Origin of the sequence: Prevotella sp. CAG:592 (assembly GCF_000436015.1) — a bacterium.
Classification (GTDB): domain Bacteria; phylum Bacteroidota; class Bacteroidia; order Bacteroidales; family Bacteroidaceae; genus Prevotella; species Prevotella pectinovora.
In genome coordinates this window covers 1-49,974 of the sequence record NZ_FR892594.1, presented here as the reverse complement: position 1 = coordinate 49,974, position 49,974 = coordinate 1, and the positions used below count along the sequence as shown (strand labels likewise).

Sequence of the window (49,974 nt, the reverse complement as noted above, 5' to 3'; positions counted from 1 at the left end):
GTCAAAGAGCCTCCACCTTTCACATGTCCCTTCATACACTCTGGAAGATCATTCATCTGTTCTGCAACTTCCTGTTGGTCATTAATTCGTGCTGCACGCTCAAGAAGACGGCTGTGCAGATAGAATACGTCTCCAGGATATGCCTCACGTCCTGAAGGACGTCGAAGAATCAGAGATACCTCACGGTATGCTACGGCCTGCTTTGAAAGGTCGTCGTATACGACGAGTGCAGAATAGCCACGGTCGCGGAAATACTCGCCGATGGCTGCACCCGCAAATGGTGCATAATACTGCATGGCGGCAGGGTCTGCTGCCGTTGCCGATACGATAATAGTATAAGGCAAAGCACCATGCTCCTTCAGATTAGATACGAGGGCAGCCACAGTAGACGCCTTCTGTCCTATGGCAACATAAATACAGTATACAGGTTTGCCTGCATCATAGAAACTCTTCTGATTAATGATAGTATCAATTGCAATGGCGGTCTTTCCGGTCTGACGGTCACCGATGATAAGCTCACGCTGACCACGACCAATAGGAATCATGGAGTCTACAGCCTTCAAACCTGTCTGGAGAGGCTCCTTTACAGGCTGACGGTAGATAACTCCGGGGGCTTTACGGTCGAGCGGCATCTCAAACGACTCAGTAAGATCAAGATCTCCCTTGCCGTCGATGGCTTGTCCCAATGGGTTGATGACGCGACCAAGCATATTGTCGTTCACTCGGATAGACGCGATACGCTTAGTACGTTTCACAACCATGCCTTCTTTGATACCATCAGTAGAACCGAGAAGCACACAACCTACGTTGTCCTCCTCAAGGTTCATGACGATAGCCATAGTACCATTCTCAAACTCCAGGAGCTCGTTGGCTTCGGCATTACGCAATCCGTAGATGCGCGCTACACCATCGCTGACCTGAAGCACAGTGCCCACCTCGTCGAACTGCTCGCCATTACTGATTCCTTTCAGTTGTTCGAGAAGCACCTGGGATACTTCGCTTGGTTTAATTTTATCTGACATATTAATCCTTTTAATTATTTAAGATTCGACAAAATGGTGCTGAGCTGGCGCTTTACGCTGGCGTCGAGTCGATAGGTGTCGTACTCGAGCACGAAACCTCCGATGAGTTCATCATCGACAGAAGTCTTGAACTCAACATTACCATTTGTCTTACTCTCCACTAACTTCCGCAGCTTCGACTCCGTTTCTGGAGTCAGAGCAACGGCAGTTGACAGTTTTGCATGAATCAAGTTATTCTGCTCTCTATAAAGAGAGACAAACGAGTTTGCAATGAATTGCATGATGTTCGCCCTTCCCTCTTTCAATACAAGCCTGATAAAACGGCAGGTCAATTCACACTTTGTACTTCCTGTGGCAGTAATCAGCAATGCTTCTTTCTGCTCCCTTGAAAGCATAGGATTAGCTATGGTGACACTCAGTTCTGGCACATTAACATATTCTGCGGCGAGAGTCTGCATGTCAGCATAGACCTGCTCAGACTGCTTCTCCTGGTTGCTTGCCTTGAGCAATGCTCGAGCGTATCTTACCGATATTAATCCTAAATCCATCCTGCTTATTTATTTAAGTTCACTTCATTCAGCATAAGATCTATGTAGTCCATCTGTGCCTTGTCGGTGTCGAGATTCTTTCTCAAGATCTTCTCTGACACCTCAACACTCAATATGGCTACTTGCTTGCGGATATCGCTGATGGCGGCCTGCTTATGCGCTTCAATCTCGGCTTTGGCCTCGCTGATGATGCGCGCACTCTCCTCACGTGCTTTATCCTGAGCTTTCTCCACAATAGCGTCACGTGTGGATGCGGCCTCCTTGAGTATGGTGGCCTGCTTCTCACGTGCTTCCTGCAGGATCGCTTCACTTTCTTGCTTGATGTTTTCAAGCTTCAGAGAAGCCTCATGGGCTTTCTTCAGGCTCTCGTCGATATAGTTCTTCCTTTTCTCCACCATGACCGTTATTGCCGGGAAACCGAATTTGGCGAGAACAAAGAATACTACAAGGAACGCAAGAAGCATCCAGAAGAGCAATCCTAAGTCAGGAGTTAATATTGATGGCAAACTTGATAAATCCATTTGCGTTAATTTACAAACACCTATTAGTTAAAAACTTCTCCCAAGAAAAGTTCATTAGATAAGGAAGGCACAAACCACGATTGCGAACAATGCACAACCCTCTACGAATGCAGATGTAAGAATCATGTTTGTCTGGATTTTACCTGATGCCTCAGGCTGACGAGCGATAGCATCCATAGCGCTGCTACCGATCTTACCAATACCCAAACCTGCGCCAATTACTGCGATACCTGCGCCTAAGCTGCAGCCCAGCTGTGCCAGACCTTCAGCAGCCAAAAGTGATGAAATAATCATAATTCCTTAAATTTTAATTGTTATTAATTTTTTGTTTATTCTCTTGTTTAACTCTAATTTTTATTTGTCACACCTCATAAAAGAGGCTTTTACTCCTCCTCCTTGTGGGCAAGTCCGATAAAGACAGCACTCAAGAGGGTGAAGACGTATGCCTGGACGAATGCCACGAGCAATTCCAGAGCATTCATGAAAAGCATCATTATTCCGCTCACGAAGTTGAGTCCTATGCCATAGCCTACTCCCATCGACCATCCGAGGAATATCACACAAGTGAAGCTCAGAATGATTGCGTGGCCTGCCATCATATTGGCGAAGAGACGGACCATCAAAGCGAATGGCTTAGTAAAGACGCCAAAGAACTCTATTACTGGCATAAGCGGTACTGGATATGCTTTCAGGAACACTGGCACTTCTGGCCAGAAAATGTCCTTCCAGTACTCCTTGTTTCCAAAGAGGTTGATTACCACCATTGAACAAAAAGCGAGGAAGAACGTGATGTTTATATTTCCTGTTACATTGGCACCACCAGGGAAGACCGGTAGCAAGCCAAGAAGGTTGGTGGTCAGGATGAAGAAGAACACGGTGAGCAGATATGGTGCGTAAGGACGGAAATGTTTCTCTCCGATGGACGCCTTTGCCACATCTTCGTAAATCATCATCACGAACATCTCCATCATGCCTACGAATCCACCCGGCGCCTCGCTCTTTTCGTCACGATTCTTGTACCAGCGGGCACAGGACAGGAATACGGCTAACATTACGAAGACCACAATCCATATCTGAGCTACAGTCTTGGTGATACTCAGATCGAGCGGACGTTCCGTTGTGCCGTCAGGCATCTTCTCGTAAATCTTGCCATGGTGGGCTTCGTCAAAGAAGAAAGGTTCAGGCAGACTTTCCGCCGTACCTACGAACCAGTCTCCCGTAGCGGAATTCCGCACGATAATCGGCAACGGAATGCTCAAGTGCTTTCCCTCGTAAGTGGCGATATGCCATTCGTAAGAGTCGGAAAGGTGCTCAAGCACGACTTTCGGTATGTCGAGTCCTTCACTTTTCTCTCCACCTTCGTTTGTAGCAAAAGCCAACAAAGGCATCAAGGCAAAAGCAACGAGGATTAATAATGACCTTAATCGTTTCATATAAAAATGTTTATTTTTCTTTGTCACACTTGGCGTGAGAATTCAATACACGAGTGAAGAACACTGAATGGTGAATAAGAAATACAAAATAGAACGACATGAATACAACGCAGTAAGGCAGCATGGCATCACGCCCCTCAACGAGGTAGCACCCTGTCAGGGTGAACAATGCGAGAAACATGCGTAAGCCCGTAGCTGCGGTGAAGAAATTGTGCAGATTCTCCGTGCCGTGTTTTGCTACAATGCGCAACACCAAAGCTTCTGCAATGCAGACTGTCAGAGAGAATATGTCGGTCATTATCATCGGCGCAATCAAGTTCCACTCTGGAAACTGTATGTATAATGCCACGACTATCAATGAAAGGAACGCTGTAATAAGAATTCCCTGCACGAAATAACGCCGACAAGCCTTTTCCACATCTCTTGTATTCAACATATATTATGCTAGCTTGTTAAAGTTCAACACAAATATTGACGATATTTTTCTGTACTTCCACAAATCCCATTGAGACATTGAGTTCGTGTTCCCCTTCTGAATCGTGATATATCACCCGTCCTTTCTCAAGTGTGGAAATGATGGGAGCGTGGTTTTCAAGAATCTCAAACAGTCCGACGGTGCCGGGCACTATGACTCTATCCACTTTTCCCTCATACTCCACTTTCTCGGGAGAGACGATTTTTAATTCTAAACCCATATTGCAACATTTTAGCCTTTAGCCTTTAGCAGCCTCAAGCAGTTTCTTACCCTTCTCTATTGCATCTTCTATGGTTCCGACATTGAGGAATGCCTGCTCTGGCAGGTCATCAACCTTTCCGTCGAGAATCATATTGAAGCCCTTTATGGTTTCCTCTATAGGAACCATCACTCCAGGAATACCCGTAAACTGCTCGGCTACGGTAAATGGTTGTGAGAGGAAACGCTGAACGCGGCGTGCCCTGTTTACGGTGAGCTTGTCGTCATCCGACAACTCGTCCATACCAAGAATAGCGATGATATCCTGAAGTTCCTTATATTTCTGGAGAATTTGCTTTACTCTTTGGGCACACTCATAATGTTCCTTGCCGACAATCAGCGGATCAAGTATTCTGGAAGTAGATCCCAACGGATCAACAGCCGGGTAAATTCCCAACTCCGTAATTTTACGGTTCAACTCAGTCGTTGCATCAAGGTGAGTAAATGTTGTAGCCGGCGCCGGGTCGGTCAAGTCGTCTGCAGGCACATAAACAGCCTGGACAGAAGTAATGGAACCTTTCTTTGTAGAGGTAATGCGTTCCTGCATCGCTCCCATCTCACTGGCAAGAGTTGGCTGATAACCTACAGCCGAAGGCATACGTCCCAGCAATGCCGATACCTCTGAACCTGCCTGTGTAAAGCGGAAGATGTTGTCGATGAAGAACATAATATCGGCAGCTTCTCCGTCCTTACCTCCATGGTCACGGAATTCCTCAGCTACTGTCAGTCCGGAAAGAGCAACGGAAGCACGTGCGCCAGGTGGCTCATTCATCTGACCGTAGACAAGGGTTGCCTGGCTTTTCTTGAGTTCCTCCTTGTCTACGAGACTCAGATCCCATTTGCCTTCTTCCATGGCTTTCTTGAATTTTTCGCCATAACGGATAACTCCTGATTCAAGCATGTCTCGGATAAGGTCATTACCCTCACGGGTGCGCTCTCCTACTCCAGCGAACACAGAATATCCATTGTGTCCCTTGGCGATATTATTGATCAGCTCCATGATAAGTACGGTCTTTCCAACTCCTGCTCCACCGAAGAGTCCGATTTTACCGCCTTTCATATATGGTTCAAGAAGGTCGATCACTTTGATTCCCGTAGCGAGCATCTCTTTGTGGGTGGACAAGTTTTCGAACTTAGGAGGTTCGCGATGAATAGGATAGGCTCCGTCCATGTCAAGTGTCTTCATACCATCAATAGGCTGACCTATTACATTCATCATTCTTCCTTTAATCTGCTCACCTGCCGGCATAAGGATAGGTGATCCTGTCGGTATCGCTTCCAATCCTCTCTGCAAGCCATCTGTATTGTCCATAGCCACGGTGCGTACAGTATCTTCGCCGATATGCTGTTGAACTTCGATAACAAGTTCTCTGCCATCCGGACGCTTTACTTTCAATGCATCGTGAATCTTTGGCAACACCTTCTCCGGATCTTCTCCCTTGGTATCGAAATATACATCGATAACAGGTCCGACAATCTGAGAAATTCGACCAATTACTTGTGACATATCTTTATATTTTTAAATATTAGTTTTTCGTTTCCAGAAAGTGCACATAAAGAGAAGCTTAACATCAGAATATGTGTACCTAATTTGTTTTCAAAAAAGTCCTTTCCTTTTTCCCGTCTGCAAAAATAACAAATATTTTTAATCTCACAATATTTTTGGCATTAAATATCGTTTTCTTATTACGTTTAAGGCATTTTCTTTCCTAAACGAATCACGCTATCAAATTAGCGTTTTCGATATAATGCATTTAAAACTAAGATTTTAAAGAATATTCGTTATAGCATACCTCAAGAATTGAATCTTGGGGTATGCCGAATTCATGCCAATAACAAATCTGCAAGTTTATATACTCAACTCATCTAATACTGTTATGAGTTTCTTGTCGAATGGTTTGTCTGAACGGATAGCGTCAAGGAAGGGGACATATACAATCTCGTTGTTTCTGACTCCAACCATAAGATTCCTCTGTCCCTGCATGATAGCTTCTATAGCACCAACACCTGTGCGGCTGGCAAGGATGCGGTCGTGTGCAGAAGGGCTTCCTCCTCGCTGCAAATGGCCGAGTATTGACACTCGCACATTGTAGTCAGGAAATTCCTTATGCACGCGGTCTGCATAATACAAAGCTCCGCATTTGGGGCTTTCGCTTACGATTACTATGCAGCTACGCTTGCTCTTTCTGATTCCACGCTCCATGAAACGTGCCAGCTGGTCGACATCCGTTGAGTCTTCAGGAATGATGGCTGCCTCTGCCCCACTTGCGATTGCGCTGTTCTGAGCCAGGAAGCCAGCATCGCGCCCCATGACTTCAACAAAGAAGATACGCTCATGGCTAACGGCGGTATCTCGGATTCTATCCACACATTCCACAATTGTGTTGAGTGTCGTGTCGTAGCCGATTGTGGAATCGGTTCCATACAGGTCATTGTCGATTGTTCCAGGCAGTCCTATGCAACAGACATCATATTCTTCAGCAAATATTTTGGCACCTGTCAGAGAACCGTTACCTCCGATTACGACCAATGCGTCTATGTTATTGCTGCGCATATTCTCGTATGCTTTCTTCCTGCCTTCCGGGGTCTCAAACTCGCTGCTTCTTGCAGTACGGAGGATTGTACCGCCACGATTGATTATGCCACTTACGTTTTCAGTCGTGAAATCTTTAATCTCGTTGTTAATCAAGCCATCATAACCACGGAAGATTCCTTTGATCTTAAAACCATTGCTGATACCGGCACGTGTCACGGCACGTATAGCAGCATTCATACCCGGAGCGTCACCTCCTGAGGTAAGTACACCAATTGTCTTAATCTTCATAACTCAAATATATATACCTATTAAATTTCAAAAGTTTATCTCAATACAAGGAATGTGCAGAACGGTTCTTTAGTATATGAATGTCGTACCCCACATTATTGCCAATCCTATCAGCCATGCAACAAAGCATATCCAGCCTACGTTTCGCAGATACCAGCCAAGCCGTATCCGTTCCATCTTCATGAGGGCCAGTCCGCTGACAGATCCTATCAGCAGCATATTACCTCCCATAGCACTGCAATATGCTATTATTTTCCAATAGACACCATTTCTGACAAAGTCTCCCACATAATCAGAATCTGCCCACAAGCCAAGGTTTGCCACATCCACTACCGGATGCAATGAAACAAATGACATGGACGTGGCAAAAGTGTCTAACACTGAGCCGAAGAATCCTGAAACGATTCCCAGAATCCAGACGTTATGCACATTGTCGTCTATCCATTGGGCCAATGTTGAAACGGCACCTGTTTCCACTACGACACCGACGGCAAACATGATGCCGAGTACAAAGAGCACCATCTGGATGACGCCATACTGCAACACGCGAGGAATCCTTCTTTGAATCATCTTGTCAACATCCATGAGTCTGCGGTTGAATATTTCGTTCACCACCCACAACAGCGAAAGAACACACAATGCCCCGAGGAACGGACTCAGTTTTGTGATATTATGGAATGTCGGAATAAACCATAATCCCCCTATACCGAGAAACAGCATGAGCATTCGTTGCCATCTGTTCAGATTGGTGTCGTCCCCGCGATAAGGAATGGCAAAGCCTTGTGTTTCGACACGCTCCGGCAACTGTCTTCCCAACCACCATACCGGCAAAGCCATTGACACTAGACACGGCAAGGCGAGATACATAGAAAAATCAGATGCGTCCACAGCTCCTATATTCCATAACACAAGACCTGTCGGATCACCAATCACCGTCAGGGCGCCGCCACAGTTGGCAGCTATTATCACCGCGCTGCCATAAAGCATTCTCTGCCTTCTGTTTGCCAATATCTTGTGAATGATGACCAGCATCATCGTCGTTGTCGTCAAGTTGTCGAGATTTGCCGAAATGACAAAGGTCACGATAGAGATAAGCCACAACATCTTCTTGCTGCTTCTCGTATAAAGCAATTCCGTCAGGAAGTCAAAGCATCCGTTGTTGTTCAGAATCTCCACTATCGACATCGTGGCCAACAGGAACAAGGCTATCTCCGCTCCCCTGCCAACATAGTCAAGAAAAATGTTCTGCGAAATGAAATGCTTAACGTTTTCAGGGTTTGGCGCTACCCCCATAAGGAAATCGGAATATTCACGAGGATGTTGTGCCAACACGAAATCTGTTCCATAACAGATATACAAGACCCACCCGACAGTTCCCATGAACACGGCCACTGCGGCCCTGTTGACATTGGTCATCCATCCTGTGGAAATCAGCACATAACCTATTATAAGAATTGATACTATTACAAGTGTCATATATAATACATTGTTTATTTTGCAAAAATACTAAATATTATTTGTAATTGGAAAAATATATTCCCATTTTAGTCAGGTTTAACCTGTTTTTCACAGTATTGATACCATTTTGCCTGGTCTTGATAAGTTCCTGGCAACAGGTTAATTTTTCAGTCTGATGATTCTGATGCCTGGCATCGTCTTTCGCTTTGCCAGATATGCAGACAGGAGCATCGGCTCTTCTACCACCTTGTGGTGTATGCTGGAGGCATTGAGCAGATGCAGTCCGTCCTTATGCCATACAGCGAAGCCGATATGCTGAGTGTCAAGTCCGCTCTTGTTGGTGATTATCGCGATTATATCGCCATTTTTTATAGTTGAGCGCAGCAGTCTAGTGTTCTTCACCTGCGATTTGGGGATATACCTGTAACTCTTGCCGCTTATGGCTTTCTCCATCTTAGATATTCCTGCGCGATTGAAGCTGTTGTTGAACAACATCGGATATTTATCAGAATGCCTTGACATGTAATCAACTCTGACATGCTGTATCATTGTGAACGGAGGATTAGGCGACTGTATTTCCTTGCAGATTCCGAGCCTTGTGTTGTCTTCTATCCATTCTGTAAAATAATGCAGCCTTCCGATATAGCTTATGTCCTTGCCTCCTCTGTATCTCAGCGTCTGAAGTTTTTTGCAGAATTCCCTGAATGTCTTTTTCCCCGACTGGTGGGTCAGCGCCAAAGCAAGCGAATTCTCAACAAATGTAGTGCAGTCGAGTTGTCTGAGATTTACTACAAGCTGCTCCTTCCGGTTCACCTCCAGGGTGCTTGCCACGTATGGTATTCCTATCAGCTTTCTTGCAAAAAACAGTGTGCGCTCTTGGATGTTGTTGAACTTCTGACTATCAGCTTGAAGGAATAGTCTGACTACTTTCAGACTGTCGGCTTTGCTGTATTGCAGTGACAATGCCGATTGGCTGAAGGAGAGAGCCAGCATCAACAGTAGTGTTAGTTTTTTCATAATATCAATTGTGTTTTATTTATACTCTCTTTTCTTTCCGAAGTTAACTCCGGCATATATGTTGAACGAACCGAAGTAGCCGTTTGAAGAGAAACGGCTTTTTTTGTAATTGTATGTATGCAACACCGAACTTGCCCCGACATACCATTTCTTGTTGTTCCACACCACTCCGAAGCGACCGATTCCGTCGAGATTGAAGTTGTTGAAATTAAACGCCTTAAGCTTCCTGTCGTCAGCCGAAGACTGGTCGGCCTCTGACTCTTTATATGCTATTGCAAGCGACAGAGACGCCGAGAAGAGACAATTCTTCATAAACACCCAGTTGTAGGCATATCCTCCGGAAACGGAAATAGAACTGTATTTCACATTACGGAACATCAATCCGCTGTCGAGTGCCACTTCATCCTCCGACATGCCGAAATGGGTCTTGCCGTAAGTCTGCAGCGCCTTCTCAAGCTCTTCATAATCAAGTGATATGGAATGAGATGTGTATCCTACGCCCACAAGTGGTGAGCCGCAGCTCCTTTTCTGACATGTACTCTGGCTGAATGCTGCCGGATATGAGAATTTCTTATGGTTGAAGATATAATACACGTCGAAGCCTTTGATGCTTGAGTTTATTCCGCTGAATGCCACTTTCCTGAACGATTCGCGTCCCTTGTCACCAAACACGTTGGTTGAGATTATCCTGTAATTGTCACCAGACTTGCGATAGTAAAGGTCTAGCCCGAGCAGGGAACTGTACAGACTTAAATCAAACTCCTTCTTGTTGCCGCCTCCGGCAAAGTTGTCCACGTCAAAAGTATAACCGATGAAGAACCACCTCCAGCCAATATACGGACCGACCTTTATCGTCGGTTTAGGAGCGAACGTCACGCTTTGCCCGGATTTGCTCTTCAGTGTGTATTCCTCATAGGTATTCGTGTTCTGCATCATGAAAGTGTAATTGTAATGCTGCGGTTCGATATAAGCCGTATCTATATCATTGAACCCACGGAAGATACGCGTAAAGAAATTGCCTACAGAATGGAGAAAGTCGGTTTTCCTGGCGCTACGCACCGTGTCGCAGGTCCGGCTCAACGAGTCTTGATGCAATGGCACGCCACACTCCGAAGAAGCTTTCATCTTCGAAATGGAAATTGACATAAGTATCATCAGGAACAGTAATCTCATAAGCGCAAGAATCCGTTAGCGTTCAGAATTTACCCAGAATCCTGTCCATCACCCAATTGACGGGCGTTGCTGAAACACTGGTACAAGAACAGACGCCCTTTCCCTGAAGGCTTTCGACTACACATTTCACAAGTGGCTCCTGCACATAAGCAGGATTGACGACGGAAATCGTAGACTCTCCCATTCTGGAGATGAGCGAAATGGGCTTGTAGTCGAAGACCGAAAAGCTCAACGTGCCGTTTTCTCCCACTATCTCAATTCTGTCTTCTTTTGCAGATTCATGACCGACAAAGCACCACGAGCCGCTTCCCGGCAGTCCGTTTTCAAATCTGAAGCATGCGCTTACGCTGTCCTCCGCCTCATACAGGCCGCCCATGTTCGAGCATATGCCATCAGCATCCACTATCACTCCGAATAACTCCTGCAGAAGATCAAGCTGATGAGGGGCCATGTCATAGAAATAGCCACCTCCTGAAATCTTCGGCTGTATACGCCAGGGCTGTTCTGTGCCCTTTTCCGCATCGAATTTGCGTGGAGGGTTCGACAGTCTTACTTGAACATTGACGATCTTGCCTAATTCACCACTGTTCACTAGTTCTTTCACCTTCTGGAAATATGGAAGATACCTGCGATAATATGCCACATAGCAAGGCACACCAGTCTGCTCGCTCACTCTATTGATGCGGGCGCAGTCGTCGTAGCTTGCGGCAAGCGGCTTTTCCACGTATACTGGCTTGCCTGCATGCATGGCCATGATCGCATATGTGGCGTGGCTCGAAGGAGGAGTGGCAACATAGATGGCATTCACCTCCGGATCGTCGATCAATTCCTGGGCATCAGTATAAAACCTCTTTATATTATGGGCTGATGCGAAAGCCCTCGCCCTTGATGCTGTCCTGCACATTACGGCAACCACTTCCGATCCTTCTATATTACTGAATGCCGGCCCGGATTTCTTCTCGACCACCTCGCCACATCCGATAAAGCCCCATTTTATATGCTTCATAAGAACTAATTTCTGAACTATACTTAATAGTGCAAAGCCAAATACTATATTCAGCCAACAAATCCAAAATTTGATTTTATAATGCAAAGATAATGAATTTTGTCGACAACAAAGAAGCAAATTCTTTGTTATTATTATTACCTTTGCAATAATTAAACATTAAGAAACGATATGAACAACGACAAAGAGTTATACAACGATTTCAAAAGAAGAAGTTACCGTTCTTGTGTATCCGACGCCTTCAGAACCACACGAAAGACCATTTGGCCTCTGACGAAAGCCAACTGGAAACTGTTCTTGTTCCTTGCGTTAATGCAGGGTGCGATTGGAGTATGGACTGAGTATCTGACGCCCGGTGTAATGTATGTCGGCTTTGATTTCCACCCGCTTTCGTTGTTCATGCTGGCTATAATGGTATTGGCCACCTACCTGACAATCAGCAGCAAGATGTTTGCAACCATAAACGGCAGAGGACTAAAATGGAACTTCACCAGGCAATTGAAGACACTGCCGGTAAGCGCAGGTTTCCTCATCGTCTTTTTGTTGCTGAGCATCCTATGCATATACTTCTGCATTGTGAAGGGCAAAAACCCCGACAGCATTCCGCTTCTAAACGCATTGTCGGTCCCTGTCGCCTTGTCACCGATACTTTTGATATTCTCCCTACCATTGGCATTTGCGTTTACGCAATATATCATGGAACCGGAAAGGAAACTATACAGGTCATTATGGAAATCCTATTCCACGGGATTCCGACGCTGGGGATTCATCTTCACCACCATTGCCCTTGGGGAATTGTGCGTCATAATATTCCAGACTTTCGTATGTCTGCCAAACTATATTCTCACAACAGCTCACAACTACTCCGCAATCGGAGTTTCATCATACAATGACGCACCTGATTTGCCTGCATATTTCTATCCGCTGCTTTTCGGGGTATCCACTTTCAGCGGTATGGTGAAAATATGCGTTACACTCTTTGAGGTATACACATTATATTATATGTATCAGACCATCTGCATAAGACAAAAGGAACGCAAGATGTAATCATTGCCAACACACGGCATCATTCTTCAATCCGGCAGACCATACACCGTCAACCGCATTGGCACAACTGTGGCGATATGTCAGACGAAGAATGCAACATAAGACGACACGAGAGAAATCTCTATAGGGACCAACAGGTTGCACAACTTGCCGTTTACGAAACGAAAGCAAGCCATTTACGTACAAGAAAAGGCTGGTTTACACAACATAAACAGCATATTTACGAACCTATAATCAAAAGAAAACGATTAAGCCGTTGACAGTCAACAATAAACGGCAACGTGTACAAACGGCCACATCAAATAAAACTCAAGAGCCCGTTTTTTTATATGAAAAGTCTTTGTCGCCTATACGATTTTTCATATCTTTGCACCACTGAATTCAAAACAAGTAACGGAAAACTTTCTACGTGAGCGATATCTAAAAGTTAACCAAAACGGAAAACTTTTACAGCAGGCAAAATAAAAAAGTTATCCAAAACGGAAAACTTCAGGTAAACGGAAGTTTAAAAGCTGAAACAAGAATTCATGGATAAACAGGAACAAGAACAACAATCATATAAAACAAAATTTACACATAACATCATGGAAATCAAGAACTTCACTATCACCAAACGAGACGGGTCCAAAGAAAGATTCAGTCTCGACAAGATAATGAGCGCGATAATCAAAGCGTTCAACTCAGTTAACGAACCAGCAGACCTCGGCTGCATTTCCAAAATAATTGCAAATCTTGATATTCATGAAGGAATCACAGTTGAAGACATCCAGAACCAGGTGGAAGAGTCTCTCATGAAGGAAGGTTATTACAAGGTGTCAAAGAGCTTCATGCTATACAGACAGAAACACACCGAAGACCGCGAGACAATGGACAAGCTGAAGTTCCTGTCGGAGTATTGCAAGGCCTCAAATGCCGCAACGGGATCGAAATATGACGCCAATGCCAACGTGGAGCACAAAAACATCGCGACACTCATCGGAGAGCTACCAAAATCAAGTTTCATACGACTGAACAGAAGACTCCTGACCGACAGGATAAAGAAGATGTACGGCAAAGAACTTTCAGACAAGTATATTGACCTGCTTACACACCACTTCATATACAAGAACGACGAAACGAGCCTGGCAAACTATTGTGCATCCATAACCATGTACCCATGGCTTATCGGAGGAACAACATCCATAGGCGGCAACTCCACAGCACCGACCAACCTGAAGTCATTCTGCGGCGGATTCGTAAACATGGTATTCATGGTGTCGAGCATGCTGAGCGGAGCCTGCGCAACACCGGAATTTCTGATGTACCTGAACTATTTCATAGGGCTGGAATACGGCAAAGACTACTGGAAGGAAGCGGACAAAGTGGTTGACCTCTCATTTAAAAAGCGCACCATCGACAAGATAATCACCGACTGTTTCGAACAGATTGTATACTCCATCAACCAGCCTACAGGCGCAAGAAACTATCAGGCTGTATTCTGGAACATAGCATATTATGACAAACCATACTTCGAGAGTCTCTTCGGAGAATTCTTCTTCCCAGACGGAAGCAGACCTGACTGGAACGGACTAAGCTGGCTGCAGAAACGATTCATGAAATGGTTCAACAAGGAAAGAACCAAAACCGTACTCACATTCCCTGTAGAGACAATGGCTCTTCTTTCCGACGGCAAGGACGTGCTCGACAAGGAATGGGGAGACATCACGGCAGAAATGTATTCTGAAGGCCACTCATTCTTCACATATATGAGCGACAATGCAGACTCGCTAAGCTCTTGCTGCCGACTGAGAAATGAGATCCAGGACAACGGTTTCAGCTACACGCTTGGAGCAGGAGGAGTGTCTACTGGTTCTAAAAGCGTACTGACGATAAACTTGAACAGATGTATCCAATACGCTGTGAACCACAAAATTGACTACAAGGAATATCTTGCCGAAATAGTTGACCTGACACATAAAGTGCAATTGGCATACAACGAGAATCTCAAAGAATTCCAAAAGCACGGAATGCTCCCACTCTTTGATGCCGGATACATAAATATGAGCAGACAGTATCTCACTATCGGAGTCAACGGACTCGTAGAAGCAGCTGAATTCCTCGGACTGCAGATCACAGACAATCCAGACTATCTGAGCTTTGTGCAGGGTGTGCTTGGAATCGTGGAAGAATACAACAAAAAGTATCGCACCAAGGATGTGCTCTTCAATTGCGAAATGATTCCAGCAGAAAACGTAGGAGTGAAACACGCCAAATGGGACCGCGAAGACGGATACTTCGTGCCACGCGACTGCTACAACAGCTATTTCTACATCGTGGAAGACGAATCGCTGAACATAATCGACAAGTTCAAGATGCATGGAGCCCCATATATAGAACACCTTACAGGCGGTTCTGCACTACACATGAACCTGGACGAGCATCTCTCAAAAGCCCAATACAGACAGCTACTGCGCGTTGCTGCCAAAGAAGGATGCAACTACTTCACGTTCAACATCCCGAACACCATCTGCAACGACTGCGGATACATAGACAAGCGCTATCTCAAGGAGTGCCCACATTGCCATAGCAAGAACGTGGACTACATGACAAGAATCATCGGCTACCTCAAGCGCGTCAGCAATTTCTCTGCCGCAAGACAGGAAGAGGCAGGCAGAAGATTCTATGCCGGCAAAAACGCTCTCAGCAAGGAGGACTAAAGGAAATAATCCACAAAACAGCCATAACGTCAGCATCAGTTCTGCAAGCAATATCAAAGATGCTTGCAGGATTGATGCGATATAATATGAAATCTTATCAAACAAAACAAGCAATGCTGAAATACGTCAACTGCGGAATTGTGTTCCAGGAAATCCCCGATGAAGTAACTCTCTCGATAAACATTTCCAACTGCCCCTGCCATTGCCCTGGCTGCCACAGCAACTATCTGTGGACAGACACAGGCACTCCACTCGACGAAAAAGCCATAGACGGTTTCGTGAAAGAATACGGAAGCGACATAACATGCATCTGCCTGATGGGTGGCGACTCCGAACCGTCACGCATCAACTCATTGGCAAGATATATCAAAAAGAACCACCACGACCTTCATGTAGGTTGGTATAGCGGAAGGACAAGAATCTCAAGCCAAATAGAAAACCGCCATTTCGACTATATCAAGATAGGTCCATACCTGAAGCATCTCGGCGGGCTGAAAGAGAAGACAACCAACCAGCGGCTTTACAAAATCGACAATGATTTTGAACTCAAAGACATTACAAATGCATTTTGGAAAAAACCGGTATGATATTCATGTCATCTGTTCCGAACACACGAATATGAAGCATTCAGAACAGATAATATGAATAAAGAATTATCACAAATCAATAAAGACACACAAATTACAAATTAGGAAACAATAAAAATTGTAGTTTTGGCACCTTCATGCTATCTTTGCAGAGAATACAATTGCAATTTGAGTATGAATACAAACCAAACAATCTATGAATACAAACCAAACAATCCCTGACTACATTTTTGAGTCAAGCTGGGAAGTATGCAACAAAGTTGGCGGTATCTATGCCGTATTATCGACAAGAGCCAATACTCTACAAAAGAAATTCAAGGACAGAATCATTTTCATCGGTCCTGATTGTTGGCAAGAAAAAACATGTCCTTATTTCAAAGAAGACCTTTCGCTGTTTCCAGATTGGAGAAATGAAGCAGAAAAAGACGGTCTCAGAATCAGAACGGGAAGATGGACAATCCCGGGAAATCCAATAGCCATTCTGGTGGATTTCAACATATACTACAAAGACAAGAACACCATTTATACACAACTTTGGGAAGATTTCAAAGTGGACAGCCTTCATGCATATGGCGACTATGATGAAGCTTCTATGTTCTCATATGCCGCTGCAAAGGTGGTGGAAAGCTTCTACAACAAATATCTCGGAAAGAAAGACAAGGTCATATACCACGGAAACGAGTGGATGACAGGATTGGGACTGCTATACATAAAGAAGCATCTGCCGCAGATAGCAACCATATTCACTACACATGCCACGAGCATCGGAAGAAGCATCGCAGGAAACAACAAACCACTTTACGATTATCTCTTTGCCTATAATGGAGACCAGATGGCAGAAGAACTGAACGTTCAGAGCAAGCATTCCATAGAGAAGCAGACGGCACACAACGTAGACTGCTTTACAACAGTAAGCGAGATAACCGGCAAGGAATGCGAAGAACTTCTCGACAAGCCCGCGGATGTCATACTGCCTAACGGCTTCGAAGACGACTTCATACCCAAAGGGGCATTTTTCACAAAGAAACGGGCTGCAGCACGCAAGAAAGCCCTACAGGTAGCAAACGCTCTACTCGGCACTCAACTTGACGACGATACGCTGATTGTATCGACAAGCGGAAGATATGAATTCAGGAACAAAGGCGTTGACGTTTACATAGAAGCATTGAACAGGCTTCTGAGAGACAACGGCATGAAGAAAACCGTTCTTGCCTTCATAGAAGTTCCGGGGTGGTGTGGAGAACCAAGACAAGACTTGATAGAACGGTTGGAATCGGGAAAGAAATATGACACACCGCTGGATGTGCCTATGATTACCCATTGGCTACACAACATGAGCCACGACAATGTGTTGGGAATGCTGAAATATCTCGATATGCAGAACAGAAATGAAGATAAAGTGAAGCTTATCTTCTTGCCATGCTATTTAGACGGCAATGACGGAATATTGAACATTCCATACTATGACATCATCCTCGGAAACGACTTGTGTATCTATCCATCCTACTATGAGCCATGGGGATATACCCCTCTTGAGGCCATAGCATTCAAAGTGCCATGCATAACAACAGATCTTGCAGGCTTCGGACTTTGGGCTAATGCAGAAAAAGGCAGATACTGCGAGATTGAAGATGGTGTGAAAGTAGTACACAGAACTGACTACAACTACTCTGAAGTAGCAGACCGCATAAAGGAAACTATAATCAAATTCTCTAATTTCACTCCGACAGAAGTGAAAAGAGCAAGGTCAAACGCATACAATCTTTCCAAAAAGGCTCTTTGGAAGGAATTCATAGAGAATTATTATATCGCGTATGACTTCGCACTCAATAAAGCAGAACAAAGGAAAAATAATTTGAATTAAATAAACAGATTAGAACCTAATATTAACTAAAATGAAAATTAAAGCAGATCATGTCAATGCTCCCCAGTGGAAAGAGGTGACAGTGAAATCAAAACTCCCTGAGCAACTGAAATGCCTGGACGAGTTGGCTCATAACATGTGGTGGGCATGGAACTACGAGGCACGCGACTTGTGGAGAAGCCTTGATGAAGAACTTTATGAAGAAGTTGGACACAATCCTGTATTGCTTCTCGAGCAGTTGAGCTACGAGAGGAAAGAAGAGATTGTGAAAGACAAGGCTCTGATGAAGCGTGTGAAGGACGTTTATGCGTTGTTCCACAAATATATGAACGTAAAACCAGACAGCAAACGTCCGTCAGTTGCATATTTCTGCATGGAATTCGGTATCAACCAGGTACTGAAAATCTACTCTGGCGGTTTGGGAATGCTTGCCGGTGACTATATGAAAGAGGCTTCCGACAGCAACGTCAACATGTGTGGTGTTGGCTTCCTCTACAGATACGGATACTTCAAGCAGTCGTTGAGCATGGACGGACAGCAGATTGCAAATTATGACGCACAGAACTTCAATTCTCTGCCTATCGTACGTCAGCTCGACGAAAACGGAGAACCGTTGGTAATTGATGTGCCTTATATGAATTACAACGTTCACGCCTATGTATGGAGAGTAAACGTAGGCCGCGTGCCTTTGTATCTCCTTGATACAGACAATGAGCTGAATTCTGAATTCGACCGCCCTATCACCCACTCACTCTATGGTGGCGATTGGGAGAACAGACTGAAGCAGGAGATTCTCCTGGGTATGGGTGGTATCCTTTTGCTGAAGAAACTTGGCATCAAGAAGGACATCTACCATTGCAATGAAGGCCACGCTGCCCTCTGTAACCTGCAGCGCCTTTGCGACTACGTGAAAGAAGGACTGACATTCAACCAGGCCATGGAACTCGTAAGAGCTTCTTCTCTTTATACTGTTCACACACCGGTACCGGCAGGTCACGACTATTTCGACGAGGCTCTCTTCGGAAAATATATGGGCGGCTATCCACAGCTGCTAGGCATAACATGGGATGAGTTCATCGGTATGGGACGCAACAACCCTGATGATCACAGCGAGAGATTCTGTATGTCTGTGTTTGCATGCAACACATGTCAGGAAGTGAACGGTGTGAGCAAACTGCACGGATGGGTAAGCCAGAAGATGTTCAACAACATCTGGAACGGATACTATCCGGAAGAGAATCATGTGGGATACGTTACAAATGGTGTACACTTCCCTACATGGGCAGCTACAGAATGGCGCAAGCTTTATGCCCAGTACTTCGACGAGACATTCATGAGCGACCAGAGCAACGAAAAAATCTGGCAAAATATCTACAACGTGCCGGATGATGTGATCTGGGATACCCGCATGGCTTTGAAGAAGAAGCTTACAGACTATATCCGTTCGAAGTTCCGTGAAACGTGGCTGAAGAACCAGGGTGACCCATCAAGAGTGGTATCACTTCTGGAGAAAATCAACCCTAATGCTCTGATGATAGGATTCTGCCGCCGTTTCGCCACTTATAAACGAGCACACTTGTTGTTCACAGATCTTGACCGCCTTTCAAAGATTGTCAACGACCCTGAGCACCCGGTACAATTCCTGTTCTCTGGTAAAGCTCATCCGGCAGATGGTGCAGGACAGGGACTTATCAAGAAAATCTACGAGATTTCGCAGCGCCCAGAGTTCTTGGGCAAAATCATTTTCCTCGAAGACTACGACATGCGTCTGGCTAGACGACTCGTATCCGGTGTTGACATCTGGATGAATACTCCAACCAGACCACTTGAGGCATCTGGCACCTCTGGAGAGAAAGCAGAGATGAACGGAGTCGTAAACCTTTCCGTCCTCGACGGCTGGTGGCTTGAAGGCTACAGAGAAGGTGCAGGATGGGCTCTCACAGAGAAGCGCACATACAAGAACCAAGGCTATCAGGATCAGCTCGATGCTGCCACTATATATGGTCTTCTTGAGAACGAAATCATTCCTCTGTACTACAACAAGGGAGAGAAGAACTACAGCGAAGGCTGGATAAAAGTAATCAAGAACTCTATCGCTCAGATTGCTCCTCATTACACAATGAAGAGACAGCTTGACGACTATTACGACAAGTTCTACTGCAAGGAGGCAAAGCGTTTCCACAAGCTTGAAAGCAACAACTACAGTCTCGCCAAAGAGATTGCCCAGTGGAAGGAAACCGTGGCCGAGCGTTGGGATTCTATCAATGTAGTTTCAAAAGAAACCGACATCCCATCAACAGGAATGGTTACCGGCGAGACATATAAAGTAAGATATGTCATTGATGAGCAGGGCCTTAATGACGCTGTCGGATTGGAGGTCGTTGTTGTAAAGACAAACAATAACGGAGAGGAATATGTTGTTAACAAGCATCCTTTCAACATAATTGGCAAGGACGGCAACAACTATATCTTCGAAGCAACGATAGAAGCTGACGAAGCCGGCTCTTTCAAGACCGGTGTCAGAATGTATCCAAAGAATGAAAACCTTCCACACAGACAGGATTTCTGCTATGTGAAATGGCTTGGATAATGAGCAAATGAAAACGATTAGGAGGTAAGCACAATTCATTGGTGTTTATCTCCTATTTTCGTTATGATCAGATAAGGGGATGCATCACATTTCTGATGCATCCCCTTAATAATAATGGTGTGTCTGAGATATCGTATCGCGACACACCATTATTGGTTTCATTGTAAAAACAGTATTGTATTTTTCGGATTATTATCCCTGATGCTGCTCACGCAACAGATCGTTTACCGTCTTCACAGGATTGAATGTTGACAGAGGTACTTCAACAAATACAGTATTCCAATCACTCATTGCACCATTCCACAATCCCGGTAGTTCCAATGCTTTAAGTTCCTTTCCGTTCTTGCTCTTGCTGCTGATAAAACCTGTGGAACGGTCAACGAAATCAGGCAAATTAAATTTATCCCCATTGTAATCCTTTGTCGCACAAACCAAATCAACAGGATTGAAATGCGTACCCTCTGTGAACATCTTCGTATAGTCAGAATTATCTTTGTCTATCTGGCTGCTCTCGAGTATCTGCAGGCTGACGGTACCATCACTATTATAAGCGAGGAAAGGTCCGCCACCTGGTTCGCCAACATTCTTCACTACTCCACATACACGCATCGGGCGATTAAGCTTCTTCTTAAGATATGCCACAAGTTCTGCGCCTTCCAAGTCGTTTATTCCTGGTTTATGGCAACATAGTTCTTGCTCGAGGAACCTTACAATTTCTTTCAACGTGTCATCATCAAATTGTCCGCTCTCAAGAAGTCTAAGATACTCAAACGCCTTTGTCTGAAGTGATACGAGCACTCCTGCAAGTAGCTGTTTGTATGTAACGGTATCTTCCTTGAACTTATCGAGGACTACATTGTCTATATTCTTGATGAAAACGATATCAGCATCAACATCATTAAGATTCTCTATCAATGCTCCGTGACCACCTGGACGAAAAAGAAGGCTTCCATCGGAATTACGGAATGGAGTGTTGTCCGGATTTACAGCAATAGTATCCGTAGATGGTTTCTGAACGGAGAAAGAAACGCAATATCTGACATTGAACTTAGATTCGTATTCACCTTTTACATGATTGACGCAGTCTTCAAACAAGTTCTTGTGTTCTGGACTTACCGTATAATGTAGATGTACCACACCATTACAGTTGGCGTAAAGTGCACCTTCAACGAGATGTTCTTCCAACGGAGTTCTCTGAGTGCCGCCATATTTGTGGAAGAGCAGCAATCCTTTCGGCAACAGACCGTAACCGAGCCCCTTGTCATTCAGCAGGTAATCAACCACAGTCTTGTAGCAGCCTTTCTCCATCAACTCATGAATACTGCAATTCTCTTTCTCTTTACAAACTTTATCTAAAACGTTATAGAAAGCGAATTTCTCAATATTGCTGAAGAAAGCTTTCTCGAAATCTGTTTCCGGAGCGTCATATTCGGCACTAAGAAAGGCGAAAAGATTCTTGAACATCCTGCTTGCAGCTCCACTTGCAGGTACGAACTTCAGTATCTTCTTGTCTCCCATCTTGTATTGATTCCACAAATCAATATATTTGGAGATGTCACCAGCAGCAATTGACTTTATTCCTTTGCCTACACTTGCTGCAGCTTCCAACTTAAGATATGGGAAACCTGTCTTAAACTCGTCCAATTGTCTTTCGATCTTGGACTGGGTAATTCCTTTTTCTGAGATTTGCTCTAAATCCTTAGGAGAAAATGTCACCATAAGTATTTGTTTTAAAGATTATATAATAGTTATCGATATTCTAAAGTAAGATTACCCTACAAAATTACAAAAAAACTTCATATGAAAAGACTTTAAACGAAAAAAAATGGCATACGAAACAATATCGTATGCCATTTTTATCGGATTTATATCTTTTATTTAGAAGAACAAGTATCTGTTGTCTACTACATTAGCCTTGAAATAAAGCTCCTGCATGAAATTGCCTGCATATTGCATTGCCTTCTGCTTGAGACGCTGCTCATACTCTTTCTCATTGAACTTGCCTGGGCGGTTGCTCTTGCTGATAACCTGGAAGAGATAAACACCAGCCTGTCCTTTTACTGCGTGGTTGACAAACTTACCCTTTGCTGTAGCTGCAACAGCTCCGCTCAATGCCGGTTCGCTCGAACCTGTAAGAGTTACGAATGCTGGAGAAGCAAATGTCACCTGATTGAGTTCTGCAATCTTGGCACCCTTTGCCTTTGCAGCAGCAATGCTGTTCACTCCTTTCACCTTGGCGATGATCTGCTCAGCCTTCTTGTCTCTGAGGACTTCCTGCTTCAGATATTCCTTCACCTTGCTGTCATCGAATGAACGATAACCCTTCTCGTGAGTCTTTGTCAGAGCCAATACCAACAGGTGGTCATTGTCTCCACACTCATATAATGGAGAAATCTTTCCGTCTTCTGAATCAAACAGCCATTTCATTGCATCACGGGTTCCATGGATGCCAGCGACGAAATGTTCCTGTGTAGAAACATCGTTGCGCTCCTGCAACTGGTATCCATACTTAGCGGCATTCTTCTCGAGAGCCTGAAGTGTCTGACTTTCGCTGACGAACTGGCTGAACTTGTTGAATGCTGTGCTGTATGTATTCTTAGAGAACTTGATCTCCTTCTTGATTACAGCGGCAACATACTTAGAAGTCATTGCCTTGCGGTCTGTAACCTGAACGATCAAACTGCCCTGCTGCAATGATATGTTCTTGATTGCATTCACTCCAAGAGTGTTGAGGGTGTTAATGTAGTTCTTTGTATCTGCATCCATAGAAGGCGCATTCTGATACTGTGCTGAAGTTATCCATTGCTTCTCACCAGTCTGGTTATATTTCTTGGCAATAGCCTCGAAATCACCTCCGTTCTCAAGTGCGGTGTAAATGCTGTCAGCACTCTTCTTTACGGCATCCGGAGTTGCTCCTACTACCTGAATTGCACGGAACTGAACAGAGTCTGGCAACTCAGACTTTGACAACAGTCGAATGATGTTGAGAGTGTTGTCCTGCTTGTTCTCCACTACTCCTGTGGTTGAACCGACTGCCATGGAATCAAGTCTTGCGGCAATGTCGGATGGGAAGGCTGCCTTTGTCTGAGGAATACCCAAATAGTTTACCAAAGAAGCGGTCTTGTGCATGAACTGTGTTGGGTCTTCCACGCCTCTGATTTCAGTTTCATAGGCTTTGAATTCCTTGTTCAGCTCTGCCTTGTCTGCATTTGAGGCAACTACCTTTACATCGACGTATTTGATGTCGCGTGTCTCAACGAACTGCTTGAATCTTGGCTTCAGTTCTTCATACTTAGCCTTGAGCTCTTCATCAGTAACCTTGATGGTGTTATCGTTGATGTCGGCGTATGGGAATGCAGCGAGCTGGATATTGCTCTCCTCTGTATCTTCCTTGAAAGCCATCTTTGCTGATACCGGATTTGACAAGAAGCAGTTGGCGAAAAGCGACTGGTACTTGCTTGCAAGAATCTGCTGTCTCAAGCTCTTCTCTACGAATGTCCAGAAATTATAGATGCTCTGATACTGCTCAGCCATCTGAGGATTTGTGGTCTTTGCCGACTTGTATTCTGTCAAGAACTTCTTCAGCATGTTGGCGTCGAAGCGTCCTGTCTGCTGGTTCACGAAAGGAGTCTGCAAAAGCATTGGGTTTGTACCTGCGGCGAGAACGTTCTGAAGTTCCTTGTCCGTTACGGTGAGCCCCAGCTTCTTGGCCTCTTCTTCGATGATACGGTTCTGCACGTATGTCTGCCAAACCTGATCCTTCACCTGATTCAACTCGTCGTCAGTAAGGTTGTCTCGACCCTGAGTAATCTTCAATACATTTGTAAACTCATCAACAAGCTTCTGATACTCCTGCATGCTGACTTTTTCGCCTAACACTTCGCCGATTTGCTGTCGGCTCTCATTCTTATGAGAGTCACACGAACGGAAAGCTTCTTCAGCGATAAACGCCAATAGCGCGGCACCGATAACTCCGACCAATATTGCGCCATGGCTTCTAATTTTTCCTAATGCTGCCATTAATTTGTTTTATTTAATTATTATTTTTATGTTCTGAAAATGTTATATTTCCACTTTAGCGCACAAAATTACAAAAAAGATAAGACAAAAATAAATTTTGCGCCAAAAATATTGACTAATCAATAACTTTTAGGCGTACCAGCTCTATTTTGGTCATGGTATTCTTTATAATCTTGAACTCAAAGCGTCCTATTCTGACTACTTCATTCAACTTAGGGAAGTTTTCATATTCGTGGAGTATGAAGCCGCCTATGGTCATGTAATCCTCACTTTCGGGAATATCGAGAGAAAACAAGTCGTTCACCTTGTCTATCTCCAGTCTCGCTGAGAGGAGGTATGTTCCATCAGAATTCTTCTGCGCTATATAATTTGAATTGTCGTGTTCGTCTTCAATGTCGCCGAAAATCTCTTCTACGATATCTTCGAGGGATATGATTCCGCTCGTTCCTCCGAACTCGTCGACGACTACGCCGAGGCTTTTCTTCTGCTGAAGGAAGGTCTGCATCATCTTTCTGGCAGACATGGTTTCAGGAACGAATGGCATTGTCCTGATATGATTGTGCCAGTCATTTGGATTCCGGAATAATTCCAATGAATGTATATAGCCTATGATATGGTCGATGTCGTTGTCGTATACCAGGATTTTGGATTTCCCGCTCTCTATGAATATGTTTTTCAAATCTGAAAGCGACGACGACTTTTCTACTGCACATATCTCGGTGCGAGGCACCATACAGTCCCTGACTTTGGTGTCGGAGAAATCCAATGCATTCTGGAATATCCTGACTTCATCATCAATCTGAGAGTTGTCGGAAGCGTTGTCAATGCTCGACTGCACGAGGTAATCCAGGTCTACTTTTGAGAACTCCCCGTCATCATTGTCCTTGTCTACCTTCACTCCGCTTATTTTAAGCAGGATTTTGGACAGTAAAGTGGAAAAACGTGAAACCGGCCATAGCAGCAGATAGAACAGGTATGCCGGGAAGACAAAGAATGAAAAGAACTTGTTGGGGTTGCTTTTGAACAATGTCTTTGGCAGGAACTCTCCTGTGAAGAGTACTACCAGTGTAGAGAGTATAGTGTCTGCCGTAACAGAAATTGCCGGGTCAAGTCCTTTGAAGATTGTGTTGTCAAGCAGTCTTGCCACAAAGATTCCATATACTACCAGCACGATATTGTTGCCCACAAGCATCGTACTCACAAAGTCATTGGGGTTCTTGTAAAAGAACGTCTGAAGTCTTCGGGTCAGTTTAGATGAGCCTTTGTCCATCTCGGCAAGCATCCTGTTGCTCGACACGAAGGCGATTTCCATACCGGAAAAGAACGCAGACAGAAGCAATGTTATAAAAATGCCAATCACCAAAGATATAGATACTTCTTCCATAGAGATAATTTAAATGTTTTTTCTTGCTGCAGGCGTAACTGGCAATCTCAGTTTTTGCTTTGTCGTATCAGGAGCGTTTACGATACTGTCGCTCTCACTATTGAACACGTTGCCTTTGAGGAACGAGCCCTTGGTGTTGCTGATGAAATAATGTGTCATCCTTTCGTCGCTTCTGAAATATGCGCCCTGCAGCTCTCTGTCCGGAGAGACCACGCGGGAGAACTTGTTGCTGTAGAGTTCATGGCGGTTCTGATCCCAGAACAGCTCCTCGCTTGAGAACCTCACGCCATCCAAAGTGCGGATACGGACCCGGCCTCTGAGCTCCCATACCTTGTTTTTGTCATAGTAATAGGCAGTATCACATTGTATATAGGCCTGGACGTGGAATCTCTCGTCAAACTGTTCCAGGAACAGCCCCCGTTCAAACATCCATCTTGACGGATTCCGCACTTCATTGACTTCCCATTTCTCTGTCACGATTCTATACTTCATGACCCCAGAATCGGATATGAGGGTATTGACTCCGAAGGATGTCATCAGCGAAACGGAATCCTTGGGATTTATTGCCGGTGCGGTATGTTCCTTCTCCTGAGAGCAGGAAACGGCCAAAAACAATGAAACTGCCAATAAGAAGAAAGGTGTCTTCATCATCAATCCACTTTCCACTTCATGAACCAACGCTCATTGAATGTCAGTCCAATGTTGATTCTGAATGTATTCTCTTTTATGAAATTCTTTGCAGAAGTGCGTACCCACTGTCCGGAAATGTTGAGCATGGAACGATTGTTATAGCTGTTCATGATAGGAATTCCCAAACCGGCGCTCACACTGATCTCGCTCGGGCCGTCTTGTCCGTTTACTTTATAATATGGTGTAGCGTATGAAGCGCCAGCACGGAAATGCAGACGTTTCAAGAAGCTGCGGTTGTTTTCATCACCGCAGAAATCGCCGCCCACATTGATTTTATGACGGTCGCTATAATAGTCGTTGTTCATCACATAAGCCGAAACCTGATTGTTCACGACATAAACAGGGAAACCTATTCCGCTCCATTTCTGGAAGCTGTAATCCACTCCCAACTTGATGCGGTTGGCATTGTTCCACGCCAAGCCTGCGCCAACTGTGGTAGGTATCTTGAGACCGTCTTTCAAGGAATACGGTGCCGTTTCCGGAGTTGACGTCGTTGGATTTGTCGAAGTAACCACGCATGAAGGGTTTCCTCCAATATCATGCCCGGGAGAGTATGTGGCTCCAAGGGTGAACTCGTTTTTCTTGTCCACGGCGAATGCGTATTGGACACCGAAATCCAGCTTGTAGTTTGTCACCGAAGCGGAATACACTTTCTGGATTGTCTTAGCATAGGAGTCGCTGTATGAATTCGTCACTGTCTTGTCGTAGCGGCCCCACAGATATGAGACATTGGCTCCCAGGGAGAATCCTTTGAACAACTGATAGCCTAAGCCCACATACACCTGATGCAAGCCTCCTTCTCCGTAATATGAATTTGAATATGTGGTCGAGAGGACATTGCTTCCTGGTGTTGAAGAGGTATAGTTATATCCCACGTTAGTATATGGCAGGATACCGAAACTCACGCCGAAACCTTTTGCAACTCTGAACGCCGCTACAGCATATTCGAAGTCTGCATTCTTGGCATTGATTTTCTTGCCGCTTTCATTGAAGTTGGTGATCTGGCCGGAGAATCCCACATCGAAGATAAAAGAAAGGGAGTCAACTGCAGAATAAGACGCCGGATTTATGAAGTTCACTTGGTTGTGCTCTCTGAAGCCAAGCCCCACCCCATTCATTCCTCGGTTGAAGCCACTTGTCTGGTCGCTCAACACTCCCAATCCATATTGGCTGTAAGGAGAGTTTGTGCCACTCTGAGCATATATACCTATAGAAAATGCAAGCGCTGCAAAAGCGCAAAATACCCTATTTGTTGATTTCATCATTATATTCTAATATTCGGTTAAGTCCTTTCGGGACTATGAATCTGTCTGCAAAGATGGTGATTTTTTCCGAGAAATGCAAATCTAATTGTACACCACCTGTTAAATATACAAAAAGGTGTGGATATTTAGTCAAAAACCTATGGATATAGCCATTTATCTCATACTCTATGCCATGCAAAACACCACTTCTTATCGCAGTTTCCGTAGAATAACCTACCAGAGGAGCCTCTCCCCTTCTTTCCACCAAAGGGAGTCGTGAGGTGTATTCGTGTAACGCCTTCAAGCGCATCGTAGGTCCTGGCGAGATGTTCCCGCCCAAATATTCTGCTGACGAGCTGATTAAGTCGTAAGTGACGCAGGTTCCGATATCAATGACGAGTATATCCTTACCTGGCGAACAATCATTCGCCCCTACGACGGCAGCGAGACGATCCGTCCCTAAAGTCAACGGAGTGTTGTATCCGATTGAAACCGGCACGGGCGTCACGCCACTTTCAAATTCCAAAACACGGAACGGAAGCCCTTTCAGTTTCTCCATAAATGAATCTGAAACAGACGAAACTGAAGACACTATACCTTTTGAAAACGGATACTTCGAACAAAACCGCGACAAGGCCTCGACGTCGTTGCCATCAACGCGTTTCTCTTCTATAACTTCACCATCATCAAAACACACCAGTTTGACGCATGTATTGCCAATATCAACGATTAAATTCACTCTATTCAAAATTTGTGAGCTGCAAAATTATTGAAAAAAATCGAAACTTCATAACTATAAGTGAAAAATATCGCTTATTTTTGCATCGTGAAAAAGCTGAATATTTTTTTATATAGGTTACTTTTAACGTTCATCTTGCTTGATATCAGCAAGATAGCAATAGGTAACACAACCAATTATGCCGAAACTCCAGCCGACTCGATCAGAGTCAGCCTGCTTACATGTTCGCCCCACGACGAGATTTACAGTCTCTACGGACACACGGCGATAAGATACGAGGACAAGGCATCGAAGACTGACATCGTGGTCAATTACGGTATGTTTTCCTTCAAGAAACCCTTTTTCGTCGCCAGGTTTGTCTTGGGACTGACAGACTATGAAATGGGGATACAGGACTTTAACGATTTCTGCTACGAATACCAGTATTTCGGATCACAGGTCACACAACAGGAAATAAATCTTACGCCAGAAGAAAAAGGACAGTTGCTCAAAGCCCTGCAGGACAATTACGCCAATGCCAGGGTATACAGATACAACTATTTCTACAACAACTGCACCACCAAAGCGAGAGACATCATCCTGAAGTCAATCAACGGCAAGATAGAATACAAAAACGCCATTGACAAGTCTGTATCATTCAGAGACCTGATACACGGCTGCAACGCCAATTATTCGTGGGCAAGCTTCGGCAACGACCTTCTGTTAGGATTCAAAGCCGACATGCAGACAACACGTGAGGAGCAGCAGTTCTTGCCAGACAATCTGATGAGGGATTTCGGACAGGCAAAGATAGTATCGGCAGACGGAAGCGCAAGGCCTTTGGTGAAAAACACCGAAATCATCGTAAAAGGAAACGATTACGCGATTGCGGGAAAGACAAAAGTGACGCCTCAATTCGTCTTTATTACATTATTATTATTAATCGCTGCGATAGTCGTTGCGGAATTCAAGACAAAAAAGAGGTTTCTCTGGGTAGACATCTCGTTGTTGCTCGCGAGCGGACTGGCAGGATTGATTCTGTTCGTCATGCTCTTCTCTGAGCACCCGACAACAAGTACCAATCTGCAAATATTCATATTATGCCCGCTGAATTTGTATTGGGCAATATACATCATCAAGAACAAACGAAACGAAAGGAAACTAAGAAAGGCCTGGACTTTCCTTTCCATAATGCTCTGCATAGGCCTGTCAGGACGATTAATACAAGTTTACGCTGAGGGGATGCCTCTTTTGGCATTATCTTTGCTATTGAAAAACTGCTGTAATCTATATGCAACGAGAAAGAATGATTAAAACAACGGCTACGAAATACAGTATAATAACGGCGACCACAATAGCCATTTTGGCTTGCGGCACTGCAAGAGCACAGATCCATACATCTGTGCCAAGGCTTGTTGTAAACATCACCATCGACCAGCTGCGTTCGGATCTGCTGTCTGACTACAAGCGATTCTACAAGGAAAACGGATTCAAGGAAATCCTACGCAACGGTATCGTGTTCACAGACGCAAGATTAAATTTCGCATCTGCAGACCTGGCATCTTCTATCTCCAGCATAAACACAGGAACCTCTCCGAGATACAACGGCATCATTGCTGAAAAATGGTTTGACCGGAACAACATGAAAATCGTTTCATGCGTTGAAGACAACAATTTCGAGGGTATCTCCACCTTGGAAAGGAATTCCGCGGAGAACGTACAGACGACTACCATCAGCGACGAACTGAAGATTGCCAACAAAAAATCTGTAGTCATCAGCATTGCCGAAGACCCGGTTTCCGCCATAATCCCCGCAGGACACAATGCCGACGGAGCTTACTGGATTGACACGAAAGAAAGAAAATGGTGCACTACATCATATTATCAGAAAGAAGACCGCAGACTGGAAACCTACAACTCCAGCAACCGGATTAAGACCGGAGATGTAAAGTCAAACACAAACGTGACAGACTTTGCCATCCACTGCCTCAATGAATATTCATTGGGAGCAGACAACACGCCGGACATGCTGTTCGTGACATACAAGGCAAACCGACCTGAATCCAAATCAACCGACAAGCAGTTCATATATACGGATCTGGACAACAACATCGGCAGATTGATAAATACAATCAGCTCAAAAGTGGGATTGTCAAACGTGCTTTTCGTCATAAACTCCACCGGATACTACAACGAAGCCAGAATCGCAGGAGAAAAGAAGTTAAGGATACCTGGCGGCACTTTCTATATCAACAGGGCATCAAACCTCCTGAACCTTTACCTCGGGGCTTTGTATGGAAATGACAAATACATAGAGGGTTACAGCCGCGACCAGATATACTTCAACAACAAACTGTTTGACAAGAAGCGACTTAACACAAACCAGATCTGCGAATTGTCGAAAATATTCATCAGGCAATGCCAGGGAGTGGGCAATTGCCTTTCGGCAAACGACATCCTGTCTTTCTATACATCTGAATCGGAAACGGTAAGGAACTCATACAATTTACGGAACAGCGGCGACCTTCTCGTTGAGGTGTTGCCAGGTTGGAACATAGCCAACGAAGACAATGGAGAAACATATATACAAGGGGCAAACTGTCAGAATTTCCCGATAATCTTTTACGGTATCGGACTGAAAGGCGAAGTGGTGACGACTCCTGTCTGCGCCGACAGAATAGCCCCGACAATATCAAAAACTATAAGAATCAGAGCCCCGAATGCAAGCAAAGGCGAACCTCTATTCTAAAAAAACAACGTGCAAAACAATAATAAATAGATGTTAATGCCCTTAAAAGGAATAAATTGTATAAATTTGCACACGAATATAATCAAGAAATAAAAAAAGCATAATATATAATGGGATTCAACAATTTACTGAAATCGCTTTTTGGCGACAAGTCAACACGCGATATGAAGCAGATTCAGCCTATCGTAGAGAAGGTAAAAGCTGCTTACCCCGAAATCAAAGCTCTCACAAACGACCAGCTGAGAGAACGCACAAAAGAACTGCAGAAACAATTGCAGGACGCAGTAGCCAATGAAAAGGAACAGATCAAGGGTCTGAAGTCTAAAATCGAAGACACGCCTATCGATGAGAGAGAGGAAATCTTCAATCAGATAGACAAGTTGGAAAAGGAAGTCCTGGACAAATATGAAGTAGTGCTCAACGAGATACTGCCTGTTGCCTTCAGCATCATGAAGGATACAGCCAGAAGATTTGCCGAGAACGACGAAGTGGTTGTTACTGCAAATGATTTCGACCGTGAACTTGCAGCTACAAAGGATTTCGTCAGAATCGAAGACGACAAGGCTATCTACAGCAACCACTGGATGGCGGGTGGAAACGACCTCAAATGGGACATGGTGCACTATGACGTACAGCTCTTCGGAGGTATCGTACTGCATCAGGGAAAGATTGCGGAGATGGCTACCGGTGAAGGAAAGACCCTCGTGGCAACACTCCCTGTATTCCTTAATGCCCTGACAGGAAACGGTGTGCATGTCGTAACAGTGAACGACTATCTGGCAAAGCGTGACTCGGAGTGGATGGGTCCATTGTACGAGTTCAACGGTCTTTCAGTAGACTGCATCGACAAGCATCGTCCGAACTCACAGGAAAGAAGGAATGCATATCAGGCAGACATCACTTTCGGTACGAACAACGAATTCGGTTTTGACTATCTTCGCGACAACATGGCGTTATCTCCAGCCGACCTCGTTCAGAGAAAGCACAACTACGCCATCGTCGATGAGGTTGACTCCGTATTGATTGACGACGCACGTACACCACTTATCATTTCCGGTCCGGTGCCGAACGGAGACGACCAGATGTTTGAGGAATACCAGCCGTTGGTAGAGAAACTGGTTGAAGTGCAAAGGAAACTTGCAACAAAGTATCTTTCAGAGGCAAAGCAGCTCATCGCTGAAGGTCAGAAGAACAATGACCAGAAAAAGATGGACGAAGGTTTCCTGAGTCTCTACCGTTCACATAAGGCCCTTCCAAAGAACAAGCCACTCATCAAATATCTCTCTGAAGACGGCATCAAGTCAGGAATGCTGAAGACTGAAGAGATATACATGGAGAACAACAACCGCCGCATGCCGGAAGCTGTTGAACCATTGTATTTTGTCGTTGACGAGAAGCTGAATTCCGTTGACCTTACAGACAAGGGAACGGAATGGCTGGCAAAGGAAGTGAACGACAAGGAGTTGTTCGTGTTGCCAGACATCACGACCCAGCTCTCTAATCTGGAGAACGAGAACCTCTCTGAGCAGGACAGACTTGACAAGAAAGACGAACTTCTCAACCACTACTCAGTACAGAGCGAACGAGTACACACCTTGCAGCAGCTGCTCAAGGCATACACTATGTTCAACAAAGACGACGAATATGTCGTTATGGACGGAGAAGTTAAGATTGTGGACGAGCAGACAGGCCGTATCATGGAGGGTCGCCAGTGGAGCGACGGACTCCATCAGGCTGTTGAGGCAAAAGAGCACGTCAAAGTGAAAGAGGCCACACAGACATTCGCTACAATCACCCTTCAGAACTATTTCCGTATGTATCACAAGCTTTCGGGAATGACCGGTACTGCAAGCACGGAAGCAGGTGAGTTCTGGGATATCTACAAACTGGATGTGGTTGAAATTCCTACCAACCGCCCGGTACTGAGAAAGGACCTCGACGACAGACTCTACAAGACAGCAAGAGAGAAATATAATGCCGTGATTGAGGAGATACAGGAAATGATCAACCAAGGCCGTCCGGTACTTGTAGGTACGACCTCAGTTGAAATTTCGGAGCTGCTTTCAAAGATGCTCACGATGAGACATATTCCTCACAATGTACTCAACGCAAAACTTCATCAGCACGAGGCCGACATCGTGGCCAAGGCTGGTCTCAGCAAGACTGTCACCATCGCTACCAACATGGCTGGCCGTGGTACCGACATCAAGCTTTCTAAGGAAGTGAAAGACGCTGGAGGATTGGCAATCATCGGTACGGAGAGACACGAGAGCCGCCGCGTAGACCGTCAGCTCAGAGGACGTGCCGGCCGTCAGGGCGACCCTGGAAGTTCCGTATTCTACGTCAGCCTTGAAGACAAGCTGATGCGTCTTTTTGCAAGTGAGCGCATCGCTCGCGTCATGGACCGCATGGGTATAAAAGAAGGCGAGAGAATTGAGAGCTCACTCATGTCGAAGAGTATCGAAAGGGCACAGAAGAAAGTTGAGGAAAACAACTTCGGTATCCGTAAGCGCCTCCTGGAATATGACGACGTGATGAACAAGCAGCGTACTGTGGTGTATGACAAGCGCCGCCACGCCCTTATGGGTGAACGCATTGGCATGGACATAACCAACATAATCTGGGATAGAGTCGTGAACATAATCGAAAACCATGATTATGAGGGATGCAAAGAGCAGTTCCTGAAACTTCTCGCTATGGAATGTCCTTTCACCGAAGCTGAATACCTGAACGAGAACCACAACAATCTCGCTGAGAAAGCCTTCCAGATGGCTATAGCAGACTTCAAGCGCAAGACAGACCGCATACAGGCTGTCGGATTCCCGGTAATAAAGCAGGTGTATGAAGAGCAGGGTGCTATCTATGAGCGCATTATGGTGCCTATAGCCGACGGCAAGAGGGTTTACAACATACCTTGTAACCTGAAGGAGGCATACGAGACTGAAGGCAAGAGCGTGGTGAAGGAGTTTGAAAAGACCATCATGCTCCATATCATCGACGAATGCTGGAAAGAGAACCTCCGTGCGCTCGACGAGCTGAAACACAGCGTTCAGAATGCTTCTTACGAGCAGAAAGACCCGCTCGTGATCTTCAAGCTGGAAAGCGTAAAGCTCTTCGACGATATGGTAGACCAGATGAACAACAAGATTGTCAGCATATTGATGAGAGCCCAGATTCCGGTAATGGAACAGCAGGAAGTGCAGGAAGCGGCTCCTGACAAGCCAAGCCAGCGCTACACAGAAGAGAAAGTCGACCTGAACGACTCTGCACAGCAGGCTGCCGCCCAACATGACACAAGGGAAACGGCTGCCCAACAGCATCACGAACCGATAGTAAAAGACAAGCTTCCCGGTCGCAATGACCCATGTCCTTGTGGCAGCGGAAAGAAGTTCAAGAACTGTCATGGCAAAGGACTCGTTTAAGACGATATAAAAGATGAGACAATTAAGGTGTATCTATGCGTATTTATATACCATGATACACCTTAATGCTTTTTTCACAAAACTCAATTGCGCAATTCTAAAACCATAAATGACTGATTATGGAAATCCAGATTCATAAACTGAAAAAATCATTTTCAACCAAAGTTGCAGTAGACATAGACTCATTGGAAATCCCTGACAATACGTTATTAGGCGTTGTCGGCAACAACGGAGCAGGCAAGACCACCCTATTCCGCTTGATGCTCGATTTGCTGAAACCCGATGAAGGTGAAGTACACCTGACATTCAGGATGAAAGACGGATCGACATACGGCACCAATGTCAATGTGGATGAAGAATGGAAAAAATATACAGGAGCATTCATTGATGAAAGTTTCTTGATAGACTATCTTTCTCCTGAAGAATATTTTGAATTCATAGCAAAAATAAGCAATATAACAAAAGAAGAACTGTCGGAGCATCTGCAACGTTTCGACGCTTTCATGAATGGAGAAATCATAGGACAAAACAAATTGATAAGGAGCATGTCTGCCGGAAACAAACAGAAAATCGGAATAATATCATCACTCATACATTCTCCCCAGCTTGTAATTCTTGACGAACCGTTCAATTTCCTTGACCCTACGAGCCAGAACATCCTGAAGAAGCTGCTAGTTGACTATAACAAGGAAACCGGAGCATCAATATTAATAAGTAGTCACAATCTGATGCATACCGTAGACATATCAAACAAAATCGTATTGATGGAACACGGCAGAATCATACGCTACATAACTGAGAATGAGGAAAATACAAGGAATGAGCTTGAGCAATACTTCAACAAAGATTAACGCGCCTCAGAAATGTGAAGTCTTGTATGATATAGCTCAAGCAGTACCGATTATTAGGTATTTTAATCTATGCATATAAAACTTGTACCATTTTTTTTATACCTTTGCATTATTGAAATAATCCACCGAACAGGATTATCGTAACAGTAGCAGAATCATGAAATTATCAGAATTAAGCACCGGACAGAAAGGCGTCATTGTAAAGGTGTTGGGCCACGGAGGTTTTCGCAAGAGAATCGTTGAGATGGGTTTCATCAAAGGACAAGAAGTAGAGGTTCTTCTGAATGCCCCTCTTCACGACCCCGTTAAATACAAGATAATGGGATATGAGGTGTCTTTGCGCCATACCGAAGCCTCAATGATAGAAATCATCACAGAGAGCGAAGCGAGAAACAAAGACATCGCCAATCCTGACACCACAGAAGAAAACGGAATCTCCGTGGCTTCAAATAACGAACAAGACACGGAATTCAACAATCTACACGAAGAAGCGCTAAAGAAACGAAGAATCATCAATGTAGCTCTTGTGGGCAATCCGAATTGCGGCAAGACCTCATTCTTCAACTATGCTTCGGGAGCCCATGAAAGAGTGGGCAACTATTCAGGAGTTACCGTAGACGCCAAAGAAGGACGTGCTGAATACAAAGGCTATAACTTCAACCTCATCGACCTTCCCGGCACATACTCTCTCTCTGCATACAGCCCTGAAGAACTATACGTGAGGCGTGAGATAATCGACAAGACGCCTGACGTTATCATCAATGTAATCGACTCAAGCAATATTGAGAGAAACCTCTACCTGACAACGCAACTCGTGGACATGAACCAAAGGATTGTCTGCGCGCTCAACATGTTTGATGAATTTGAGGAAAGGGGCGACAAGCTCAACTATAAGGTTCTGGGCCATCTCCTGGGAGTACCTATGATTCCTACCGTGTTCAGAACAGGAAGGGGTATAGACGAATTGTTCCAGACCATAATAGATATGTATGAGGGGCAGGATTCCACCTTCAGACACATACACATAAATCATGGCAAAGACATAGAAGAGGGAATTGACCGTGTGAAGCAGCTCATACAGGAAGACGAGCAGATACGATACAAATACTCCACTCGTTATCTTTCCATCAAGTTGCTCGAAAACGACAGCCATGCTGAAGAGTTCATCAAGACACTGCCCAACGGCAATGAGATTCTGAAACTACGCGACAAAGAAGCGGTAAGGATAAAGGAAGAGTGCAAGGAGGACAGCGAAACAGCCATTATGAACGCGAAATACGGCTTCATACATGGTGCGCTCAAGGAGGCTGAATATCAGGAAGGAAACATCGAGGACACTTACCAGACCACGCATGCTCTGGATAAGCTCATAACAAACAAATATCTTGGTTTTCCATTGTTCTTCCTGCTTCTGTACATAATGTTCCAGGTGACATTCTCCTTAGGACAATATCCGATGGACTGGATAGACAGTATGATTGGCGCATTAGGAGGATGTATAAGCAACACGATGTCTGACGGCCCTCTGAAGGCAATGCTCGTAGACGGCATTATCGGAGGTGTAGGCTCGGTTATAGTATTCCTTCCACAGATACTCATCCTCTATGCCTTCATTTCATTCATGGAAGACAGCGGATATATGGCCAGGGCAGCCTTCATCATGGACAAGCTCATGCACAAGATGGGGCTTCATGGAAAATCATTCATTCCTCTGATAATGGGCTTCGGATGCAATGTGCCTGCCGTGATGGCTACGAGAACCATCGAAAGCCGCAGGAGCCGCCTCATCACGATGCTCATATTGCCGTTCATGAGCTGTTCTGCCAGATTGCCTATATACATCATGATAACGAGCACGTTCTTCGCACTGAAATACCGCAGCGCAATAATGATTTCTCTCTATGTGATAGGCATCGCCGTGGCTGTAATCATGAGCAAGGTGTTCAGTCGCTGGCTGGTGAAGAGCGAGGACGTTCCATTCGTGATGGAACTTCCGCCTTACCGTTTCCCTACTTCAAAGGCAATCTTGCGCCATACCTGGGAGAAAGGAAAACAATATCTGAAAAAGATGGGAGGCATCATCCTTGTTGCCAGTATAATAGTGTGGGCATTGGGTTATTTCCCGCATAATGACAAGCTGAACCAGCAGGAGCAGCTTGAGCAGAGCTATATCGGCAGTATAGGAAAAGTGGTAGAGCCCGTGTTCAAGCCTCAGGGATTTGACTGGAAACTGTCAATAGGACTCATTTCCGGTGTAGGAGCCAAGGAAATTGTGGCTTCCACGATGGGCGTACTCTACGCTGGCGATGAGACAGTAGCCGATGATGAAGCCCAGGACACGGCAAAATACAGCAATCTATACCGTAAGATGTCGGCAGACGGGGTGACTCCATTGATAGCATTCTGTTATCTGCTGTTTGTCCTGTTGTATTTCCCGTGCCTGGCTACGATAGTAGCGATAAAGAACGAGTCGGGAAAATGGAAATGGGCTATATTCACAGCCGTATATACCACGGCTACGGCATGGTGTATTTCTGCATTGGTCTACCAGACTGCAAGATTGTTTCTATAAGAAAATCGGTCATTAGGAGAAGCAAAAGACCGCACAAACAGTTATAAAAGACTACCATTTAACGGTCTAATGACCGTTTCGGGATTAAGAAACTAACGTAAAGACAACGGATTATAAATGAAATAGAAACAGGGTGTGTTGATTCATCAAGAATTACACACCCTGTTTTTATTCTGCATACAGTATAGAAATGGCATTAGGCAAGAGTAGTCCTGTTTTTACATCCCTACTCTCACACTCTCAACCCTTAGTCCATAAACTTGCCAGAACGGATACTGGTACAGATTATTACAAATCGGTCATTAGTGACAATCAAACGTTCTGATGACCGATTTGGGGATTATCATCACAACAGATCAGTTCTGTCCTGAGAATTGTTTTATCCTTTGCTCTTCAGAGAGTTTGCATATCAGCAATCTTCCATCCTTCTCCGCAACGATATAACCATCCAGACCTTGAACCACAACCTGCTTGTTCTCTGTGGTATGGATAATGCAATTACGAGTTTCAAAAGTGGAAATGCCATTGCCTATCAATGAGTTGCCCATCAGGTCATGCTTGGTCTGAGTCCAGAGAGAGCCCCATGTCCCCAGGTCGCTCCATCCGAAACTTGCAGGACATACGAAAATCTCTTCAGCCTTCTCCATTATAGCATAGTCAACAGAAATGTTTTCACACTCCGGGAATCTCTCGTCAATCACCTTCTGCTCATTTTCCGTTCCGTACACGTCTGCGATACTCTCAAATATATTTGCCAATGATGGCTGGTAAATCCTGAATGCGTTGACAACGGTCCTCACGCTCCAGATGAAGATACCTGCATTCCAGAAATATCTGCTCTCGGCAATATATTTCTGAGCTGTTTCCAAATTAGGCTTTTCCTTGAAAGAATCAACTCTGTAGATTTCCTTGTTGCGTGGCGAACAGCAGGTCAGATCAGCCTGAATATATCCGTAGCCAGTCTCCGGACGTGTCGCCTTCATTCCCAAAGTGACAATGGAATCCGTCTCGGCCGTGAATTTCAGGCAATTGCCCACAACTCTCTTGAATTCAGGAACATCCATCACCACATGGTCACTCGGAGTGACAACTACATTGGCATCAGGATTAGCTGATTTGATTCTCCAGCTTACGTATGCGATACATGGTGCCGTATTCCGGCGGCATGGTTCACACAAGATATTCTTTGCCGGTATTTCCGGCAATTGCTGTTTCACTATCTCTGCATAATTCTTGTTTGTCACCACCCAGACATTCTCTGGCGGACAAATTGTTTCGAAACGGTCGTATGTCAACTGCAACAAAGAACGTCCCACTCCGAGGACGTCGATGAACTGTTTAGGACATTCTGCTGTACTCATCGGCCAGAAGCGGCTGCCCACTCCACCGGCCATTATTACAAGATGGTTATTATTCATATATTTTCAATTTTAGATTTCTGTTGCTAACTTCAATTTCTTGTTCCTACGATATAATCTTGTGTCCGATATATAACTTTTGCAAACTTAATTATTTTTTCCAAAAAAACAAAACAAAACGAAGAAATCAGCATGATTGGAGGCATCTGAAATGTTGGAACAGTATCAACGCACATAGAATTCTGATGTAATATCAGAATACCATTCCGACCTTCTGCCGTCGTTATCCTGCAGGCAATGCTCCTCGTGCTGCATTTCTATCCCACCATGCAAGACATATTCCAGCAGCATCCTCTTGGGGGGCTTCCTTTCCACGGTCCTGATCCGGCACAAGCGAGAGCATCTGAATCCCGACATCCGGGCCTCAGCATCAAAAGAGGGATGGCTGTCGGTAGGGATTACCACAGACAAGCGTCCTTCATCTGAAAGCAGATTCTTCACCGACCTCAACAACACATCAAAAGGGAGCGATGATGAATGCCGGGCTATATGGCGCTTGTCGTCGGGACATCCCAATGAATTGACATAAAAGGGGGGATTGCATACTATCGAGTCGAATTTCTCATCCGCATACTCCGTGCTGAAATCCTGTATAGACTGGTTGAAGAGCTTTATCCTCCCGTTGAAAGGCGAGTTCTCCACGTTGTCCATTGCCTGAAGATGAGCGTCGCGGTCTATCTCCACTGCACACAGTTCAGCATCTTCAAACCGCTGCGCCATCATCAGCGCCACAAGCCCCGTGCCTGTACCGATATCCAGTATTTTCCTGCCGCCACGAGCCCATGAGCCCAGCAGCGTGCCGTCTGTGCCGACCTTCATGGCACATAAGTCCTGGCGGACGACAAACTTCTTGAACTGGAAATAATTATTTGACATCAGCAATATAAAAGACAGTTTTTTCTATTTCAATCCAATGCAAATTTAAGAAAAAAGATTAAAAACGACTTATAAAAGCATTAATATAATTTATGTTTTCAGCATTTATGGTTTTACACACAATATAAATGAAGAAAAATGACTACCTTTGCACCTCTTATTATATAAATAAAGAGACGGATTTCCAAAATTACAGATACAGATTTTCAAAATTATTTAAAATAGAGACCGACAATAACTTATATGAATGCAAAAATAGGAAATGGTATTTCAATGATAGCAGATTTCGATGGTGACATCAAAGAATTGTTCAAGGATCACCCCGAAGGAGAAATACCTATATTGGCAACACGCAACCTCATGATGTTTCCTGGTGTCGTTTCCCCCATACTGGTGGGCAGGGAAACGAGCAAGAAACTCATCAAAGCCGTAGGCAGCAAGAAGAAAGGCAATCAGATCTTCGCCGTTTTCTGCCAGAAAGACATGGAGCAGGAAAGTCCTACGGCAAACGATCTTTATGAATATGGAGTTTACGGCAAACTCATAAAGGTGCTTGAATTCCCTGGAGGTGGCGGCAACAGCACGGCAATCATACAGGGACTCGGCAGATGCCGTCTGGACGACATCACCAAGCGGCGCCCATATCTCAAAGGCCATGCCAGCCAAGCCTCTGAGACAATGGCCGACGAGGACGACAAGGAATACGCTACTGCGGTGGAAGACCTGCAGAAGAAGAGCATACAGTTCATCATGGGCAATGACGACATCCCGGATGAAGCATCCTTCGCCATGAAGAATATCTCTAACAGATATCTCCTCACAAACGTGATCTGCGCCACCCTGCCCTTCTCCATCGAGGAAAAGGCTGAGCTCATCTATATGGACTCAATCAAAGACAGGGTGTTCGCCATGCTCAAGATAATAAACCGTGAGCTTCAGCTCCTGGAGCTCAAGCAGAACATACGTTCGAAAACCCGGGAAGACCTCGACGAACAGCAACGCGAATATTTCCTCAAGCAGCAGATCAAGAACATTAAGGAAGAACTCGGAAACGAAGACGGGCAGCCAGAACGCAAGGAACTGCTCGACAAAGCCCAAAAGAAAGCATGGAACGACGACGTGGAGAAGGTCTTCAAGAAGGAACTCGACAAACTCGACCTGCTCAACCCGCAGAGTCCGGAATACAGCGTGCAGCTTACATATCTGCAGACTCTCGTCTCACTTCCCTGGAACGAATACACCATCGACGACCTTGACCTGAACAGGGCAAGGAAAGTTCTTGATACCGACCACTACGGGATGGAAAAAGTGAAGGAACGCATCCTGGAATACATCGCCGTATTGAGTCTGCGAGGAGATTTCAAGTCGCCAATCCTCTGCCTCTACGGTCCTCCAGGAGTGGGCAAGACAAGTCTTGGCAAGAGCATCGCCAAGGCAATGGGCAGAAAATACGTCAGGGTGTCGCTTGGAGGTCTTCACGACGAGTCGGAAATCCGCGGTCATCGTCGCACATACATTGGTGCGATGCCAGGAAGAATCATCAAGAACATCCAGAAGGCAGGAGCTTCCAACCCCGTTTTCATCCTCGACGAAATCGACAAGATAACGCAGAACACCGTGAACGGCGATCCCTCGTCGGCTCTTCTCGAAGTACTCGACCCAGAACAGAACAACGCTTTCCATGACAACTACCTCGATGTGGACTACGACCTGTCGAAAGTACTGTTCATCGCTACTGCAAACGACCTGAACACCATCCCGCGCCCTCTGCTCGACCGCATGGAGACAATCGAGGTAAGCGGCTATATCACAGAGGAAAAAGAAGAGATAGCCAAGCGCCACCTCATACCCAAAGAGAAAGACAACACCGGTCTTGGCGACCAGCGCCTCTCGTTCACCAAGCAGGCCACAGAAAAGATCATCGAACAGTATACGCGAGAGAGCGGAGTGCGCCAACTCGAAATCCAGATAAACAAGGCGCTTCGCAAACTCGCATTCATGAAAGCAAGCAAGGGAGAACTCCCGTTCTCGCGCATCACGCCGAAGGAGATAGAATCCCTGCTCGGCAAACCGCCTTTCTATCGCGACATATACCAAGGCAACGACTATGCGGGAGTGGTAACCGGACTGGCATGGACCAGCGTGGGAGGAGAAATCCTCTTCATCGAGACAAGCCTCAGCAAAGGCAACGGCAACAAGCTCACGCTAACCGGCAACCTTGGCGACGTGATGAAAGAGTCGGCTATGCTCGCACTTGAATACGTGAAGTCACACTCCGACGTGCTCGGAATAGACTACCGCATCTTCGACAACTGGAACATACACATCCACGTGCCGGAAGGAGCGACTCCAAAAGACGGTCCTTCTGCCGGCATAACGATAGCCACATCCATCGCCTCAGCCCTCACACAACGCAAGGTGAGAAAGAACACTGCCATGACAGGAGAAATAACGCTGCGCGGCAAGGTGCTTCCCGTTGGAGGAATAAAGGAGAAAATACTGGCAGCCAAAAGAGCAGGCATAACAGATATCGTGATGTGCAGGGAAAACAGGAAAGACATCGAAGAAATACCCGACATGTATCTGAAAGGACTTTCATTCCACTATGTGGAGAACGTGCTCGACGTGTGGGACTTCGCCCTGACAGACGAACTCGTGGACAACCCGACGAAATTCACGATAGAAGAAAAGGGAAAGACCGACAAATGAAACAAGCATCCACAACCGCCTTTCCCTAACATGAATAATACAACAACAGCAACAGAAAGAATATCAAAAAGAAAATGACATTCGAATTAGAACATACCGATCCAGCAAGCGACGCACGCACCGGTACGATAACTACCGCCCACGGCAAGATAAAGACACCCATCTTCATGCCTGTAGGTACATGCGGCAGCGTGAAAGGACTCCATTTCAGCGAACTCAGAGAGCAGGTAAAGGCACAGATAATACTCGGCAACACTTACCACCTCTATCTTCGACCAGGACTCGACACGCTGCAAAAGGCAGGCGGACTACACAAATTCAACACCTGGGACCGCCCCATACTTACAGACAGCGGAGGATTCCAGGTGTTCTCCCTCACGGGAATCAGAAAACTGAAAGAAGAAGGCTGCGAGTTCCGTTCACATATCGACGGATCGAAACATTTCTTCACCCCTGAAAACGTGATGGACACCGAAAGGATAATCGGAGCCGACATTATGATGGCATTCGACGAATGCCCTCCGGGCGAGAGCGACTACCAATATGCCAAGAAGAGTCTCGGACTGACCCAACGCTGGCTCGACAGATGCGTGAAACGCTTCAACGAGACCGAGCCTCTCTACGGCTACGAACAGTCTCTGTTCCCAATCGTGCAGGGCTGCACCTTCAAGGACCTGCGCCGCGAAGCAGCGAAGCATGTTGCCGACAAGGGAGCCGACGGCAATGCCATCGGCGGACTCGCCGTGGGAGAACCCACAGAAGTGATGTATGAGATGATAGAGACCGTGAACGAGATACTGCCGAAAGACAAGCCGAGATATCTCATGGGCGTGGGCACACCTCAGAACATCCTCGAGGCTATAGAAAGAGGTGTGGACATGTTCGACTGCGTGATGCCGACACGAAACGGCCGCAACGCCATGCTCTTCACCTACGACGGCACAATGAACATGCGCAACAAGAAATGGGAAAACGACTTCTCCCCCATCGACCCCGACGGCTGCGACATCGACAGACTTCACTCCAAAGCCTATCTGCACCACCTCTTCAAAGCCCAGGAGCTGCTGGCTATGCAAATCGCAAGCATACACAACCTGAGCTTCTATCTGCGCCTCGTTACCGATGCCAGACACCATATCGAGCAGGGCGACTTCGTGGCATGGAAGCGCTCAGTAATAGACAATCTGGGAAGACGCGTATAAAGGCGGTCTGGCAAGACGCACTTATAAACGACAAGGAAGACGCGTAAAAAAACAAATGTAAAAGAAAAAGCAAATGAGCATCAAATCTTTGGCTACCAGATTCAAGCAGCGCATGCAGGAAACGGACCATCCTCTCACCTCCCGTCTAAAGTGGCTGGGAGAGCACATGAGGTGGCTACGCTTCATCAACCCACGCCGCTACATCAAGATTCTCGACTGGTATATAATTAAGAAGTTCATAGGAACATACATTTATTCCATACTTCTCATCATATCCATCTCGATAGTCTTCGACATCAACGAGAATCTGGCAAAGTTCGCACAGTATCATGCACCCCTCAAGGCGATAGTCTTCGACTACTACATGAACTTCGTGCCATATTTCGCAAACCTCTTCAGTCCGCTATTCGTATTCATAGCCGTAATCTTCTTCACCTCCAAACTGGCAGGCAACTCGGAGATAATATCAATGCTGGCAGCAGGAGTAAGCTTCAAGCGACTGATGAGGCCATATATGATTTCGGCTTTGATAATCTCGGTCCTCACATTCTATCTCGGTTCCTACATCATCCCCAAAGGCACCATCGTGAGACAGAATTTCGAGACGATGTATAAGAACAAGAAGAAGAACACGTCGGCCGACAACGTGCAGCTGCAGGTGGGCAGAGGCGTCATAGCCTACATACAGCATTACGACAACGAACTGAAAAAGGGCTACGGATTCTGCCTCGACAAATTCGAGAACAAAAAGCTCGTGAGCCATCTCACAGCCAGCGAAATACAATACGACACAATCTCCGACAGCAAATACCATTGGAAACTCACCAACTGGCGGCTGCGCAAACTGCAGGGAATGCGCGAAAAGATAACCAACGGAATGCAGAGAGACTCCGTGATAATGATGGAGCCGACAGACCTCGTGTTCTCCAAAGGCCAGCAGGAAACATTCACCAGCCCTCAGCTGAAGGAATACATCAGCAAACAGATAGACAGAGGATCAAGCAACGTAGTGCAATACGAAGTGGAATACCACAAGCGCATAGCCACCTCCTTTGCCTCATTCATCCTCACCACCATCGGACTCTCGCTATCCTCACGCAAGAGAAAAGGCGGAATGGGAATGTATCTGGGAATCGGACTGGCTCTGAGCTTCGGCTACATCATGCTTCAGACAGTATCGGCAACATTCGCCATACAGGCAGACACACCGCCTATGCTCGCGGCATGGATACCGAACATCATATTCGCCGTGGTGGCATACTTCTGCTACCGCAAGGCACCTAACTGATAATCATAAAGTGCGAATGCACCTTACTTGATAAAAACAAAGTGCGAAAGCACCCAACTGATAACAAAAAGCGAAAGCATATAACTGATAACAATAAAGAAACGTTTTTAGAATAACAACGATATGGATTTCTACGATTTGGATTTGAGCGACAACACTCTTGACGCTCTCGACGATATGAACTTCACCACCTGCACACCCGTACAGGAACAATGTATCCCACCCATCCTCGACGGACACGACCTGCTGGGCGTGGCACAGACAGGCACGGGAAAGACGGCAGCCTACCTGCTCCCTATCCTCAGCATGCTCGACGACGGAGGGTTCCCCAAGGATGCCATAAACTGCGTCATCATGAGTCCTACGCGAGAGCTGGCACAACAGATAGACCAGGCTATGCAAGGCTTCTCGTATTATATGAGCGACGTGAACAGCGTTGCCGTATACGGAGGCAACGACGGCAACCGCTACTACCAGGAGGCTAAAGGAATGAAGCTCGGGGCCGACGTGATAATAGCAACTCCAGGACGACTCATAAGCCACATCACGATGGGAAACATAGACCTCAGCCGCTGCGCATTCTTCGTGCTCGACGAGGCTGACAGAATGCTCGACATGGGCTTCTCTGAAGACATCATGAACATCGCCAAGCTGCTGCCAGACGACTGCCAGACCATCATGTATTCAGCCACTATGCCGCCCAAGATAGAGCAGCTGGCGAAAACGCTCCTCAAGAACCCTACCGTGGTGAAGCTGGCGGTAAGCAAACCGGCAGAAAAGATTCATCAGGCAGCATACGTGTGTCATGAGAACCAGAAGATAAAGGTGCTGCAGGAGATATTCAAGAACGAAGAGCAGCAGAGGATAATCATCTTCTCAAGCAGCAAACTGAAGGTGAAGGAGATAAACCGCGAACTGCTTCGTCTGGGCATAAACAGCTGCGAGATGCATTCAGACCTCGAACAGGCGCAGCGTGACGAAGTGATGTACCGTTTCAAGAGCGGACAGACCGACGTGCTCGTGGCTACCGACATCGTGGCTCGAGGCATCGACATCGACGACATATCAATGGTCATAAATTTCGACGTGCCACGCGATGTGGAAGACTACGTACACCGAGTGGGACGCACGGCAAGGGCAAACCGCGACGGCAAGGCGATAACGCTCGTGCGCGGTCTTGAAGTGGGCGACTTCATGAGGATTGAAGAATTCCTCGGTCGCACGATAGAGAAACTCCCTCTGCCCGACTATATCGGCAAGGGACCGGAATACAAGAAGATGAACCGTCCGGCAAGAAACGGTCGAGGCAGCAAGACAAGAGGAAGAAATAATGGTCCAAGAGGAAGGAACAACGTCAAGCGTAATGATGCTCCCAAAGGCAAAGGCGGCGGAAGGAATTCAGACAAAAGGAAAAGCAACAGAACCAAGGAAACCATTGTGACCAATGCTCCTGAAAATTCTCAAATACTGGAAACAAACAAATCCAATGCACCGGTGACGAACAACAAGAAACCACATAAACGCAGGAGAAAGCCTTCTGCCAATAAAACTAACAAAGATTCCAAACAAGACAAATAGTCTTGCACAAATAAAAAAGACGGGTAGTCAAAGCATTCATGGCCGATAAGTCAGACAGAATACTTAGGCTACCCGTAATTATTTGCACCTACGAGAGAAATTACTCCTCTTCAGGAGTGATGAGCTTATAGCCCTTGCCGTGGATGTTTATGATTTCAATCTGGTCGTCATCCTTCAGATGCTTGCGCAGCTTTGTGATGTATACGTCCATCGAGCGGGCGTTGAAATAGTTGTCGTCAATCCAGATAGTCTTCAGGGCAAAGTCACGCTGCAGAATCTCGTTGGCATGACTGCAGAGCAGAGCGAGCAGCTCATTCTCTTTCGTGGTGAGCTTGGTCTGCTTCTCGCCGATGGTGAGCAGCTGCTTCTGAGTGTCGAAGGTGAATCTGCCTATATGATACAGCGTGTTCTCGTTGTTCTTCTTTCCGCGAACGCGTCTGAGTATCGCCTCAATACGGAACACCAGTTCCTCCATTGAGAAAGGCTTCGTGATATAGTCGTCGGCACCAATCTTGAAACCCTCCAGTATATCCTCCTTCAGCGTCTTTGCCGTAAGGAAAATGATAGGCATGTCCGGGCTGCCCTGTCTGATTTCCTGTGCCAGTGTGAATCCGTCTTTCTTTGGCATCATCACGTCGAGAACGCAGATGTCAAACTTTGTCTTCATGAAAGCCTTGTAGCCAGCCTCCCCGTCGGGGCAGAGTTCTGCTGCATAGCCTTTGGCCTGCAGATATTCACGAAGCAACATTCCGAGGTTCTCATCGTCCTCGCAAAGCAAAATCTTAAGCTTGTCGTCCATAATCATATATTTTTATATTAGTATTCTTTCTGTTGAATATTAGTGTTTCACCTGTTTCAGAATCCGTTTCCTTTTTCAGAATCCGTTTCTACATTGTCTGTCCGATGTTGCAGGGGTATACTGCAATAGTGTTGATCACTCGTCGGCTCCTGTCTGTTTTCCGCTTTTTATCTCGGGCAGCGAGATGATGAACGTGGTTCCTTTTCCCCTTTCGCTCTCCACGTGAATCTCTCCCTTGTGGAGTTCCACGATTTTCTTCACGTATGCAAGTCCGAGTCCGAAACCTTTCACGTCATGCACATTTCCCGTATGCACTCTGTAGAACTTCTCGAATATCTTCTTCAGGTTCTCCTTCTTGAGTCCTATGCCGTTGTCTTTCACGGAGAGATACAGCCTACCGCCCTCGTTCCATGATTTTATCATCAGCTCCACTGGTCGGTCCGGATGCTTGTATTTCACGGCGTTGTCGAGCAGATTGAATATCACGTTGGTGAAATGCATCTCGTCCACATATATCGTCGGCTCTTTTGCGTTGAGCTGTGTCTGTATGTGTCCGCCCGTATGCTCCACACGCAATGTGAACGTGTTTGCCACATTCTCTGCCAGGTCATTCAGATCGAGTTCTTTCTTCTTGAAAATCGCCTTCTTGCGGTCGAACATCGACATCTGCAGCACTTTCTCCACGAGGAATCTCAGTCTCTTCGACTCGTCGTTTATCACTCCTCCCAGATGTTTCATCATCACCGGGCTCTTCGTCACGGTATCGTCAGAGAGCATCTGTGCCGCGAGCGAAATGCTGCTGATAGGCGTTTTCAGCTCATGGGTCATGTTGTTTATGAAGTCGTTCTTTATCTCCGTATACCTCTTCTGTCTGAATATCACCACGATGGTGAATATGAATGTGATGAGAAGCACTATGGTGAATGCTATCGACGGTATCATGAACTTCACGCTGCTGAAGATGTAGTTGTCCATGTCGGGGAAATGTATCCTCACGATGCCCGACTTGTTGAGCGGGTCGTTTCTGAATAGTGTCTGAGAGTAGCTGTATTCCTCTCCCTCGTCGCTATAGTCGGGACATCTGTATTGCTCTCTTCCGTCCTGCGTTGAAACCGTGAAATGATACGGGATGCTCACTCCGTTGTTCATCAGCTCCGTCTTCAAGTCCTGGTCGAGCAGTTTGAAGTTAACCCTCTCTTTCAGAGGCTTGTCTGAAGCCGTGTATAAGATATTGTATACCACCTCGTCGAGCAAAGCCTTCTGATAGACATATCTGTTTTTTATTATCTCCCTCATGGATTTCGTGGCTTCCGAGATGGAGTTCTTGTCGCTTCTCAGTATCATCGCCTTCGGCATCGAGGCGGGTCTCATCGTTATGGTCTTGAGCTCGAACGATGAATACACGTTTCCGTTCTTGTCTGCCACGGCATATTGGTGGCTGTGCTGCACGGTACCGTCCGGATGTCCGGAGCGTGTCCCCACGGAGTCGCTCTTATATGCGCGCCTCTCCGTTTCGTTCACCTCCTTTTCCAGATACTTCAGGGTTTCGTTGAGTTCCAGATTCCGGGCTGCCTGATAGAGGGCTTTGTTCACCGACTCGTCGAGCTGCTCCTTCTTCATCTTTATCATGGCATCCATGTATGTGAGCTGAAGGAAGAGCAGAGCGAGGAATGAAAATCCCATCACGCCAGCAATCAACCATATCGTTTTTTTCTTCATGCCGCAAATATATCCTATATTTAGCATTTGGCAATGGATAAAAGTTAATTTTCTATTCCTTTTTCTATGTCGTTAACAAATATCGATGTTTATACTTGACAATTATCAACTTTCGCCAGACATTAAGTATTCAAAATCACGGCAAGCCCTAATAAATGACCGGCATAAAAATCCCAGACGAGGCCATATAAACCCAAAACGGTCATTAGGCCGTTA

General features: G+C 45.6%; 36 protein-coding genes and 1 pseudogene. 14 read left to right on the top strand and 23 right to left on the bottom strand.

Annotation, left to right across the window (positions count from 1 at the left end; all coding sequences use genetic code 11):
• The 13 genes and pseudogenes from QVO99_RS07445 to QVO99_RS07385 all read right to left on the bottom strand — a co-directional run.
• Positions 1-1,022 (bottom strand): annotated as a pseudogene (locus QVO99_RS07445) (F0F1 ATP synthase subunit alpha); the annotation flags it as partial.
• 14 nt (positions 1,023-1,036) lie between these two features.
• Complete coding sequence (locus tag QVO99_RS07440; RefSeq protein ID WP_022316983.1) at positions 1,037-1,570, bottom strand: F0F1 ATP synthase subunit delta; 534 nt, start codon at positions 1,568-1,570, stop codon at positions 1,037-1,039.
• A gap of 5 nt (positions 1,571-1,575) precedes the next feature.
• Complete coding sequence (gene atpF, locus QVO99_RS07435; protein WP_022316982.1) at positions 1,576-2,091, bottom strand: F0F1 ATP synthase subunit B; 516 nt, start codon at positions 2,089-2,091, stop codon at positions 1,576-1,578.
• A gap of 54 nt (positions 2,092-2,145) precedes the next feature.
• On the bottom strand, positions 2,146-2,385 hold the full coding sequence (atpE, locus tag QVO99_RS07430) for an ATP synthase F0 subunit C (RefSeq protein ID WP_022316981.1): 240 nt from the start codon (positions 2,383-2,385) through the stop codon (positions 2,146-2,148).
• Between the two features lie 89 nt (positions 2,386-2,474).
• Positions 2,475-3,524: a F0F1 ATP synthase subunit A gene (gene atpB / locus QVO99_RS07425; RefSeq protein ID WP_022316980.1), complete on the bottom strand. Its 1,050-nt coding sequence runs from the start codon at positions 3,522-3,524 to the stop codon at positions 2,475-2,477.
• A gap of 10 nt (positions 3,525-3,534) precedes the next feature.
• A complete protein-coding gene (locus QVO99_RS07420; RefSeq protein WP_022316979.1) occupies positions 3,535-3,960 on the bottom strand; it encodes a hypothetical protein in 426 nt (141 codons plus the stop codon).
• Positions 3,961-3,976: 16 nt separating this feature from the next.
• A complete protein-coding gene (locus tag QVO99_RS07415; protein WP_022316978.1) occupies positions 3,977-4,219 on the bottom strand; it encodes a F0F1 ATP synthase subunit epsilon in 243 nt (80 codons plus the stop codon).
• A gap of 18 nt (positions 4,220-4,237) precedes the next feature.
• On the bottom strand, positions 4,238-5,764 hold the full coding sequence (atpD, locus tag QVO99_RS07410; RefSeq protein ID WP_022316977.1) for a F0F1 ATP synthase subunit beta: 1,527 nt from the start codon (positions 5,762-5,764) through the stop codon (positions 4,238-4,240).
• A 342-nt stretch (positions 5,765-6,106) separates the two neighbouring features.
• Entirely contained in the window at positions 6,107-7,081 is a 975-nt protein-coding gene (gene pfkA / locus QVO99_RS07405) for a 6-phosphofructokinase (RefSeq protein WP_022316976.1), read from the bottom strand.
• 69 nt (positions 7,082-7,150) lie between these two features.
• Positions 7,151-8,557 carry an SLC13 family permease gene (locus QVO99_RS07400; RefSeq protein WP_022316975.1) on the bottom strand — a complete coding sequence of 469 codons (1,407 nt, stop codon included), beginning with the start codon at positions 8,555-8,557 and terminating at the stop codon, positions 7,151-7,153.
• A gap of 141 nt (positions 8,558-8,698) precedes the next feature.
• Positions 8,699-9,556 carry an N-acetylmuramoyl-L-alanine amidase-like domain-containing protein gene (locus QVO99_RS07395; protein ID WP_022316974.1) on the bottom strand — a complete coding sequence of 286 codons (858 nt, stop codon included), beginning with the start codon at positions 9,554-9,556 and terminating at the stop codon, positions 8,699-8,701.
• A gap of 15 nt (positions 9,557-9,571) precedes the next feature.
• The gene (locus QVO99_RS07390) at positions 9,572-10,729 is read right to left on the bottom strand and encodes a DUF4421 domain-containing protein (protein WP_022316973.1); all 1,158 of its coding nucleotides are present in this window, start codon (positions 10,727-10,729) and stop codon (positions 9,572-9,574) included.
• A 22-nt stretch (positions 10,730-10,751) separates the two neighbouring features.
• Positions 10,752-11,735, bottom strand: coding sequence for a Gfo/Idh/MocA family protein (locus QVO99_RS07385; RefSeq protein ID WP_022316972.1), 984 nt, complete (start codon positions 11,733-11,735; stop codon positions 10,752-10,754).
• Positions 11,736-11,906: 171 nt separating this feature from the next.
• Between QVO99_RS07385 and QVO99_RS07380 the strand changes: the two genes are divergently transcribed.
• From QVO99_RS07380 to glgP, 5 genes are all read left to right on the top strand, one after another.
• Positions 11,907-12,782, top strand: coding sequence for a hypothetical protein (locus QVO99_RS07380; protein WP_022316971.1), 876 nt, complete (start codon positions 11,907-11,909; stop codon positions 12,780-12,782).
• Positions 12,783-13,366: 584 nt separating this feature from the next.
• A complete protein-coding gene (gene nrdD, locus QVO99_RS07375; protein ID WP_022316970.1) occupies positions 13,367-15,478 on the top strand; it encodes an anaerobic ribonucleoside-triphosphate reductase in 2,112 nt (703 codons plus the stop codon).
• Between the two features lie 113 nt (positions 15,479-15,591).
• The gene (gene nrdG, locus QVO99_RS07370) at positions 15,592-16,065 is read left to right on the top strand and encodes an anaerobic ribonucleoside-triphosphate reductase activating protein (protein WP_022316969.1); all 474 of its coding nucleotides are present in this window, start codon (positions 15,592-15,594) and stop codon (positions 16,063-16,065) included.
• A gap of 196 nt (positions 16,066-16,261) precedes the next feature.
• Positions 16,262-17,929 (top strand): glycosyltransferase, encoded by a 1,668-nt coding sequence (locus tag QVO99_RS07365; protein WP_022316968.1) that lies wholly within the window; start codon positions 16,262-16,264, stop codon positions 17,927-17,929.
• Between the two features lie 31 nt (positions 17,930-17,960).
• The gene (glgP, locus tag QVO99_RS07360; RefSeq protein WP_022316967.1) at positions 17,961-20,519 is read left to right on the top strand and encodes an alpha-glucan family phosphorylase; all 2,559 of its coding nucleotides are present in this window, start codon (positions 17,961-17,963) and stop codon (positions 20,517-20,519) included.
• A 192-nt stretch (positions 20,520-20,711) separates the two neighbouring features.
• Here glgP and QVO99_RS07355 read toward each other — a convergent pair whose 3' ends face one another.
• From QVO99_RS07355 to QVO99_RS07330, 6 genes are all read right to left on the bottom strand, one after another.
• Positions 20,712-22,238, bottom strand: a complete 1,527-nt coding sequence (locus tag QVO99_RS07355) for a DUF4301 family protein (RefSeq protein WP_022316966.1) — start codon at positions 22,236-22,238, stop codon at positions 20,712-20,714.
• Between the two features lie 159 nt (positions 22,239-22,397).
• Complete coding sequence (locus QVO99_RS07350; RefSeq protein WP_022316965.1) at positions 22,398-24,539, bottom strand: peptidylprolyl isomerase; 2,142 nt, start codon at positions 24,537-24,539, stop codon at positions 22,398-22,400.
• Positions 24,540-24,654: 115 nt separating this feature from the next.
• Positions 24,655-25,923, bottom strand: a complete 1,269-nt coding sequence (locus tag QVO99_RS07345) for a hemolysin family protein (RefSeq protein ID WP_022316964.1) — start codon at positions 25,921-25,923, stop codon at positions 24,655-24,657.
• Positions 25,924-25,932: 9 nt separating this feature from the next.
• The gene (gene lptC, locus QVO99_RS07340) at positions 25,933-26,571 is read right to left on the bottom strand and encodes an LPS export ABC transporter periplasmic protein LptC (RefSeq protein WP_044079724.1); all 639 of its coding nucleotides are present in this window, start codon (positions 26,569-26,571) and stop codon (positions 25,933-25,935) included.
• Between the two features lie 2 nt (positions 26,572-26,573).
• Positions 26,574-27,875, bottom strand: a complete 1,302-nt coding sequence (locus tag QVO99_RS07335; protein WP_022316962.1) for a hypothetical protein — start codon at positions 27,873-27,875, stop codon at positions 26,574-26,576.
• Positions 27,859-28,596, bottom strand: coding sequence for a type III pantothenate kinase (locus tag QVO99_RS07330; protein WP_022316961.1), 738 nt, complete (start codon positions 28,594-28,596; stop codon positions 27,859-27,861). The genes QVO99_RS07335 and QVO99_RS07330 overlap by 17 nt, the downstream gene beginning before the upstream one ends.
• Before the next feature lie 135 nt (positions 28,597-28,731).
• On the opposite strand from QVO99_RS07330, the gene QVO99_RS07325 reads away from it, so the two are divergent.
• The 5 genes from QVO99_RS07325 to feoB all read left to right on the top strand — a co-directional run bounded on the left by QVO99_RS07325 (position 28,732) and on the right by feoB (position 38,169).
• Positions 28,732-29,889: an Lnb N-terminal periplasmic domain-containing protein gene (locus QVO99_RS07325; RefSeq protein WP_042517483.1), complete on the top strand. Its 1,158-nt coding sequence runs from the start codon at positions 28,732-28,734 to the stop codon at positions 29,887-29,889.
• A complete protein-coding gene (locus QVO99_RS07320) occupies positions 29,882-31,324 on the top strand; it encodes an alkaline phosphatase family protein (protein WP_288177044.1) in 1,443 nt (480 codons plus the stop codon). The genes QVO99_RS07325 and QVO99_RS07320 overlap by 8 nt, the downstream gene beginning before the upstream one ends.
• Before the next feature lie 110 nt (positions 31,325-31,434).
• Positions 31,435-34,746 (top strand): preprotein translocase subunit SecA, encoded by a 3,312-nt coding sequence (secA, locus tag QVO99_RS07315; protein ID WP_022316958.1) that lies wholly within the window; start codon positions 31,435-31,437, stop codon positions 34,744-34,746.
• A 119-nt stretch (positions 34,747-34,865) separates the two neighbouring features.
• Complete coding sequence (locus tag QVO99_RS07310) at positions 34,866-35,597, top strand: ABC transporter ATP-binding protein (RefSeq protein WP_022316957.1); 732 nt, start codon at positions 34,866-34,868, stop codon at positions 35,595-35,597.
• 157 nt (positions 35,598-35,754) lie between these two features.
• Positions 35,755-38,169 (top strand): ferrous iron transport protein B, encoded by a 2,415-nt coding sequence (feoB, locus tag QVO99_RS07305; protein ID WP_022316956.1) that lies wholly within the window; start codon positions 35,755-35,757, stop codon positions 38,167-38,169.
• Positions 38,170-38,525: 356 nt separating this feature from the next.
• On the opposite strand, the gene QVO99_RS07300 is transcribed toward feoB, so the two are convergent.
• The gene (locus QVO99_RS07300) at positions 38,526-39,587 is read right to left on the bottom strand and encodes a mannose-1-phosphate guanylyltransferase (protein WP_042517493.1); all 1,062 of its coding nucleotides are present in this window, start codon (positions 39,585-39,587) and stop codon (positions 38,526-38,528) included.
• Positions 39,588-39,752: 165 nt separating this feature from the next.
• Positions 39,753-40,463: a tRNA1(Val) (adenine(37)-N6)-methyltransferase gene (locus QVO99_RS07295; protein WP_042517494.1), complete on the bottom strand. Its 711-nt coding sequence runs from the start codon at positions 40,461-40,463 to the stop codon at positions 39,753-39,755.
• A 243-nt stretch (positions 40,464-40,706) separates the two neighbouring features.
• Between QVO99_RS07295 and lon the strand changes: the two genes are divergently transcribed.
• The 4 genes from lon to QVO99_RS07275 all read left to right on the top strand — a co-directional run bounded on the left by lon (position 40,707) and on the right by QVO99_RS07275 (position 47,240).
• Positions 40,707-43,172, top strand: coding sequence for an endopeptidase La (gene lon / locus QVO99_RS07290; RefSeq protein WP_022316953.1), 2,466 nt, complete (start codon positions 40,707-40,709; stop codon positions 43,170-43,172).
• Between the two features lie 74 nt (positions 43,173-43,246).
• Positions 43,247-44,374 (top strand): tRNA guanosine(34) transglycosylase Tgt, encoded by a 1,128-nt coding sequence (gene tgt, locus QVO99_RS07285; RefSeq protein ID WP_022316952.1) that lies wholly within the window; start codon positions 43,247-43,249, stop codon positions 44,372-44,374.
• A 166-nt stretch (positions 44,375-44,540) separates the two neighbouring features.
• The gene (locus QVO99_RS07280; protein ID WP_231560812.1) at positions 44,541-45,662 is read left to right on the top strand and encodes an LptF/LptG family permease; all 1,122 of its coding nucleotides are present in this window, start codon (positions 44,541-44,543) and stop codon (positions 45,660-45,662) included.
• 123 nt (positions 45,663-45,785) lie between these two features.
• A complete protein-coding gene (locus tag QVO99_RS07275) occupies positions 45,786-47,240 on the top strand; it encodes a DEAD/DEAH box helicase (RefSeq protein WP_022316950.1) in 1,455 nt (484 codons plus the stop codon).
• A 100-nt stretch (positions 47,241-47,340) separates the two neighbouring features.
• Here QVO99_RS07275 and rprY read toward each other — a convergent pair whose 3' ends face one another.
• On the bottom strand, positions 47,341-48,039 hold the full coding sequence (rprY, locus tag QVO99_RS07270) for a response regulator transcription factor RprY (protein WP_288177043.1): 699 nt from the start codon (positions 48,037-48,039) through the stop codon (positions 47,341-47,343).
• Positions 48,040-48,174: 135 nt separating this feature from the next.
• Positions 48,175-49,758: a sensor histidine kinase gene (locus QVO99_RS07265; RefSeq protein WP_044064946.1), complete on the bottom strand. Its 1,584-nt coding sequence runs from the start codon at positions 49,756-49,758 to the stop codon at positions 48,175-48,177.
• Positions 49,759-49,974: the final 216 nt, after the last annotated feature.

Bases quoted from the DNA above. Each gene is read 5' to 3' on its own strand.
- QVO99_RS07440 (WP_022316983.1), bottom strand. From the start codon at position 1,570: ATGGATTTAGGATTAATATCGGTAAGATACGCTCGAGCATTGCTCAAG.
- nrdD (WP_022316970.1), top strand. From the start codon at position 13,367: ATGGAAATCAAGAACTTCACTATCACCAAACGAGACGGGTCCAAAGAA.
- QVO99_RS07355 (WP_022316966.1), bottom strand. From the start codon at position 22,238: ATGGTGACATTTTCTCCTAAGGATTTAGAGCAAATCTCAGAAAAAGGA.
- QVO99_RS07320 (WP_288177044.1), top strand. From the start codon at position 29,882: ATGATTAAAACAACGGCTACGAAATACAGTATAATAACGGCGACCACA.
- atpD (WP_022316977.1), bottom strand. From the start codon at position 5,764: ATGTCACAAGTAATTGGTCGAATTTCTCAGATTGTCGGACCTGTTATC.
- secA (WP_022316958.1), top strand. From the start codon at position 31,435: ATGGGATTCAACAATTTACTGAAATCGCTTTTTGGCGACAAGTCAACA.
- QVO99_RS07415 (WP_022316978.1), bottom strand. From the start codon at position 4,219: ATGGGTTTAGAATTAAAAATCGTCTCTCCCGAGAAAGTGGAGTATGAG.
- QVO99_RS07395 (WP_022316974.1), bottom strand. From the start codon at position 9,556: ATGAAAAAACTAACACTACTGTTGATGCTGGCTCTCTCCTTCAGCCAA.
- atpF (WP_022316982.1), bottom strand. From the start codon at position 2,091: ATGGATTTATCAAGTTTGCCATCAATATTAACTCCTGACTTAGGATTG.
- QVO99_RS07300 (WP_042517493.1), bottom strand. From the start codon at position 39,587: ATGAATAATAACCATCTTGTAATAATGGCCGGTGGAGTGGGCAGCCGC.
- atpB (WP_022316980.1), bottom strand. From the start codon at position 3,524: ATGAAACGATTAAGGTCATTATTAATCCTCGTTGCTTTTGCCTTGATG.
- QVO99_RS07265 (WP_044064946.1), bottom strand. From the start codon at position 49,758: ATGAAGAAAAAAACGATATGGTTGATTGCTGGCGTGATGGGATTTTCA.
- lon (WP_022316953.1), top strand. From the start codon at position 40,707: ATGAATGCAAAAATAGGAAATGGTATTTCAATGATAGCAGATTTCGAT.
- QVO99_RS07280 (WP_231560812.1), top strand. From the start codon at position 44,541: ATGAGGTGGCTACGCTTCATCAACCCACGCCGCTACATCAAGATTCTC.
- QVO99_RS07295 (WP_042517494.1), bottom strand. From the start codon at position 40,463: ATGTCAAATAATTATTTCCAGTTCAAGAAGTTTGTCGTCCGCCAGGAC.
- QVO99_RS07310 (WP_022316957.1), top strand. From the start codon at position 34,866: ATGGAAATCCAGATTCATAAACTGAAAAAATCATTTTCAACCAAAGTT.
- QVO99_RS07275 (WP_022316950.1), top strand. From the start codon at position 45,786: ATGGATTTCTACGATTTGGATTTGAGCGACAACACTCTTGACGCTCTC.
- QVO99_RS07420 (WP_022316979.1), bottom strand. From the start codon at position 3,960: ATGTTGAATACAAGAGATGTGGAAAAGGCTTGTCGGCGTTATTTCGTG.
- QVO99_RS07385 (WP_022316972.1), bottom strand. From the start codon at position 11,735: ATGAAGCATATAAAATGGGGCTTTATCGGATGTGGCGAGGTGGTCGAG.
- QVO99_RS07380 (WP_022316971.1), top strand. From the start codon at position 11,907: ATGAACAACGACAAAGAGTTATACAACGATTTCAAAAGAAGAAGTTAC.
- QVO99_RS07390 (WP_022316973.1), bottom strand. From the start codon at position 10,729: ATGAGATTACTGTTCCTGATGATACTTATGTCAATTTCCATTTCGAAG.
- QVO99_RS07350 (WP_022316965.1), bottom strand. From the start codon at position 24,539: ATGGCAGCATTAGGAAAAATTAGAAGCCATGGCGCAATATTGGTCGGA.
- lptC (WP_044079724.1), bottom strand. From the start codon at position 26,571: ATGAAGACACCTTTCTTCTTATTGGCAGTTTCATTGTTTTTGGCCGTT.
- feoB (WP_022316956.1), top strand. From the start codon at position 35,755: ATGAAATTATCAGAATTAAGCACCGGACAGAAAGGCGTCATTGTAAAG.
- QVO99_RS07335 (WP_022316962.1), bottom strand. From the start codon at position 27,875: ATGAAATCAACAAATAGGGTATTTTGCGCTTTTGCAGCGCTTGCATTT.
- tgt (WP_022316952.1), top strand. From the start codon at position 43,247: ATGACATTCGAATTAGAACATACCGATCCAGCAAGCGACGCACGCACC.
- rprY (WP_288177043.1), bottom strand. From the start codon at position 48,039: ATGGACGACAAGCTTAAGATTTTGCTTTGCGAGGACGATGAGAACCTC.
- pfkA (WP_022316976.1), bottom strand. From the start codon at position 7,081: ATGAAGATTAAGACAATTGGTGTACTTACCTCAGGAGGTGACGCTCCG.
- QVO99_RS07345 (WP_022316964.1), bottom strand. From the start codon at position 25,923: ATGGAAGAAGTATCTATATCTTTGGTGATTGGCATTTTTATAACATTG.
- glgP (WP_022316967.1), top strand. From the start codon at position 17,961: ATGAAAATTAAAGCAGATCATGTCAATGCTCCCCAGTGGAAAGAGGTG.
- QVO99_RS07365 (WP_022316968.1), top strand. From the start codon at position 16,262: ATGAATACAAACCAAACAATCCCTGACTACATTTTTGAGTCAAGCTGG.
- atpE (WP_022316981.1), bottom strand. From the start codon at position 2,385: ATGATTATTTCATCACTTTTGGCTGCTGAAGGTCTGGCACAGCTGGGC.
- nrdG (WP_022316969.1), top strand. From the start codon at position 15,592: ATGCTGAAATACGTCAACTGCGGAATTGTGTTCCAGGAAATCCCCGAT.
- QVO99_RS07400 (WP_022316975.1), bottom strand. From the start codon at position 8,557: ATGACACTTGTAATAGTATCAATTCTTATAATAGGTTATGTGCTGATT.